General features: G+C 47.5%; 55 protein-coding genes, 1 tRNA gene, 9 pseudogenes and 1 other annotated feature (2 of these 66 running past the window's edge). Of the genes and pseudogenes, 35 read left to right on the forward strand and 30 right to left on the reverse strand.

Annotated features, from left to right (window positions below; genetic code table 11):
- Nucleotides 1–490, reverse strand: the 5' portion of a protein-coding gene (locus tag CWM47_RS36835; protein WP_100993453.1) for an AAA family ATPase. 215 nt of this gene lie to the left of the window's left edge; 490 of the gene's 705 nt are visible here — the first part of the coding sequence; the start codon lies at nt 488–490; the stop codon falls past the left edge of the window.
- 841 nt (nt 491–1,331) lie between these two features.
- Complete coding sequence (locus CWM47_RS38630) at nt 1,332–1,505, reverse strand: hypothetical protein (protein WP_157816200.1); 174 nt, start codon at nt 1,503–1,505, stop codon at nt 1,332–1,334.
- A gap of 44 nt (nt 1,506–1,549) precedes the next feature.
- Between CWM47_RS38630 and CWM47_RS36840 the strand changes: the two genes are divergently transcribed.
- Nucleotides 1,550–1,825, forward strand: a complete 276-nt coding sequence (locus tag CWM47_RS36840; protein ID WP_240625642.1) for a recombinase family protein — start codon at nt 1,550–1,552, stop codon at nt 1,823–1,825.
- A 322-nt stretch (nt 1,826–2,147) separates the two neighbouring features.
- The gene (locus CWM47_RS36845; RefSeq protein WP_157816201.1) at nt 2,148–2,582 is read left to right on the forward strand and encodes a hypothetical protein; all 435 of its coding nucleotides are present in this window, start codon (nt 2,148–2,150) and stop codon (nt 2,580–2,582) included.
- Between the two features lie 41 nt (nt 2,583–2,623).
- Here CWM47_RS36845 and CWM47_RS36850 read toward each other — a convergent pair whose 3' ends face one another.
- Together CWM47_RS36850 and CWM47_RS38635 are read right to left on the reverse strand one after the other, a co-directional pair.
- Nucleotides 2,624–2,815: a hypothetical protein gene (locus CWM47_RS36850; protein ID WP_157816202.1), complete on the reverse strand. Its 192-nt coding sequence runs from the start codon at nt 2,813–2,815 to the stop codon at nt 2,624–2,626.
- Nucleotides 2,816–3,218: 403 nt separating this feature from the next.
- Nucleotides 3,219–3,554 carry a hypothetical protein gene (locus CWM47_RS38635; protein WP_157816203.1) on the reverse strand — a complete coding sequence of 112 codons (336 nt, stop codon included), beginning with the start codon at nt 3,552–3,554 and terminating at the stop codon, nt 3,219–3,221.
- 787 nt (nt 3,555–4,341) lie between these two features.
- On the opposite strand from CWM47_RS38635, the gene CWM47_RS38640 reads away from it, so the two are divergent.
- The 3 genes from CWM47_RS38640 (at nt 4,342) to CWM47_RS36865 (ending at nt 5,481) form a co-directional block, all read left to right on the forward strand.
- Entirely contained in the window at nt 4,342–4,536 is a 195-nt protein-coding gene (locus tag CWM47_RS38640) for a hypothetical protein (RefSeq protein WP_157816204.1), read from the forward strand.
- A gap of 280 nt (nt 4,537–4,816) precedes the next feature.
- Nucleotides 4,817–5,143, forward strand: a complete 327-nt coding sequence (locus tag CWM47_RS36860) for a hypothetical protein (protein ID WP_100993457.1) — start codon at nt 4,817–4,819, stop codon at nt 5,141–5,143.
- 77 nt (nt 5,144–5,220) lie between these two features.
- Nucleotides 5,221–5,481, forward strand: a complete 261-nt coding sequence (locus tag CWM47_RS36865) for a hypothetical protein (protein WP_100993458.1) — start codon at nt 5,221–5,223, stop codon at nt 5,479–5,481.
- Between the two features lie 21 nt (nt 5,482–5,502).
- Here CWM47_RS36865 and CWM47_RS36870 read toward each other — a convergent pair whose 3' ends face one another.
- Nucleotides 5,503–5,913, reverse strand: coding sequence for a hypothetical protein (locus CWM47_RS36870; RefSeq protein WP_100993459.1), 411 nt, complete (start codon nt 5,911–5,913; stop codon nt 5,503–5,505).
- A gap of 73 nt (nt 5,914–5,986) precedes the next feature.
- Between CWM47_RS36870 and CWM47_RS38645 the strand changes: the two genes are divergently transcribed.
- Nucleotides 5,987–6,205, forward strand: coding sequence for a hypothetical protein (locus tag CWM47_RS38645; protein WP_157816205.1), 219 nt, complete (start codon nt 5,987–5,989; stop codon nt 6,203–6,205).
- Between the two features lie 4 nt (nt 6,206–6,209).
- Nucleotides 6,210–6,338 carry a hypothetical protein gene (locus tag CWM47_RS39955; protein ID WP_262512002.1) on the forward strand — a complete coding sequence of 43 codons (129 nt, stop codon included), beginning with the start codon at nt 6,210–6,212 and terminating at the stop codon, nt 6,336–6,338.
- A gap of 1,364 nt (nt 6,339–7,702) precedes the next feature.
- On the opposite strand, the pseudogene CWM47_RS36885 reads toward CWM47_RS39955, so the two are convergent.
- The 3 genes and pseudogenes from CWM47_RS36885 to CWM47_RS36895 form a co-directional block, all read right to left on the reverse strand.
- Nucleotides 7,703–8,026 (reverse strand): annotated as a pseudogene (locus tag CWM47_RS36885) (transposase); the annotation flags it as partial.
- A gap of 19 nt (nt 8,027–8,045) precedes the next feature.
- A complete protein-coding gene (locus CWM47_RS36890) occupies nt 8,046–8,351 on the reverse strand; it encodes a helix-turn-helix domain-containing protein (protein WP_100993462.1) in 306 nt (101 codons plus the stop codon).
- Between the two features lie 62 nt (nt 8,352–8,413).
- Nucleotides 8,414–8,806: a response regulator gene (locus CWM47_RS36895; RefSeq protein ID WP_100993463.1), complete on the reverse strand. Its 393-nt coding sequence runs from the start codon at nt 8,804–8,806 to the stop codon at nt 8,414–8,416.
- A gap of 133 nt (nt 8,807–8,939) precedes the next feature.
- Here CWM47_RS36895 and CWM47_RS36900 point away from each other — a divergent pair, with 133 nt between their 5' ends.
- Both CWM47_RS36900 and CWM47_RS36910 read left to right on the forward strand, forming a co-directional pair.
- Nucleotides 8,940–10,034, forward strand: coding sequence for a GAF domain-containing protein (locus CWM47_RS36900; RefSeq protein ID WP_157816207.1), 1,095 nt, complete (start codon nt 8,940–8,942; stop codon nt 10,032–10,034).
- Between the two features lie 865 nt (nt 10,035–10,899).
- Nucleotides 10,900–11,655, forward strand: coding sequence for a hypothetical protein (locus CWM47_RS36910; RefSeq protein WP_100993466.1), 756 nt, complete (start codon nt 10,900–10,902; stop codon nt 11,653–11,655).
- Between the two features lie 655 nt (nt 11,656–12,310).
- Here the strand turns inward: CWM47_RS36910 and CWM47_RS36920 are convergent.
- A complete protein-coding gene (locus tag CWM47_RS36920) occupies nt 12,311–13,270 on the reverse strand; it encodes an OmpA family protein (RefSeq protein WP_100993468.1) in 960 nt (319 codons plus the stop codon).
- A 727-nt stretch (nt 13,271–13,997) separates the two neighbouring features.
- Between CWM47_RS36920 and CWM47_RS36925 the strand changes: the two genes are divergently transcribed.
- The 3 genes from CWM47_RS36925 (at nt 13,998) to CWM47_RS36935 (ending at nt 17,512) form a co-directional block, all read left to right on the forward strand.
- A complete protein-coding gene (locus CWM47_RS36925; protein WP_100993469.1) occupies nt 13,998–15,239 on the forward strand; it encodes an alpha/beta fold hydrolase in 1,242 nt (413 codons plus the stop codon).
- 456 nt (nt 15,240–15,695) lie between these two features.
- On the forward strand, nt 15,696–17,324 hold the full coding sequence (locus CWM47_RS36930; protein WP_100993470.1) for a sensor histidine kinase: 1,629 nt from the start codon (nt 15,696–15,698) through the stop codon (nt 17,322–17,324).
- Entirely contained in the window at nt 17,321–17,512 is a 192-nt protein-coding gene (locus CWM47_RS36935; RefSeq protein WP_100993471.1) for a hypothetical protein, read from the forward strand. Before CWM47_RS36930 ends, CWM47_RS36935 begins: the two co-directional genes overlap by 4 nt.
- Here CWM47_RS36935 and CWM47_RS36940 read toward each other — a convergent pair.
- From CWM47_RS36940 to CWM47_RS36960, 5 genes and pseudogenes are all read right to left on the reverse strand, one after another.
- Nucleotides 17,498–17,731 (reverse strand): annotated as a pseudogene (locus CWM47_RS36940) (integrase core domain-containing protein); the annotation flags it as partial. The gene CWM47_RS36935 and the pseudogene CWM47_RS36940 overlap by 15 nt on opposite strands.
- 31 nt (nt 17,732–17,762) lie before the next feature.
- Nucleotides 17,763–17,909: pseudogene (locus CWM47_RS40570) on the reverse strand (ATP-binding protein); the annotation flags it as partial.
- Nucleotides 17,910–17,915: 6 nt separating this feature from the next.
- Nucleotides 17,916–18,167, reverse strand: coding sequence for a helix-turn-helix domain-containing protein (locus tag CWM47_RS36950; RefSeq protein ID WP_100993472.1), 252 nt, complete (start codon nt 18,165–18,167; stop codon nt 17,916–17,918).
- 185 nt (nt 18,168–18,352) lie between these two features.
- The gene (locus CWM47_RS36955) at nt 18,353–18,694 is read right to left on the reverse strand and encodes an EthD family reductase (protein WP_100993473.1); all 342 of its coding nucleotides are present in this window, start codon (nt 18,692–18,694) and stop codon (nt 18,353–18,355) included.
- A 232-nt stretch (nt 18,695–18,926) separates the two neighbouring features.
- Nucleotides 18,927–20,747 carry a CocE/NonD family hydrolase gene (locus CWM47_RS36960; RefSeq protein WP_100993474.1) on the reverse strand — a complete coding sequence of 607 codons (1,821 nt, stop codon included), beginning with the start codon at nt 20,745–20,747 and terminating at the stop codon, nt 18,927–18,929.
- A gap of 137 nt (nt 20,748–20,884) precedes the next feature.
- On the opposite strand from CWM47_RS36960, the gene holA reads away from it, so the two are divergent.
- From holA to CWM47_RS36975, 3 genes are all read left to right on the forward strand, one after another.
- Nucleotides 20,885–21,919 carry a DNA polymerase III subunit delta gene (gene holA, locus CWM47_RS36965; RefSeq protein ID WP_100994189.1) on the forward strand — a complete coding sequence of 345 codons (1,035 nt, stop codon included), beginning with the start codon at nt 20,885–20,887 and terminating at the stop codon, nt 21,917–21,919.
- Nucleotides 21,920–22,167: 248 nt separating this feature from the next.
- Entirely contained in the window at nt 22,168–24,504 is a 2,337-nt protein-coding gene (locus CWM47_RS36970; RefSeq protein WP_240625643.1) for a TonB-dependent receptor, read from the forward strand.
- A 42-nt stretch (nt 24,505–24,546) separates the two neighbouring features.
- Nucleotides 24,547–25,104, forward strand: a complete 558-nt coding sequence (locus CWM47_RS36975) for a hypothetical protein (protein ID WP_100993476.1) — start codon at nt 24,547–24,549, stop codon at nt 25,102–25,104.
- 131 nt (nt 25,105–25,235) lie between these two features.
- Here CWM47_RS36975 and CWM47_RS36980 read toward each other — a convergent pair whose 3' ends face one another.
- Nucleotides 25,236–25,463 carry a transposase gene (locus tag CWM47_RS36980; RefSeq protein WP_100990054.1) on the reverse strand — a complete coding sequence of 76 codons (228 nt, stop codon included), beginning with the start codon at nt 25,461–25,463 and terminating at the stop codon, nt 25,236–25,238.
- 81 nt (nt 25,464–25,544) lie between these two features.
- Between CWM47_RS36980 and CWM47_RS36985 the strand changes: the two genes are divergently transcribed.
- From CWM47_RS36985 to CWM47_RS37005, 5 genes and pseudogenes are all read left to right on the forward strand, one after another.
- Nucleotides 25,545–26,090 (forward strand): hypothetical protein, encoded by a 546-nt coding sequence (locus tag CWM47_RS36985; RefSeq protein WP_157816208.1) that lies wholly within the window; start codon nt 25,545–25,547, stop codon nt 26,088–26,090.
- Nucleotides 26,091–26,168: 78 nt separating this feature from the next.
- Entirely contained in the window at nt 26,169–30,212 is a 4,044-nt protein-coding gene (locus tag CWM47_RS36990) for an Ig-like domain-containing protein (protein ID WP_170069485.1), read from the forward strand.
- Nucleotides 30,172–32,802 carry an Ig-like domain-containing protein gene (locus CWM47_RS36995; RefSeq protein WP_100993479.1) on the forward strand — a complete coding sequence of 877 codons (2,631 nt, stop codon included), beginning with the start codon at nt 30,172–30,174 and terminating at the stop codon, nt 32,800–32,802. The genes CWM47_RS36990 and CWM47_RS36995 overlap by 41 nt, the downstream gene beginning before the upstream one ends.
- An 11-nt stretch (nt 32,803–32,813) precedes the next feature.
- Nucleotides 32,814–33,089 carry an integrase core domain-containing protein gene (locus tag CWM47_RS37000; protein WP_240625644.1) on the forward strand — a complete coding sequence of 92 codons (276 nt, stop codon included), beginning with the start codon at nt 32,814–32,816 and terminating at the stop codon, nt 33,087–33,089.
- Between the two features lie 736 nt (nt 33,090–33,825).
- Nucleotides 33,826–34,565 (forward strand): annotated as a pseudogene (locus CWM47_RS37005) (IS5 family transposase).
- A 525-nt stretch (nt 34,566–35,090) separates the two neighbouring features.
- Here CWM47_RS37005 and CWM47_RS37010 read toward each other — a convergent pair.
- Entirely contained in the window at nt 35,091–35,504 is a 414-nt protein-coding gene (locus tag CWM47_RS37010) for a response regulator (RefSeq protein ID WP_100993481.1), read from the reverse strand.
- A gap of 173 nt (nt 35,505–35,677) precedes the next feature.
- Between CWM47_RS37010 and CWM47_RS37015 the strand changes: the two genes are divergently transcribed.
- The gene (locus CWM47_RS37015) at nt 35,678–36,103 is read left to right on the forward strand and encodes a response regulator (RefSeq protein WP_100993482.1); all 426 of its coding nucleotides are present in this window, start codon (nt 35,678–35,680) and stop codon (nt 36,101–36,103) included.
- Between the two features lie 195 nt (nt 36,104–36,298).
- Here the strand turns inward: CWM47_RS37015 and CWM47_RS37020 are convergent, their stop codons facing one another.
- Nucleotides 36,299–36,724 (reverse strand): plasmid mobilization protein, encoded by a 426-nt coding sequence (locus tag CWM47_RS37020; RefSeq protein ID WP_100993483.1) that lies wholly within the window; start codon nt 36,722–36,724, stop codon nt 36,299–36,301.
- Nucleotides 36,725–37,559: 835 nt separating this feature from the next.
- Here CWM47_RS37020 and CWM47_RS37025 point away from each other — a divergent pair.
- The 8 genes from CWM47_RS37025 (at nt 37,560) to CWM47_RS37060 (ending at nt 43,359) form a co-directional block, all read left to right on the forward strand.
- Nucleotides 37,560–37,880 (forward strand): hypothetical protein, encoded by a 321-nt coding sequence (locus tag CWM47_RS37025; protein WP_100993484.1) that lies wholly within the window; start codon nt 37,560–37,562, stop codon nt 37,878–37,880.
- Between the two features lie 1,395 nt (nt 37,881–39,275).
- On the forward strand, nt 39,276–39,458 hold the full coding sequence (locus CWM47_RS37030; RefSeq protein ID WP_100993485.1) for a hypothetical protein: 183 nt from the start codon (nt 39,276–39,278) through the stop codon (nt 39,456–39,458).
- A 21-nt stretch (nt 39,459–39,479) separates the two neighbouring features.
- Nucleotides 39,480–40,634: a CpsD/CapB family tyrosine-protein kinase gene (locus tag CWM47_RS37035; protein ID WP_100993486.1), complete on the forward strand. Its 1,155-nt coding sequence runs from the start codon at nt 39,480–39,482 to the stop codon at nt 40,632–40,634.
- A 77-nt stretch (nt 40,635–40,711) separates the two neighbouring features.
- Nucleotides 40,712–41,380, forward strand: a complete 669-nt coding sequence (locus CWM47_RS37040; RefSeq protein WP_100993487.1) for a sugar transferase — start codon at nt 40,712–40,714, stop codon at nt 41,378–41,380.
- Between the two features lie 24 nt (nt 41,381–41,404).
- Complete coding sequence (locus tag CWM47_RS37045) at nt 41,405–41,692, forward strand: UpxY family transcription antiterminator (protein ID WP_100993488.1); 288 nt, start codon at nt 41,405–41,407, stop codon at nt 41,690–41,692.
- A gap of 69 nt (nt 41,693–41,761) precedes the next feature.
- A complete protein-coding gene (locus CWM47_RS37050; protein ID WP_100993489.1) occupies nt 41,762–42,580 on the forward strand; it encodes a WecB/TagA/CpsF family glycosyltransferase in 819 nt (272 codons plus the stop codon).
- Between the two features lie 297 nt (nt 42,581–42,877).
- Nucleotides 42,878–43,147, forward strand: a complete 270-nt coding sequence (locus tag CWM47_RS37055) for an IS1-like element transposase (protein WP_100993490.1) — start codon at nt 42,878–42,880, stop codon at nt 43,145–43,147.
- 20 nt (nt 43,148–43,167) lie between these two features.
- On the forward strand, nt 43,168–43,359 hold the full coding sequence (locus CWM47_RS37060) for an ATP-binding protein (RefSeq protein WP_100993161.1): 192 nt from the start codon (nt 43,168–43,170) through the stop codon (nt 43,357–43,359).
- A 103-nt stretch (nt 43,360–43,462) separates the two neighbouring features.
- Here the strand turns inward: CWM47_RS37060 and CWM47_RS39960 are convergent.
- From CWM47_RS39960 to CWM47_RS37075, 3 genes and pseudogenes are all read right to left on the reverse strand, one after another.
- Nucleotides 43,463–44,011, reverse strand: a pseudogene (locus tag CWM47_RS39960) (SAM-dependent methyltransferase); the annotation flags it as partial.
- A gap of 260 nt (nt 44,012–44,271) precedes the next feature.
- Nucleotides 44,272–45,036, reverse strand: coding sequence for a Fic family protein (locus CWM47_RS37070; protein WP_100993491.1), 765 nt, complete (start codon nt 45,034–45,036; stop codon nt 44,272–44,274).
- A 420-nt stretch (nt 45,037–45,456) separates the two neighbouring features.
- Entirely contained in the window at nt 45,457–46,002 is a 546-nt protein-coding gene (locus CWM47_RS37075; RefSeq protein ID WP_157816209.1) for a DUF4468 domain-containing protein, read from the reverse strand.
- Nucleotides 46,003–46,329: 327 nt separating this feature from the next.
- Between CWM47_RS37075 and CWM47_RS37080 the strand changes: the two genes are divergently transcribed.
- On the forward strand, nt 46,330–46,623 hold the full coding sequence (locus CWM47_RS37080) for a transposase (protein ID WP_240625645.1): 294 nt from the start codon (nt 46,330–46,332) through the stop codon (nt 46,621–46,623).
- A 1-nt stretch (nt 46,624) separates the two neighbouring features.
- On the opposite strand, the pseudogene CWM47_RS37085 reads toward CWM47_RS37080, so the two are convergent.
- Nucleotides 46,625–46,856: pseudogene (locus CWM47_RS37085) on the reverse strand (ISLre2-like element ISRsl1 family transposase); the annotation flags it as partial.
- Nucleotides 46,857–46,907: 51 nt separating this feature from the next.
- Here CWM47_RS37085 and CWM47_RS38650 point away from each other — a divergent pair.
- Nucleotides 46,908–47,216 carry a hypothetical protein gene (locus tag CWM47_RS38650; RefSeq protein ID WP_157816210.1) on the forward strand — a complete coding sequence of 103 codons (309 nt, stop codon included), beginning with the start codon at nt 46,908–46,910 and terminating at the stop codon, nt 47,214–47,216.
- 67 nt (nt 47,217–47,283) lie between these two features.
- Here the strand turns inward: CWM47_RS38650 and CWM47_RS37090 are convergent, their stop codons facing one another.
- The 7 genes and pseudogenes from CWM47_RS37090 to CWM47_RS37120 form a co-directional block, all read right to left on the reverse strand.
- Nucleotides 47,284–48,330, reverse strand: coding sequence for a glycosyltransferase family 4 protein (locus tag CWM47_RS37090; RefSeq protein WP_100993493.1), 1,047 nt, complete (start codon nt 48,328–48,330; stop codon nt 47,284–47,286).
- Complete coding sequence (locus CWM47_RS37095) at nt 48,323–48,814, reverse strand: serine O-acetyltransferase (protein ID WP_100994190.1); 492 nt, start codon at nt 48,812–48,814, stop codon at nt 48,323–48,325. The genes CWM47_RS37090 and CWM47_RS37095 overlap by 8 nt, the downstream gene beginning before the upstream one ends.
- A 416-nt stretch (nt 48,815–49,230) precedes the next feature.
- Nucleotides 49,231–49,674 (reverse strand): galactosyltransferase-related protein, encoded by a 444-nt coding sequence (locus CWM47_RS40575; protein WP_157816211.1) that lies wholly within the window; start codon nt 49,672–49,674, stop codon nt 49,231–49,233.
- A gap of 92 nt (nt 49,675–49,766) precedes the next feature.
- Nucleotides 49,767–49,904 (reverse strand): annotated as a pseudogene (locus CWM47_RS37105) (IS1 family transposase); the annotation flags it as partial.
- 150 nt (nt 49,905–50,054) lie between these two features.
- Nucleotides 50,055–52,034 carry a tetratricopeptide repeat-containing sensor histidine kinase gene (locus CWM47_RS40130; RefSeq protein ID WP_100993495.1) on the reverse strand — a complete coding sequence of 660 codons (1,980 nt, stop codon included), beginning with the start codon at nt 52,032–52,034 and terminating at the stop codon, nt 50,055–50,057.
- 42 nt (nt 52,035–52,076) lie between these two features.
- The gene (locus CWM47_RS37115) at nt 52,077–52,409 is read right to left on the reverse strand and encodes a sensor histidine kinase (RefSeq protein ID WP_100993496.1); all 333 of its coding nucleotides are present in this window, start codon (nt 52,407–52,409) and stop codon (nt 52,077–52,079) included.
- The gene (locus tag CWM47_RS37120; RefSeq protein ID WP_100993497.1) at nt 52,409–52,726 is read right to left on the reverse strand and encodes a helix-turn-helix domain-containing protein; all 318 of its coding nucleotides are present in this window, start codon (nt 52,724–52,726) and stop codon (nt 52,409–52,411) included. The genes CWM47_RS37115 and CWM47_RS37120 overlap by 1 nt, the downstream gene beginning before the upstream one ends.
- Before the next feature lie 838 nt (nt 52,727–53,564).
- Between CWM47_RS37120 and CWM47_RS37125 the strand changes: the two genes are divergently transcribed.
- Nucleotides 53,565–54,674 carry a Wzz/FepE/Etk N-terminal domain-containing protein gene (locus tag CWM47_RS37125; protein ID WP_100993498.1) on the forward strand — a complete coding sequence of 370 codons (1,110 nt, stop codon included), beginning with the start codon at nt 53,565–53,567 and terminating at the stop codon, nt 54,672–54,674.
- Here the strand turns inward: CWM47_RS37125 and CWM47_RS37130 are convergent.
- On the reverse strand, nt 54,663–54,932 hold the full coding sequence (locus tag CWM47_RS37130) for an IS1-like element transposase (protein ID WP_100993499.1): 270 nt from the start codon (nt 54,930–54,932) through the stop codon (nt 54,663–54,665). The two genes, CWM47_RS37125 and CWM47_RS37130, sit on opposite strands and share 12 nt — an antisense overlap.
- Before the next feature lie 214 nt (nt 54,933–55,146).
- Between CWM47_RS37130 and CWM47_RS37135 the strand changes: the two genes are divergently transcribed.
- Nucleotides 55,147–55,713 carry a DUF7010 family protein gene (locus CWM47_RS37135; RefSeq protein ID WP_206170578.1) on the forward strand — a complete coding sequence of 189 codons (567 nt, stop codon included), beginning with the start codon at nt 55,147–55,149 and terminating at the stop codon, nt 55,711–55,713.
- Nucleotides 55,714–55,911: 198 nt separating this feature from the next.
- On the opposite strand, the pseudogene CWM47_RS37140 reads toward CWM47_RS37135, so the two are convergent.
- Nucleotides 55,912–56,175, reverse strand: a pseudogene (locus CWM47_RS37140) (transposase); the annotation flags it as partial.
- 12 nt (nt 56,176–56,187) lie between these two features.
- Here CWM47_RS37140 and CWM47_RS39965 point away from each other — a divergent pair.
- Together CWM47_RS39965 and CWM47_RS37150 are read left to right on the forward strand one after the other, a co-directional pair.
- A pseudogene (locus CWM47_RS39965) lies at nt 56,188–56,466 on the forward strand (transposase); the annotation flags it as partial.
- Between the two features lie 720 nt (nt 56,467–57,186).
- Nucleotides 57,187–57,594, forward strand: a sequence feature (most likely nonfunctional fraction of RNA operon).
- 58 nt (nt 57,595–57,652) lie between these two features.
- A tRNA-Ile gene (locus CWM47_RS37150) sits at nt 57,653–57,671 on the forward strand (it continues 55 nt past the right edge of the window).

Consider the following 57,671-nt stretch of genomic DNA (forward strand, 5'->3'; position numbering starts at 1 on the left):
TCTCGCGGAGTAGCTCTGCCGAATCTTTATTATCGGAACCTTTGGGGTCTGCCCGGTTGAGAATCGAGAATGCCTGGAGTTCGGTTGGTTTGACAGATCGGACTTCCTTAACCAGATTCTCTACGTCGGCAATCGTCCATAGATCGAAACTGCGCGGGTTGAACGGAACCAAGTACACGTCGGAGACGAACAGTGCTGCCCGCTGACTGGTCGTATCGCGGCCTCCGGTGTCAATGACAATGTGATCGAACTTGGGCTTGAACTTCAATACCTGTTGCCGCACGGCATCACCCGTCAAAATAGTCGCTGTGTAGCCACTGTTGCCTTCGGTAATCCGCTCCCGCCACTTCGTAAACTTGGTAGCGGTTTCCTGCTCGTCGGCATCAATCAGTAATACATCGAAACCTTTTTTCGAGAGCCACACGGTGAGGTTCGTCGCTATTGTACTCTTGCCACTACCGCCTTTAATACCACCTACGGTGAAAATCATAACTTCTCGCTGATTTATAAGGTTAATCTTAACGTCAAATATAATGTTTAAAATGACATGCAAAAAGATGCTAGTTTTAAAGTTAAAAATGACGTTAAAACTAGTATCAAAAACGACATTAAAATTAACATTAAAATCATAGCTTTTTTGCCTAATATGGCGTATTTACTCCCGAAAAACGTTGATAGAAGTTTTATAATCACTGATTTATTATACCTGTTTTAATATCGTCCTCTACTGTAAGAACCTATACATTATTAATCCAGCTTTACTCCACAAAATTCTCCATCCTACTACTTGACATAAATTCACTAGTCTAATCGAACAATCCAAAGAAAGAGGATCGGTTTGAGTAGGGAAGAGCACAGTCATTTAGTTAATAAACAGGCTAAACACTATCTCTCAATACCTTGTAAAGGTGATGTTTTTTAAATTTTCTGAAGACATTCTTGCAGTTGTTCAACAATGAATGTGTCCGTTTTACTATCATAAACCAGTGAAAAGCGTATGTATACCTGCACTTGTAATTTTCCATCAAATACAGGTGTTCCACGGGTGGTTTACGTACGTTAAAGAGTCGTTCCGTTTAACGTATGTAAAGTAGACCAAAACTCGTAAGTTTCGAGTATAAACGTCCGCATCCGGCTCGAGTCGCTCGACACCTCGCCCGGCGCTGGACATAAGCCAATCTGTCGGCATCCGTTAAGAGGTACAGGGAACCCAGCAACTTAGGGGACTACCGACGCCTAATCAGGATCCGGCTGCTGACCACGCAAAGCACCCACCAAACCCAAACCATGCTCACGGTCGTGATTGATCAGACATTACACTAGGCAAGGTATCACCCTGGGTGGGAGAGGAAAAAAAATGAAAAGGCAGGCTGGCTGGCTGAAGCCGACGGATCGATTTCCTGCGTCTGGAGCTTCAACAGGCCGAGCCGATGGACGACCGCACACTCAATAGCGACAATGAACGCATGACCCGATTTCAAGCCAATGACTAACCAGTACCTCACCAGGTCGACCGGGAGCCAAAACCTGTATGTGGCTTAGTACCGGGTTGGGACTCGAGGCCCAGCGCGCATCGGTGGCCGCCTACGTGAAAGGAGTTATAGTTGCCGAGTTTACCGAAGTCGAATCTGGCCAGAAGAATCCGCGGATCCAACTGGCTTCCGCCATTGAGCGGGCCAAGAAGGAAGGAGCCGTGCAGGTCATCGCCAAGCCCGATTGGCTTAGTCGCAACGCCAGCTTCATCTTTACCCTACGCGATTCGGGCGTCAACTTCCAATGGTCAAAATCGCGCAAGGGGCCAGCCTGGGTAAACCCGAGAACCTAACGGCTGAATCCATGAAAAAGGGGGGCGACGAGTGGCGGAAAACGAGAACAACCGCCGAGCCGCCTCCATGATACGATGATGGGGCAGGTCGGCCGGGATTATGTTCAGATGGCGGCCGACCTGAACCGGGTGGGTTTTCATACGGCCAGATTAGGCCGGTTTTAGACTACCCAAATCCGGCGGTTAACCCGCAAGTTGGCAAACCGACCGGTAAACCATGTAACATGAATAATGTACGTAAATTAGATGAATCGAATAAAACATTTAACACATATTATTCATAGTTTTATCGGTCAGAACGTTTAAAACCGTGTATTACAGTATGCGTAAGATTATAACTACCCCCTGTCCCCACTGTCAACAACCCTTTCTGCCCCGGCGTAGGAACCAACGCTATTGTTCGGATGAATGCCGCGTCGAGGCCAATAACGCGGTGGCCAAGGAACGCTATGCCACGGCCAAACAAAGCACGCCTCAACTCGAGGCGCTCCGCCAACAAGTCCAGTACCTGAAACAACAGCTGGCCGCCCTGACCAATCCGGTTGTTGACCAGCCCGTGGTGATCAGGGTGGTCAAGGAAAGTAAAGACATCCTGTTGTATGAGGGGCGTCGGTATAAACGGGGGCCCTTTGTGGGCCGAATCGACCTGGGCGTTCGCCTGGATCCCGGCGTGGGCCTGTTGATGCCCGGCAACACGATCCTGTATCCGGACGACTCCGCCCGGAATACGCATTTTAACTACCTACTCCAACCGTAGCGGACGGCAACGCCCGGGTTCATGTTTAGGAGGCGTACCGCCTAAGCCGGGTCGCTGGCAAATAAGCCACCGGCCATTCGACCCGGCTTAGGCGGAGGGGGGTAGGACGGACGGGCAGCCGGTCGCGTTTTGTCGGCTGGAAGGCCTACAGCCGGAGCCGCACCGGTCAGACCCGTCGGTTCGGGCGGACCAGTAGGCTCCCCGTGGGATCGATCCGGTTTCGTCTGGCTCAAGCCCACGCCATCGCCGACCCGAATGACCCGGGTGAACCGCCAAGACTGCTGGGCTTACTCAATAGAAACCCGGCCAACCGGCTAATTAGCCACAAAACGGCGGTGACCGACCGAGAACCGGGTTTTAACCGGGCGAAGCGTTCAGCCAACGCGTGACCCGCTGCCTTGTCGGCCACTCACCCCCTTCATGAGACGTATCCCGTCCGGACGTATCACAACCGACTGGGATACGTCCGGACGGGATACGTGCGTTACACGCGTTTTAAGACGGGATACAAGGACGTAGTACATCGGTGCTACCAAGACGTATCCCGTCTGTGATACGGAGATATGTCTCAACTACCCCATTAGACCAGCTGTACTACGTCCTCGATGACGTATCTAATCAGCCCGGCGATCCGACTCACCCCCGGCCAACTAGTCTGGTCTGGTCTGCTCCTTGGGTTTCTCCTAAGCCCGGGAAGAGGTGGGGAGGAGGCCCATCCGCCGGGCCTGGGGTAACGTATCCAGGCCGTTCATGCCGCCCCGGATACTTCACGGCGTATACGCCGACCATGTCATACCCAATCAGCTCAATCGTAAAATACTTGGTAGGGGGCAAATCAACCGGTTGTGACGATTGTAGACCATACGAAGCGCCTAAAAGCCAGTGCTCAGGGAACGGAATTAGGTAGATGGGGATTAATCGGTCGGGTCGGGAATGGCCCCTCGAATGGGCCGATTGACCGATGGCTTTCAAAGTACACTAAGTGGATAACTCGACAGGGTCGGTTTTAGCCGATTAATGGCTGGCGGCATCCAGTCGGTAATCGAATAAACCGACTAGACTCTGAGCCCGTTTTGTGGGCTGGAGAGCCTACAGCCGGAGTGGCACCGGTCAGATTCACCGTTTAGGACGAAAAATAGGCGCCCGGTCGGCTTGATCCGGTTGCGCCCGGTTCAAGCCCATGTCATCGCCTACCCAAATGGCCAGGCCCCAACCAGCCCGACTCGTGGGCTTACTCGGTAAAAAACCGGCCAACGGGCTGATTTTCCACAAAACGGTCGTGGCCGACGGTTAACCGGGTGTAGACCTGATCAAGGGTTCACCAAACGCGAGATGAGCGGCCATTTGATCCATTGACCCGCTGCTGGAAACGTATTACATCCAGACGTATTACGTCCGGACGTAATACGTCTGGATGTAATACAATGACATTTACTACGTCTCAACACCCCACTGGCGCAGACGTAGTACGTCTTTGATGAAGTACCCGGTCGGCCCGGCGACCCGATCCATCCCCGGCCAACGAGTCCGGTCTGGACATCGGGTTTCTTCGCTAAGCCCGGGAGCCGTTGGCTTGACCAACGCCGGGGGTACCGCTTTAAATCAATCAAGCCCACCGGTGTTCCGGGGAGTAAGCTTTCCAGGCCGTTCATGCCGATTCGTATCCGTCAGGGGGGCATCTTACGGGATTCATGGGTCGTACAGGGGGATACGCCAGCCGTGTCGTACCCGGTAGGGGGTAGGTGAACCAGGAATACCGATGGCGTACGAATGGAGACCACTGGCAGGGCCTATCGAAAAGGTCAATGGACGGCGGTGGCCAGGGCGGCTGGGCTACCCGCGAACCGAAACCGCAAAACCACGCCCAGTAGCCCAATACCCAACCGATTGGCAACCAGCAGACGACAATTTTAGTGGCCTGGACCATCACCGTAGCTCATCGCTGATAGGCTAAAAAAAAGTATCAAAACGTTTAAAAAAAGGGCAAAAAACGCTAAAAAAACGCAAAAAAAAGGGTCAAAAAAGACGAAAAAGGGCCAAAAATTGTGTTTTTGATTGATTTCGTCAACCTTTTTACCCCAATTAACCGTTTTGTCAACCATGTCGTCAACCATGTTTTTAGGGCTAACCTATTGATTTTAAATGACTTATTTTTTCGTGGTTGACGGGTTGACGAGTTGACGAAAAAAAACACGTTGCTCATATTCTACTTTTAACGTGGTTTTCCCCCCTGAATGCCCCGAAAACAGCCTGATTTTCGCTACCAGGCTGGCGAAAATGGCTCGCTGAGGACCGGGCCGTGTACCCGGCAAAGCGATCCGGAAAAAGCCAGCAAGCCCAAGCCCGCCAGACGCCAGACGCTCATCCGGCGGGCTTTCCCGCCTTCGCTACCGGCTAACGAGCGTGCGGTGGGTCTACCAGGCAAAAACGGCTATGGCATCGTTAAACCCAACAAAAGGCTTTCCTTTTTACCGACACTCGCTATAATCTACAGCACCGACGCCGACAAATACCCGAACCAAAAACTAGGAAGCTATAAATCTGGTCAACTAGATTTATAGCAGGACGCCCAATCCTACTGGGCTATCTACGCTACCAAGGGCAATGGTCAAATCGGCTGCTCTACGACAGGACGTGTTTGTTCAGGGATAGTTTATTCAGCCAATTTCGCCTGTTCCCCCATCTGTATCGGATTGGTCCGCTTCGGTCGGGTAAGTCGACCAGAGGCTGGTCCACCCTGTTTCTATTTGGCGAGGACCGCTTGCCGTTTAGGCTCCATACGGGGACGCGCGTTGCCGTTTACCAGCAGTTTGCTGATTTCATGAACGCAGTATTCTGGATGGATGAGTACAAAAATACGATTGACCCCCAGCGGATGCAATCGCTTAAGACGGCCTAGGATAGCGCTGACCACACCAAATCAGAAAACAGCAGGGATAACCGTAACAAATCCATTCCCGTTTAGTCGGGCTGCCTTATTGCCGGCCAGGAACTTTCCACGGCCGATATTGCCCTGTTTACCCGCTGCATTCGGTTGCCGTTCACCAAAACTCAGTTTACCACCCAAGAGAAGCACCGCCCGGCACGCTGCACGGCGGAGGTCGGACGGAAAGGGGTATCCCCCATACCGGCGGAAATTGCTAAGCACCGGCCGCTGATTGAGGCCAACTTTTAGGGTAAATACGACCTTGAGATTGCCCGTAGCAAAGCGCACGTGGTCAAAACCGGCATTGACGACCGGATAGCCCAGACCATGGCCATCCTCAGGGCGACCTGCCAGGTACTCCAGGGAGTGCTCGAATTCCCTCTTTTTTAAAGCGCAGATTCGCAAAACAGCCTACAACATTATTGCCGCCCAACATGACCTTATTGGCGACTCATCAGAGCCGACGACGTTCTGAAAAATGGTCAACTACCTATATCGCAACCATGAGAGTAAGGGAAAAATCGATTTTCGGCTCGATGAAACGAAACGCATGGAGGTGGCAATGACCCAGGAAACACCCGACCATACCCTACGACTGGATTCCAAGGAATCACCGGCTGGCAGGACGGTGCTCTTTCGTCGGTTACAGAACAGGCACACCAGCTACGGGAAGCGGTGCCAGAAACACAACCGTTAACGCCATGGATTTCAACCGATTGCAGCATTATCTGGTCCATGAGAAAGGCTACTCAGGCCGGGTTCGGGGTAGTAAGTTCGGGTTGACTTCCACGACGGCTATGGCCTTCGATTACCAATGTATCAGAACGTAGCTTCAGGATTTCAGCCCGGACGACTTGGTGGAGGGGGACGACGAGTCTGCCGATGATCCACCGCCCTGGCCCCGTGTTCAAATAGGTCTCAATCGGCCGGAAACCCCGAAAAATGGCGTTTCAAAGAAAAAATTGGCCAAGGGCATGCGGGGTTCTGAACCGGCGAACCGCCATTTTTTAAAACGCATTTTTTTTCGTCAACCCGTCAACCCGTCAACCATGCGAATGCAGTGGGTTTCAGACTATAAGATAATTAGTTAAAAATCAATTCATTAAAAAAAAAGAAAGGCCCCATACGACCCAAAATCGTGGTTGACGAAAGTTGACAATGGTTGACGAAAGTTGACGAAAACGGCCGTTTTGACCAAAAAGCACCCAAAAAAGCACCCAAAAAAACGCAAAAAAGCACCCAAAAAAACGCAAAAATGGGCCAAAAACGCAAAAAAATGAAACGACAAAGCTTATAAAAAGCGCGATCCATCTGAGGCCGGATGAACAGCCGACATTCCACATCGACCGGCTATACAGGGTCCATGAAGAATGGCGCCGGGAAGCCCAACGACTGGCTCGCTGTCAGACCTAAGCTGAATTTAATCGAATCTTAGCAGTAAAATGGGGCCACCGGGTGCGGCTACCGTGGCGCGGCCATCCAGTCGGACCGCCGCTGCGCACTAACAGGCGACTAGCCGTGCCATGGTGCCCCACAAAGCGCAGATTTTGACTTATAGAGCTGAAAAAGGTCGTTGGTCGTCTAACGCCTGGATTGGTAGGCTCCGGGCAGCTAAATTTCCCCTACAGAAATAACCCGCCGGGCGGTCAACGAATTAACGGAATAATAGCGTCTCTACTCTTCTGTTTTCCTGTTAGTGCGGCCACACCGGCGGCCGTCTGCGGCTGCGGTCTGACTGGATGGCCGCGCCCCGGTGGCCCCGTTCTGCCGCTAAGACGCTACTGGTAAGAAAAGGGGCGGGGTATTACTTAGCCCAAAGTTCGACCGACTCACCCGTAGCGCAGCGTTCATCTTTACGCTCCGCGATTCGGGCCTTGAGTTTGTCCGTGCCGACATGCCCAGGGCAAACACGCTAACTATTGGTGTAATGCCACCATGCCCAGCCTGAACGGAAACTCATCGGCAATTGAGGGCGCAAGTGGTAACTGAAAAAGAGCTGGTTGGCTATGTTGGGTAAGACTGAAAATCGCACATCCGGGGCCGTTTTTCAGCCTGGGAGCGACAGATCAATTGCACCCGTATGCGACTGATTACGTTTAACAGTTATTAAATTTTTTGCAAACAGGATTCATGCTAGAATCGGAGGTTTTCGTGGACGACTTTAATTTATGCTTGAGTTGACACAGATCGTTCACTAATAGAAGATTAGGTGCCCAACAAGTTCAATTAATGACCGTGACTGTTGCACAACTCTTTTGGAATGAAAGAACCCTTGAAGTAACCCGTCCCATAAAGACAAAAAAGAGTCCCCTGGATGCAAAGCCAACACCTGAGTAACCACTTTAGGCCAGCGCTTGGCCAATAGCCACTTCTTGAGATTGTAGGCCGTTGCCGCCATCACCATCCGCTTGTGCGCACCCGTTTTACCTTCGCCAGGCGTCCGGCGCATCCCAAAGTAGTTCAGTAAACTACCAAAAACTGGCTCAACCACCGCACTCCGTCGCCTTTTCAGCCGCTTCCCTTTCGCACTCGTCTAGCTAGCTAGTGTCTAAGTGCCCGATATGACGAGGATTAGTAACACTCAAAATCGGGTTACGCCCTTGGCCTAGTTTTCGATTTAGGCCAACAATGCCTGCTGTTTCCCAGGTGTTTATCCATGTTCCGACCGTATTATGATTGACATCTAGATGAGTGGCAATTTGTTTGATGGTCACACCAGCTTGGTTCAACAAAAGAGCTCGACATTTTTCTCTAAATTCAGGTTTAGGATGATATTTTGCCCCTTCCCGTAAAGTTATTTGTTCTGATTCGTTTAGATCGATATGCTTTTCTTTGCGGCTCATAAACCTAAGGTAGTTAATCTAAGATAAATTTGCTCAATTACTTAGAAGATAACAGTGGGCTCTCAGTCCCTTAAGGCCGTAAAGAGATCGCTCATTTGCTGGATGGACAGCGGTTTTTTAAGGTATCCCTTCAATTCAGGGTAGGTCTGCGATTTCAATAAATCGGCTGGATCGGAAGACGAACTGACCAGGTAAATGTGAGGATGATAGTTCACGGCTTTCAGGGCTCGATAGCTGTCCAAAAATTGCCATCCATTCATCCAGGGCATATTAATATCCAGCAGAATTAACTCAGGAAGTGCAGCTTGGTTAAGCGGCAGGCACGACTTAATGTAATCGAACGCTTGTTGGCCGTCATCGAAGCGAAGTAACTCATGCGCTGGCGCGATTTTTACAATTGCCTTCCTTACCAGAAATTGAAAAATGGGATCATCATCAATAATGGCTATTTTCATAACGATAAGTTACCTGTAAAGAGTTATTTTTCCTCCAAAGTTACATATGTTGTTTTATTATTAACATTTAAGTTGTTATTTGCCGTTCTATTTTAATAAATTTAAGTCCTTATACGAGTTTTGGTTAATTCATATGCCTTTACAACAACTGGAACGCTTGAAAGCGGTAAACCGCTTCCTGACCTTGGAGATTGATAGAAAGAAGGAACTAGAAGAGATTGTCAAGTTAGCCTCTGAAATATGTCAGACTTCAGTCGCCCTAATAACCCTTTTGGACGACCAAAATCAATACGTCAAGTTCAATGTGGGCTTCAATCACCCAACGACGAGTAAAAAGGATGCGTTCTGTCAATACACGATCCAGGAGTATGATGTCTTTGAAGTCCCCGATGCTAAGCGGGACGAGCGTTTTGTCCACAACCCCCTGGTCACGGGTGATCCCAATATCCGCTTTTACGCTGGTGCGCCCCTGACGACGCAGGATGGCCATAATCTAGGGAGCCTATGCGTTATTGATCAGCAGCCAAAAGAGCTTACTGACACTCAAAAACAGCTGCTTCGGGTATTAGCCAGGCAAGTCATACAAGTTCTGGAGTTTGAATTCAGCATCAACGCGCTCAAAAGTCAGTTTGTTAAGGCAAAACAGGCGGAGATCAAGCTTAGATCATTTTTCGAAAGTTCCGTCTCCTGCCACCTCCTGCTGGGAAGAGACTTTGACATCCTGGCATTTAATAAATCACTTGAACTCTTTATTGACGAGTTATACGGAATTAGGATTCGGGAGGCGATGGATATCAGAGCGTATGTGCATGAATCTCATTTGCCGACTTTTGTCGAGAATTATCAAGTGGCTTTATCGGGAGAAACGGTAACCAGCGAGCGGGAAATCGTTTATCCTGATAAACGAGTGTTTTGGTACATCACCTACGAGCCAGCCAGAGACGAGGAAGGTGTAATACTGGGTGTATCCTGTAATGCCACTGACATCACGGACCGGATACAGCGGGAACGATTGCTGGGCTTACAAAACGAATCCTTAAGAAAAATAGCGTACATTCAGTCTCATGAGTTGCGCAGGCCAGTCTCGTCCATCCTGGGCTTGATGGTTTTGATTAAAGAAGAAGACTACTTTCATCCAGACAGAGAGGAGCTTGTTATGCTGGAACGAGCCGTCAATGAACTGGATGGGAAGATAAGCGATATTGTTAGCTGCACCAATGAGCGCTAAAATATAGCTGGTAGCCAATAAATTTTGAGGATCAGGAAACCGTAGCAATTCCAAGAGTGTGGTAACTGGTACAACTGTAATGGATGACCATCGATCTTCATATCCGTCAGGCTTATCCTGTATTTACCTTCTTTGACTTTGACCGAGAGTGTATGCACTACGTTGCCTTGCCAGACAAGTTCTTGACTTTTGACAGATATCTTTTAACCTTCTTGGCCCGTTAGTGCCCCCCTCGATTGGCCGTTTACCTGCAGAATATCTTTGGAAGCATTGTACGTTTTGACAAACCACTTTCGAGCCCGTTTGAAGAGTTTACCCTTAGTGACGCCCGCCACGTTGTTATCGACCAGATAAGCAGGCTTACTCTCCGAGTCAAGCGGGATAATGCCCCTCAGTTTATTATCATAAACTGCACTCTTTTGAGCAATAAGGGTAAGGTCAGTAGTAACGTGACCAGTACGTGGGGCGACTTAATCATAAATGTCTATATAATTGGTTGAGAACAGCAAAGTCGCTTACTTAACTCAACTTCAGTGGGTTTCAGCGTCTTATAAAAGTGTGATGAGTAGAAAAGATGGCCAATAGTAGTAAGCTAGAAACGGTGGTGCCTAAGTCAGTATACGTCAATAAAAGATAGATGAATTCCTAACGATCCTGTACAGATTTGACAGCCTTAGTCACTATAAAGACTATACCAAAAAAGTTACTAAAGTTGTTAGTTTATCCATGTGGAATAACGTAAACTTGTGGTAAACAAGTAAACGAAATAAATCGCTTTTAAAATAGTAATGGCTTATAACTACGCAGTGGCTTATAACTATCTTAATTGACCCTTCGCCTATCAACTACCATTTATTTAAAAACCATGAGTACACGCCATCAACTTCTGTATTTAACCGCCTTACTAGGTCTTGTTTCCCTAGCTGCTTGCTCGACCAATTTGACCAACACCCCTACCCCCGCCGGTGGTGTTCTGTCGGGAACCATTCAACTTTGGGATGATAAAACCAGTACACTAGCCGATAATAGTGGGGTAATTATAACAGTCGATGATCTGACCGGTGTTAGCACTATCACAGACGCTGCCGGAAAATATAGTTTAGCTAATATTACTTACGGCTTACACGATTTAACTATGAGTAAAGCGGGTTATGGCACCTTCCGTTTATTTGGCGTTTCGACTACCAGTTCGATCAATGGTACGATTTTGCCCGCTACTCAATTGGGCAAACTAGCGACGACAACAGTTACCTCTCTGACCCTCTCCGGCAGTGCTTACAATGGTAGCTCTGGGGTGAGTGTGCTCTACTCGGTTGCTCCTATTCCTACGGCGATTAACCGCGGCTACGTACGCTACTTTTTGAGCACTGATCCAGCGGTTTCCAGTACGAACTACACATTCACTTCACCAATTGTCTCGGTGCTTAACAACAATGTGACCGGTGGTTTCACTAAAGAGGACCTCTTAACGGCTGGCTTTAAGAGTGGCCAGACAGTTTACCTTCGGCTCTATGGGGAATCCGTACAAAGTAATACGTACGTAGATCCGAACGTTGGGACAAGAGTGTTTCCCAATCTTAACCTTACGACAGTGGAAGCGGTCTCGTTTGTGTTGCCCTAAGGGATGTATTTGAAAACGGATCAAATTCGTCACGGCTCGACCGTAAGAACTTGATGCCCCTTTGGTAATCTGTATTGTATCCGATTCTCAGCTAACATAAATAGCGGCCGGGCGGCCGGTGCGGTAGATTGAAAAGGCCGGGCGGTACGAGTTTAGGAGACAGAGCCGTAGCGGTTTCTGATGAAACCGGTAGCCTTTTTTGAGTTGCACTCGAAAAGGAACCGCATCGGCGTACCGGTTTCATTACCCCTCCCAATCGCGTTATTACCGATATGACTCGCTTAGTGATCGTCTAGGTAAGTTGTGACTAAGTTGATCCTTGTTTTAATTAGACCCATTATTGTTATTAGCCTCCCTTAAAAATTATCCCAACTTTGGCACCTGTGCCGACCTAGGGCACTGGCCCAAGAGCGGTGTCAATCCGGGGGATTTTTTGAAGAAACTAAAGAGCCATATCCTGGGCATACATCTAGAAGACATTGCGGCTTATAATTATCCTCGCTTAAAAGGTGTACCCATTGGCACAGGCGTGCTCAATTTCCTCGCCATTTTCCAGGAGTTGAAAGGCAGGGTTTTATTGAACGATAGATTTTTCAATAACTCTCCGACGTACGCTGTTGCCTACTGTGCCATTTACCGTTATAAATGATTGCCCTTACCGTTTGAATACCTCAATCCGGGTATTGATCCGTCGGCCCTCTTCAGTCTCGTTACTCACTAAGGGTTTACTATCGCCTAATCCCGTAGCCTCCACCCCAGATGGCTTCACCCCTAACCTAACCAGGGCCTCTTTCAGGGCAACAGCCCGTTTTTGGGTTAACCCTAAGATGTAGGCTGATTGGCCCACCGGAGCACTGTGCACCTCTAAGCCCAACTTCCACTCCGGATGCGCTTGAAAAACCCCAACCAGTGCCAATAATTCATCGCTTGACTGAGTTAGCAACTCAGCTTTGTCAGAGGCAAACTCTAAATAAGTGACCCCTTTGGCCTTTCCTTCTAAGGCCTTTAGCAACTCATTCTCTTTGTTGATATTGGTGCTCAGCAACTGGCTCTGCTTCTCCACCACCAAAAGGGTATAAAAATGGGAGCCAATGGAATAGGGCTGTACTTGAAGCCACACCTCTTTTTGGGCCGTTTTGATCACGTATTCCACCACCCCGTAATAAGCACTAGGGGCCACTTGATGGTGGGAGTCCAGTTCGACCAGGTCGTGGGTCGTTACTTTTTTGATCAGTTCATCGGGCAATTTACCTTCATAGATTTTCTTACCCCCCAGCGTAGCCACCAGCTGATCAAAGGTTTGAATAATCTGAAATTCAGACGGAATCTTTTTGGTGTGGTCCGTGACGTTTAGCGATTGAGCCGAGACTTGTCCATCTACCGTAAAATACGCCTTGCCGTCGTAAAAGTAGGTTCGGTTCTGCTCAATAGTGACCGAATCAGTCGGCGTAAAATTGGGCAATGTTTTTACGTAGGGGAAGGTGCCTAGATCAGCCTTTGAGAGGGGAATGGTCTGGGTGTCTACCGGGGGTGTTAGGACCTTATTTGGTTGAGCTTGTCCGGTTACCAGGGTTACGGTCAGCAGCAGGACACTGATTGAAAGGTTATTCATCATAGCTTAGCTAGGGGATTGATTCGGGCTTGGTCTAAGTTAAGGAGTTGATCCACTTGGACAGGGCTACTAATTACCCTGGCTTAGGGTATTTGTTCAGCCCTGGGCTAATGATGGGGCTGCTTCCGGAAAGAAATCGAGTGAATACCACGGATCAATTGCTTGGCCTTGGCCCTTGAAGAAGGGGATAGGTTTATGTTTCATTACCGTAATGGTTCATTGTGGGCCCGTTTTTAGGTCAAAGGTAGGGAAGTTAGTTTACCTCTGGTTGAGTCTGCTAAACGTGATTGGAGCAGGCACTCCTTTAGTCTTGGTAAGCGACAGCTTATGGTGGACACCTATTAAAAATAGCCGTTCATTTAAACGAGCCTTACCTGTCGAGCGGATTATCAATCACGCCGGGCCCTACCTAAAAAGCAGATACATGAACGCTTCTTCGTCTCACGCATGAGCGATTTGTGAGATTAGGCAGGTTAATAATGACTTGTCGCGGATGATCCTCGCAAGTGTTATCCGTAGCTGAGTTTATGAAGGACTTGATAATGAAGCCATCGAGTTGTTAATAATTCATAACAAAAGTTAAATACTGCCAGCCTAAAATCGTATTTGAATACTTTTAGCAGTATAAGCTACTATACACTGCCATGAAACAATTAATCACTCTATTCACGGTGGCTTTGTCGCTTTACCCATTCTAATAGTCATTTAGTTGGATGACCCATCATCGTCTATGAAGTTACTAATTTTCCCGTTCCTACTCTTCACATCCTTCATTTGTTCCGGACAAGACACGAAAGGCCAATTTATAAAAGATAAAAAAACCGGTTGTATTGTATGGTATAAAACTGGTTTTGCCGAGGATAGTGTGTCATGGAGAGGCGGCTGTATAAATGGCTTTGCCAACGGCCCTGGTGTATTTACTGGGTACACTAAAGGGCAACCAACGTCAAAATACGAAGGTCAGTTGACCAAGGGGAAGCCCAATGGAGCCGGTGTCTTTACCTTTGCTAATAACTCGTTGACGTTAGCCGGAAATTTTTCTCAGGGTGAAATCTTGAATTTGAGAGAAGACTGCTTGCCTCATGTACACAAACAAATCGTTTTTCGATCCGATAGTTTAGACTATTATATTGGGGATAATGGGGAAAAGCAACTCTATTATCAAGCGCTTGTTCCAGTTGGCAAGCCTAAGGGAGCGCTTGTCCTTTTGCCAGGAACCGGTGAGACGACGGAACATGTGATTAGCAGTACTCAACAACTTTGTGAACTGGCCTATGATCATCAGTTGGCTGTTATCGTTCCTTCGATTAATCAACGACTAACGATGACTAAAGGCGTGGTTCACTTACTTAACGCTCTTTTAGCTAGTGCCATCAAGGAGTATGCCATTCCAAAAGAGAAATTTGTGATCGGTGGTTTTTCGATGGGTGGCTTGTTCAGCTTGCGCTATACCGAATTAGCGGTTGAGAATCCAGCCAATACAACGGCCGTACCGTTGGCTGTTTTCAGTTGTGACGGACCGGTAGACTTAGCCACAATTTATGGTAACTTCAAAAAGAAGCTCGCTAAGTTTCCTGGAGCGCCGGAGCCCTCGTACGGTATAAGAGAATTGGAACAGTATTGCAATGGCAGCCCTTTACAAGTACCGCAGCCCTACATTTATTATTCCTGCTATTCGCATTCCCAAGTGGATGGAGGGAACGCTAAATTTCTTAAAGACACCCCAGTGCGCATTTACAATGACGTTGATCCCAATTGGTGGATGGTCAATCGCGACGTAGATATGTATGACATGAATGCCCTGGACCAGAGCGCGATGATTTTGTTCTTGATGGATAGGGGTAATAAAGGGGCTGAGTTTATCAACGCGTTGGGCAAAGGTCGTCGTATTGAAGGCAATCGTCATCCTCATTCCTGGTCCATCATAGAACCCAGGGAGCTAATCAGTTGGATGCTGAAATATATGGGTTGAACAGGCGACGGCGTGCATGGCATCGTCTCTTCCAACCGAAGCTATAGTATTCAGCAATCTATTAGTGGGAGTCATGTACCAGCGTGTTAGTTACCCTAGTCGTTACAGACCTATATGCTTATCCATTGGCAATTAAAGGTGCGACCTCTGTATATAGATTGATGATATATTTTGTTCCCTAAAACGCCCCATTTAAGGAGCAGCTACATGCAAGTTTCTTCGTCTCACACGGGAGCGTTTAGAGAGACGTTGTTATCTACAATGGCAAAGCCTGATTGAGCGTAAACGAATTATAGTCCAGGCTATAATTTACACGCGTTTGTGAAAATGTGTGAGACTCCCCCTTGCTCTAAGACTAGCTGTCAGGAGCTTCATTCACAGCCATCTGAACCAAATTCACATTACCACCCAGACTATAAAAAAAACAGCACACCTTTGACAGACAAAGGCAATGCTATGAACACGGTCCGCTTTTTTCTGCTTTCCCTGGTTTACTTCCCTACGGTGGGTTACGCACAAATTAAGTTGGCAGACTACTCCCAGAGTTTTCCTAACGGAACCCTGAATAAGCCTGAGACGGTTGGATTAGTTCTAGCCATTCCTAAGTTGAATAACTCCTTCTGGACGAGTCGAGGCACCAGTATTCTTTTTGATCAGTTTGCTCAGGATGCTTCTTTTAAGGAACTGCGCCCTAAGGTGAGCATCGCCCGAACAACCTTTGATTCGGCCAGGGTCCATTTTTTCCTGCATGGTGTGACCAAAAAAAATGCCGGCAATTACCAGTTTCGCGTCATCGAATACCCTAGTCGTAACCTAATCGTACCTTGGAAATCCATTACTCAACTGACGGATTCGCTGTTTACAAAAACCAGTGGATGGTCCCAAATGGCGTACCTGGGCGGATATAAAGCCCCGTTAGGAAGTATGCTGATTGTAGACGTCAAAAAAAAAGCGTTTCAGCCAATTGTAGCGACAGGTCTGGTGGCCTGGGAATCGATACGACCCGTTGTAGCAAGCATATACACGTCCGATAATCTGGATGTCTTTCTCCAAAAACTACAATATCCCTGGGCAAAAACAAGATCCGCTCCCTCGTACTCAACCCAGGATCTCCGATTGCCTTTTACCAATACCAATCTGATCTATGTAGTAAATGCCGACATCTACGCAAAAAATCAGATCCAATACCAACTCATCCGCAATGACCGGTTGATCCGTCCCTGGCAGGATAATGAGTATGCTAACAGCTTTATTTGGCTGAAGGGGTTTTCGCCCGGACAGTACCGCATTCAGATCCGCTACACCGCCCAGCCCCAACTCGTCAGCGAATACAGCTTTATCGTTGAACCAGCCTGGTACCAGTCACTCTGGTTTAAACTCGGGGTGGGGGGAGTTGTTGCCGTACTTATTGCTCTGGCCATGTTTGTCTACTTGCTGATGCGACAACGCCGAAAAACCCAACAGGAAGAAGCTAACAAACAACTGCTGCAAGTAGTACTCAGGGCCCTTTACGCGCAGCTTAACCCCCACTTTGTCTTTAATGCCCTGAGTTCGATTCAGGGATTAATCAACCGGCAGGACGTAAAAGGCGCTAACGAATACTTATCCGATTTCGCCCGGTTGATGCGCGAATCGTTGACTCATAGTGGCAACCAAGAAACGTCGCTTCAACAAGAATTGAAAATCATGGAAACTTACCTGAAGCTGGAGCAGCTCCGGTTTGGGTTTCACTATACCATTCAGGTTGAGGAGCCCCTGGATGTCTATACCACTAGTCTGCCTTCGTTAGTGTGGCAACCCCTACTGGAAAATGCGGTAAAGCATGGGGTGGCTCCCTTGCAACAGGCAGGCCAGATTATCATTCGACTTGAAAAAATGGACAACGCCCTTATTCTCAGGATTACCGACAATGGAAAGGGGATGACCATGCATGAGCCTACGAATGGGTTTGGTTTAAAGCTAACCCATGATCGCATAAACCTCTTAAACCGGCTTAACCCGGATCAGCCCATAGCGTTAGCAATCAACAACTGCTTCTCAGCGGGCACTGAAGTAACGTTGACCTTCACCCATTGGCTTTTATGAAAGCAGTTCTGATTGATGATGAGCCCCATAACCTAAGCAATATGCAGGCTTTGCTGGAAACGTATTGTCCACAGATCGACGTATGTGCGGTAGCGCTGAATGCTGAACAGGGAAAAGCAGCCTTATATACCCATCAGCCGGATCTGGACTTGCAACAGTATAGTGGAGATTTTTTAGGCGGCCATTGAGGAAGTGTAAAAATAAGATTCCTGTTGACTGGGCGTGCGGTAATTCAATACTGAATGCTTCCGTCGGCGGTTGTACCATCCCTCGATATACTCGAAAGTAGCCAACCGAGCCGCTGCCCGCGTGGCAAAATAAGTATGATTGACCATCTCGCACTTGAGGGTCTTAAAAAAACTCTCAGCAACCGCATTATCCCAGCAATTTCCCTTGCGGCTCATACTTTGCGCCACCGGTAAGTCCTTTAGTTCATCCCTCGAAGAAAAAACAACTTCCTTCTCCCAGTTTACTGGTTAGTTGAAGGTGGCTTCCCATTAACCCCAGTAATTTATTGGAGATGGTGAGCCCCAGACCGGTTCCGCCGTATTTTTTGGTGGTAGAGGGGTCTTCCTGCGAGAAGCTAGCTAGCTAGGGTCGGGCTTTCTCCCCAATGGCTCGTTGCAAACCCGCTTGCTGATAGCGTTTACGCAAGTTGAAGACCGTGGCCAGACTGATGCCCAATGATTGGCTAATCTGTAGCGGGTGCTGCCCCTGATGAGAAAACTGCAAGGCTCTGGCTCGGGTCAACTTACGGGCAGCGTCTTTCCCTTTGCGAACGAGTTGGTCAAGTGTTGTGAGATCGGCTTCCGACAGCACAAACGGTTTAGCGATTTGGCCCATGTCGGAAAGATAAATATTTTTATCTAACCATTAATTTGGAAGAGTACTAGTCTATCTTTATCGAAATTTTGTTTTTCGACCAAACCAATTTCCACGGACTTATTCACCCATACCAGTCGACTCAGTAATAAGTCCTCAATTTATTTAAGCCGATTTCTACTCGTATGAGATGAAATCGGCTTTTCTTAGTGACCGCTCAGTACCTGATCAAATTGCCGAATGGATTGAATGTTGGTAAAGGCAAAGATTTTCTCCATCACAACTTTCATGCGTTCATCTGCCATCGACGCTCGGAATTCTTCGCCCGATGTTAGCCAAAAGCTGGCGATACAAACGAAGGCAGGGGCAAGAGCGCCCGGTGTTGCCAAGCCTTTCCGTACCTCATACTTCACACAGTTTTCGCCGAGGAGAGCTACATATTCAGGAACCAGCGTTTGAGTATAATGGTCAAAATCAAACGTAGCGCCTTCGTGGTTTGGATAAAGAACTGTCCAGCAGAACTGAGGTGAGGTGTCGGAGTTTTTCATTTATTTAGAAGGGTTTCGGCAGAAAAGCAGTTGTATTGACTGGTAAAGTCTATTGACTTTGTAGGGGTTTGTAGTGTCGGATTCGAGAATAAGTATTTCCCGTTGACTGTGGCGTTTTTGTCATTCCGACCGGTCCGCCGGTGCGGCAGGAGGGATCTTCGGGGAAGGCGGAGTTTTCCATTCCCCGAAGATCCCTCCTGCCGCACCGGCGGACCGGTCGGTCCATCCCTCACTACTCCACAACACTCAACTCCAGATGCGACGGAGCCGCTGCAGACCGAAAAATAGTATGCGTAGCCTTCTGGTAATCCGTTTCTTTCGCGTCGAAAATATTCGGGACAAACTTTTGAGGGTTGCGGTCGATGATTGGGAACCAGGTACTCTGGATTTGCACCATTAGCTTATGGCCTTTCTTGAAAACGTGGTTAACCGAATGTAAATCAATTGTGTAGGCTTCGGTTTTATTAGGCTTAATGGCTTCTGGTTTCTCGAAACTGGTGCGGAAGCGGCCCCGGAACACATCGTTCGTAATCATGAGCTGGTAGCCGCTCATGGTGGGTTGCTCTGGGTAGGTAGCCGGATACACATCAATCAACTTTACAACCCAATCGGCGTCGCTGCCGGTGATGGCGGCAAACAGTTTCGCCCAGACCTCGCCCGTTACGGTTACATCTTCGCCTAGTTCGTCGGTTTCCCACGAAAGCACGTCGGGGCGGTTGTGAACAAACCGCTGATCTTCTGTAAGCCAGGTGCGCCAGCGGGAACCCGGTCCGTAGGTGGCTTCGATGGGGCGCGTACGGTAGGGTATGGGATTGGCTGGGTCCGATATATAGGCATCCGCTCCCGATGCGGCTTTGGGTGCAATGAACGACAGTTTTCCATTGGCCTGTAAATACAAATTCCGCTTTTTGGCTTCTTTGGGGGGCCAGGTACCGTAGTGTTTCCAGGTATTGGAGCCCGTTTGAAACGTGACAGCTTCGGCAAAATTCCCGTTGCCTTTTCCTTTCAGGTAATACGCAAACCAGGGAGCCTGAATCTCTTTACGAAAGGTCACTGCGGTGGCTGTGTCGAAACGAACGTTACCTAATGTACGTCCGTCGGAGCGTCCCCATCCGCCATGATTCCAGGGGCCAGCGACAAGGAAATTCTTGTGAGAGGTGTCTTTTTTCTCCCAGAGCTGGTAGGCTTTCAGCGGCCCGTAAAAATCTTCCTGATCCCACCAGCCCGCTACGTTCATAATGGGTATTTTGGGACTGTCGATGCGGGTAATAAGCGATTGTTTCTGCCAGAACGTGTCGTAGTTGGGGTGTTTTACGAAGTCGTTCCAGGTTGGTAGTTTGTTCTTGAAATACAATTTATTCACATTCGAAAGCGAACCCAGTTTCAGATACCAATCATAGGTGTCGTAATTGGGAAACGGAAACAACGAATCTGTTTTAGTGGCTTCCTCCATAAACGCATACTCGAAACCATAGCTTAGCCGAAATGCGCCATTGTGGTGAAAATCATCGCCAAGAAACATATCCGAAGGCGTCGCCTGTTCCGAAACGGCCACCAGTGCCGGGTGCGGATCAATGGCCGCTATAGCCGTTGTCCAGCCCGAATATGAAATGCCGTACATGCCTACTTTCTTGTTATTATTAGGAATATGCGCCAGTAACCACTCGATGGTATCGTAGGTATCGGTATTTTCGTCAATGGTCTTCGGGTCTTTTTTGTCACGGGTAAACCGCTGCATTTCAAACGTCCCTTCCGATTTATAACGCCCCCGAATGTCCTGATAAACAAAGATATAACCATCATCGGCCATATCTTTAACGTACGGAATACGATCTGGGCTATCGGTTTCGCTCACACCATAGGGGGTGCGGGTCAGCAAAAAAGGCAGGGCTTCTTTAGGGGTTTTCAGGGTATAGATTACCGTATTCAGTTTAACGCCATCGCGCATCTGAATCATGACCTCCTGCCGTTCATAGGGACTGGGTGTCTGGCCTGTGGCCGGAAGAATGAAACAGAGAAAGAGACCCGTGAACCAAAGGAGACGTTTAGGCATAGGAGGATGTGTCTGAAGAGTGAAGGGCTAAATATAGAAAACGGTGGCCTACTTTTAGCAGGAATGACTGACAAGCATATTAATTCGGTACAAATGAAAGGCAACGCTTATTTTTGTGCCGAAAACCGAATACCATTGTGATTCCTGCCGTCGACGCTTTATTGAAAGACATCCGTAACAAACGGATTGCCCCTGTTTACCTTATTCATGGCGATGAGCCGTTTTACCTCGACCGTATTGCCGAGGAATTAGAAAAAGTGGCCGTTCCCGTCGCAGAGCGGGGATTCAATCAATTTGTTCTTTTCGGGAAAGATACCGACGCTGGGGCCGTGCTGAACTATGCGCGTCGTTATCCGTTCATGGCCGAGCGGCAGTTGGTGCTTGTGAAAGAAGCACAGCAAATGAACGGCATCAATGATAAATCGACCCAGACTCTATTTGAGGACTACGCGCTGAATCCGTTGTCAAGTACCATTCTCATGCTGTGCTACGTCCGGGAGGATGGCAAACCGGCCCTCGATGAACGCAAGGCGTGGGTAAAAGCGTTTGGGGCCAAGGGTAAATTACTGGGGATTAAGAAATTATACGATAACAAAATCCCGGATTGGGTAGGGGAGTACTGCCGCGAACAGGGAGCCAAAGTGAGCCCCAAAGCCTGCCAGCTTCTGGCCGACCACATCGGTAACGACCTCAAACGACTGGCCGGTGAGATCGACAAAATCCTGATCAACCTGCATGTTGGCGAAGAGATTTCGGCGGCAACTGTCGAACGGCTGGTCGGCATCAGCAAAGAATATAACGTCTTTGAACTGCAAAAAGCCCTGGTACAGCGCGATGTTGTCAAGGCCAATCAGATCGTCGATTATTTCGGACGTAACCCGAAAGACAACCCGCTGGTGGTTATTCTGGCGCAGTTATTTGGCTATTTCAGTAAAGTCATTCTGGTGCAGGCATCGAAAGACCAGACCGATAAAGGACTTGCTCCGCTTTTGGGCGTCAACCCCTTTTTTGTGAAAGACTACCTCACGGCCGCCCGCACGTTTCCACTACCTAAGGTGGCCTCCATTATCAACGCCATTCGTCGTGCCGACGCCCGCAGCAAAGGCATTGACTCGCCAACCATGAACGAGAGCGATATTTTGCGGGAGCTGGTGTTTGAAGTGCTGCATTGATCTGGTAGCGTGGGTGGAAACCCGCGAAGGCTAACAATGAAGAGATACAACTTGGCCTTTGGCTTCGCGGGTTTCCACCCACGATAGATTCCCCATTTGTTCCCCGCCATTCTTTTGTTTAATATTGCAACATTGTTGCATAAGTGATATTGTGCTTTCGGTAGATACGAACAGCAATGGGACGAATGGGGGATTTAGCGAGGATATTTTTGTTGATTGGGGTGCTGGTGCAAACAGCGACTCTGAGTATGGCTCAGTCAGATTCGTGTCGGACGGTGTTGACAGGGCGTATTTTAGGGAATGACACGCATCAGCCGCTGCCCGGTGCAACCGTTTATGTGCGGGAGCTAAAGACCGGCGCCGTTGCTGACTCTGCCGGAAATTTCCAGATCAATCAGTTATGCGCTGGTACGTACACACTCGACTACCAGTTCGTTGGCTATAAAACCAGCACGCAGTCGATCCGGGTAGGTCGGGAGCGGCAAATTACGGCGAATGTAGTTCAGCTAGTGCCTGATAGTCAGACCTTGCAGGAGGTTGTCGTAACGGAACACCGCTCAGAAGCCCAGCAGTTGCTTCAAACACAGGTAAGTTTATCGGGGGCGACCCTTGACCAAACGAGGGGGCAATCGTTGGGCGAGAGCTTAAAGGCACTGGCCGGACTAAATTCCATCCAGACAGGTCCGAGTATTTCCAAACCCGTTATTCACGGGCTGTATAGCAATCGCATTATCATTCTTAACAACGGCATTCGGCAGGAAGACCAGCAATGGGGCACCGAACACGCGCCACAGGTCGACCAGTTTCTGGCGTCACGATTAACAGTTATTAAAGGGGCCGCCAGTATTCGCTACGGCTCAGATGCCATTGGGGGCGTGATTTTGGTTGAGCCGAAAGTGATGCCCACTAAGCCCGGTATAAACGGAGAGGTAAATCTGGTTGGGGGAACAAACGGCCGAATGGGTGTGGCATCCGGCATGGTTGAAGGGGCTTTCGATAAAAAATTAAGTGGCCTGAGCTGGCGGATACAGGGAACCTTGAAACGGTCGGGCTATGTCAAAACGCCCAACTATTACCTCGAAAACACCAGTTATCACGAGAACAACTTCTCCGGCGATTTGCATTACGATCATCGAAACATTGGGGTAGAACTGTTTTACAGCCAGTTCGATACAAAAATTGGCCTGTTTACGGGGGCACAGGTAGGCAGTCTGGCCGATCTTTACACTGCCATCAGTCGGCCGGAGCCACTTGTACAACCGGGTTTCTCGTATGCACTTAACCGGCCTTATCAGGCCGTACGGCATGGTTTGTTCAAAGCACGGGCGCATGTGCATTTACAGGGGGGCGGCACGCTGACCGCTACGTTTGCCCGTCAGCAAAACACGCGTCAGGAATATGATTACATTTCGTTTAGTGGTATTACAACCCCCGAGTTATCCCTCAAATTGGTTACCCATACCGCCGATCTGATCTGGGAGCATGCACCGATCAAAACTAAAGGTGGAACTGGTCAATGGTCGGGAAGTGCCGGATTCAATGGCATTACGCAGGGAAACGTTCGGCAGTACCTGTTCCTGATTCCGAATTTCCGGAATTATGGCGCGGGCCTGTTTGCTATAGAACGATACGCCGTTGGCCGATTTACCGTAGAGGGCGGCTTGCGGTACGATTATCGGTGGCTTCGGGGGTACTTCCTGGACGAAGTCACGAAGCAAACCTATTCTGAAACGCATAACTGGCAAAATGCCAATGGCTCTCTGGGAGCAGCGTATCAACTTCGGCCCGACTTAACCCTGACGGCTAATTTCAGCACTGCCTGGCGGGCACCCAACGTGGCCGATCTGTATTCGAATGGTCTGCACCAAAGTGCGGTAGCTTACGAACGGGGCAACCCAAACGTACAGCCCGAACAGGCGTATAACGGGAACCTCGTACTGGCGTACGCGGGCAAGCGGCTCAGTGGTGAAATTGGGATTTACAGCAATCGTATCGACAATTACATCTATCTAAAGCCCGATTCGGTGCCGGTGGTGCGCCAACGGGGGGCATTCCCGTCGTATACCTATGCACAGGTACTGGCAACGTTCCGGGGTGTCGATGCCTCGCTGACTTACAAGCTCACCGACCAACTTACACTCACGAGCAAGAACTCACTATTGTTTGCGTATAACCAGACAGACCACGATTTCCTCGTTTCCATTCCGGCTAATCGTTCTGATAACAGTCTGCGGTATGATTGGGAAACGGTGGGCAAACTCGCAAAGGTATATGTATCAGTTAGTGGCCTTTACGTGGCCCGTCAAAATCGCGCTCCTTCAGTAACGACCCGTCAGGACAATGGAGCCATTATTTTCACCGGCGATTTTGGGCCACCGCCACCTGCTTATTTGCTGCTTGGTGCCGAAGCGGGTTTTCAGACACAGCTTGGTAACCAGCCCATGAGCATCAGCCTGAGCGGAACTAACCTTGCCAATGTGGCCTATCGGGATTACCTGAACCGGTTTCGGTATTTTGCCAATGAACCCGGCCGCAACATTATGCTTAAAGTTAAACTGCCGCTAGCGTTGGCAAAACGATCATAAAGTACTGTCAAACAACCTGTTCATTTATACTTCTCAACTACCATGACTTACCCAGCGAAGCCATTTCTCGTACTTGGTTTGATTACCCTATTGGCCGGAGCCTGTTCCAAAGACGAACAGAATGTGGCACCCACCAACGATAACGAAGCCATCACAACGGCAACCTTGACCCTAACGAATAAAGCTACACCAACGGAAATCATAACGGCAACAATTGACAACCTTAATACAACTGCCGATTTCAGCAAAGCCACGCTATTGCTCAAGGCCAACACAACCTATACGGGCACAATCTCCCTGCTCGATAAGACGCAGACGCCCACGCTGGATGCAACAGAAGAAATAAGGGAAAAGACCAATGAGCACCTCTTTGTGTATACCCCCAGTACCGGGTTAGGATTAACAATTACCCTGACCGATAAAGACACGAACCCTTCACCGGGCCCTTATCCGGTAGGTTTAACAACCGAAATGAAAACGGGCGCAGCCGGAACGGGTAAATTAAAAGTGGTTTTGCGTCATCAACCGAACGTCAAAAATGGGACAGCCACCCCCGGTTCGTCGGATTTAGATGTCGACTTTTCGCTAATGATTCAATAGTGATAGACGTATATGGTAACACAATGCTGTATGTTCTACGTAGGTGTTGTAGGGAAATAGGTCGTCAGTGAAGACGCGAACCATTATTGCGGTTTCTGGGATCAATTCCAAAAGTTGTGGAGCATCAAGGATTAAGCATATAACTGAGTTAGGCGGTACAGAAAGAATTCGATGTTTCGCACCCCGCGGAATTGACTTCGAAATGCTTTGATCTTCGCATTGAACGACTCGGCTGAAGCGTTGGTACTGCGGTTGTCAAAGTAGTTGAGAATCGTTTCATAATGATTTTGGATAGAACGGGCCACGGTGTTGAAAGTTTTGAATCCCGCTTGGCGTACTTTTTCATGCCATTTGGCCAAGCGGGCTAAGCCATAAAGCTTATCGGTCGTCTTCTCTAGCTAGCTAGGGAGCTGCGCAGCCCGTCTAATTTTTCACTGGTGGTGGATTCACGTCCGGCGCTGGTTCAGCGGGACGGCGACATTGTGGAGATCGACGGTACGTCGGCGGTGGCTTTCAGTGCGGTGCAGGGGAGCTACTACGTGAGTGTGAAACACCGCAACCACCTGGGGGTGATGACGGCCAGTGCGGTTCCGTTGAGTGTAACGGGGACGAGTGTGGATTTCCGCACGTCTGCCACGGGGACGTATCGGGTCACCACGAGTGCGATCAATCAGTCTCAGGTGACGGTGGCCCAGGGGGTGGCCTTGTGGGGGGGGAATGTGGTATATGATAAGTCGGTGATTTATCAGGGCACGACCAACGATGTGTCGGCCATTGCCAACCAGGTGAAAGGACCGCTCAATCTCACCGGGGCGGCTAATTACATCCTTAATGGCTATTACACGGGGGATGTGAATCTGGATGGGCGTACCATCTACCAGGGTAATAGCAACGATGTGAACTACATCTACCTGAACGTCACCAAGAACCATCCGGGCAATGCGACCGGGCAAAACTTCTTTGTCATAAAAGAGCAGTTGCCTTAAGTCCAGGTGAGCAGGCATTTGCCTGCTCACTTCCAGTCAATTGAATTCCGTTGTATCTCTAATAACCTAAAAATGAATATGAAAAACCACTACGCCATGGTCCGATACCTTGCCTGGTTGCTGAGTTTAAGCTGGCTGCTGTTAAACAGCAGTGCTGTGAACGCCCAGCAATCGACCAATACGATCAAATACCGGGTGACCTACGATGCATCGACCCAGCTCTATACGGCCTGGGTGGTGCCTGATTATGCGACTCCCAACAGTAATAACGGGGGTGCTAACGAACTGGTCTCTACAGCCCAGGTCACGTTGAAAGTGCCGATGGGCTTTGTGATTCAGAACATCACCGATGCCAGCGGGACGCAATCCTGGGAGAAAGCTCCGGCCAAACTGGGCCCGAATTTAAGCCTGACGGCTACTAACGGTACGGTCTTCCTGCAGGATTACAGTCCGGCGGTGCTGGACCCTGCTTACGCCTACTATGTGATTGGCAAGACCCCATCGGAGTCCAACCTGGGCACCTTCGTGATTGGTACGCCGGTGGCCCTGTTCACCTTCAAGGGGAATGGCTGCTTTGGGGCTATCCAACCCTTACCGCCCGGCGATCCATTCATTCAGGCGTCTTTAGATGCCTATTCGTTTAACGTACCGAACAGTTTTTATTCCAGTTCAGGTCAGCCCCAAGGCGGCAATCAGGATCCGCTGGAGCAGTTTATTAACATTAGTGGCGCACCGGCTAACTGCTTTCAGCCGCCCATTGCAACCCCTGACATCGCCAACACAACGGTTGACAAGCCAGCAACGGGCAACGTGCTTACCAACGATACTGACCCGAACGCGGGCCCGGCCACAGGTGGTCCATTAACGGCGAGTTTAATTAGTCAGCCTTCGTCGGGTACGGTGACACTGGCCCCCAATGGTAGCTATACCTATACACCCCCAACCGGTTTTACCGGGGTGGTGAGTTTCTGTTATTCGGTTTCCAATACGGCGGGTCTGAGTGCCTCCGCCTGTGTGACGGTTAATGTGGCACCGAACCCAATACTGGCCTATAACAATCCGCCGGTAGCGAGTAACGACAATACGCAAACGACGATGGGTGCAGCGGTGACGATCAATGCAGCCGCCAACGATACTGACCCTGACAACGCCACCAGCCTGAACGGTCAACTCAGCGCCCCAACTATTCTGGCTCAGCCATCAGTCGGTGTGGCCAGTGTAGTGAACGGGCAGTTTGTCTACACGCCACCCGCGAACTTTACGGGCGTGGTGAGCTTCCCCTATTCGATCTGCGATAAGGCGACACCGGCTTTGTGTGCGACCGCTGTAGTGACCATCAATGTGCTGGCTACGCCACCTGTAGGCACGACCTTGTCGCCGGTAGCTATTGACGATGCGTTGCTGACGACGAAGAATACGTCGGCCACCGGCACAGTAGCGGCCAATGACTCCGATCCCAACAGTCCGGCGTTGCCGCTGACCTATACCAGTGGTCAACCCACACATGGCACGGTGGTGATGGCTTCCAACGGCACCTACACCTACACCCCAACAACGGGTTATAGCGGGCCCGACAGCTTTACTTATCTGGCCTGTAACACCGCCAGCAAGTGCGATGTGGCAACGGTAACGATCAATGTGTTAGCCCCAACGGTTTTGCCGCCGGTGGCTACACCGGATATTGCCAGCACCTCGCCGGGCAAACCCGTTACGGGCAATGTGCTGACCAACGATTCTGATCCACAGGGTTTACCTCTAACGGCCAGTTTACTTAGTCCGCCAACTTCAGGCACGGTAACCCTGAATCCTGATGGAACCTATACCTACACCCCGCCAACAGGCTTTACGGGTCCGGCTAGTTTCTGTTACTCAGTGAGTAACACGGCGGGCATGAGCAGTTCGGCCTGTGTAACGGTTAACGTAACCCCCGACCCATCTGTATTCGCCAATGATCCGCCGGTTGCTAATAATGATAATACACAAACGACAATGGGCACGTCGGTTACGATTAACGTAGCCGCCAATGATACCGATCCTGACAGTGCCACCAGCTTGAACGGACAGTTAAACATTCCAACCATTCTGGCTCAGCCTTCGGTGGGAACGGCTAGCCTTCTAAATGGCCAGTTCCTATATACTCCGCCCGCTAATTTCACGGGTGTGGTGAGCTTCCCGTATTCGATTTGTGATAAGGCAACCCCTGCTTTGTGTGCAACGGCGGTAGTCACAATTACCGTTCTGCCAACGCCACCCGTGGGCACGACACTGTCGCCAGTGGCCGTGGACGATGCGTTGCTGACCAATGTGAACACGCCAAAAACGGGTACAGTAGCCGCTAACGACAGCGATCCCAACAGTCCGGCGTTGCCGCTGACCTATACCAGTGGTCAGCCTGTGCATGGTACGGTGGTGATGGCTTCCAACGGCACCTACACCTACACCCCAACAACGGGTTATAGCGGTCCTGATAGCTTTACTTACCTGGCCTGCAACACGGCCAGCAAGTGTGATGTGGCGACTGTGGTAATTGATGTTCAGGCTCCAATGTCGGCCCCACCAGTGGTGACGCCCGATATTGCGAATACCAACATGAACACGCCTGTAGCGGGTAATGTATTGACGAATGATACCGACCCACAAGGTGGCCCGCTAACCGCTTCGGTTACGGTGCAGCCTACCGCAGGAACAGTAACGATGACTCCGGATGGAGCCTATACCTACACTCCGCCCACGGGCTTTACGGGTGTGGTCAGTTTCTGTTACTCGACCACCAACACGGCGGGCTTAAGTGCGGGTACCTGTGTGACGATCAATGTCAATCCTGACCCATCTCTAACCCAGAATAATAAGCCGATTGCCAATAATGATAATACGCAAACGACAATGGGTGTAGCGGTGACGGTCAACGTAGCTGCCAATGATACCGATCCCGACAGTACTACCAGCCTGAACGGACAACTGAATACGCCTACCATCCTGGCTCAGCCTGCTGTAGGGGTAGCCAGTGTGGTAAATGGTCAGTTTGTGTATACACCACCCGCTAATTTCACGGGTGTGGTAACCTTTCCGTATTCGATTTGTGACAAGGCAACCCCTGCCTTGTGTGCCACCGCCGTGGTAGCCGTTAATGTACAGCCAACGCCCCCCGTTGGTACGACGTTGTCGCCAGTGGCGATAGATGATGCGGTGCTAACTCACACCAATACACCTGTTACAGCAACGGTGGCCGGTAACGACACCGATCCGGCCGGTCTGCCATTGACCTATACCAGTGGTCAGCCTGTGCATGGTACGGTGGTGATGGCCTCAAATGGCACCTACACCTATACCCCAACGACGGGTTATACTGGTCCCGACAGCTTCACGTATGCGGTGTGCAACAGTGCCGGTAAGTGCGATGTGGCTACCGTGAGTGTGGATGTGCAGAACAGTTGTTTGCTACCTGCACTGGCTACGTATGATGTCAATCCGTTTGCTCCTTCCGCCTGTGGTGGTTCAGATGGCTATATCTTGCTGACGAGTTTGCCGCTGAGCACCAGCGTCACAATTTCGTATCAAAAAAACGGTATAGTCCAGACCTACGCCGGACTGAGCGATGCCAACGGGACCTTAACCATTCCGAATCTGCTTCCTGCTACCTATGGACAGTTTAGTTTTCAAACGTCAAGTTGCATCTCGGGTGTGTATAGTGGCACGGTGGCGATTAACGAGGGCGCAGCTCCTGCAGCCATTACAGCATCGAATCTGACCAAAACCAACCCAACAGCCTGTGCTTCGGCAACCGGTAGCATTACAGTGGGTGGATTAACGGCCAGCACCAGTTATACACTGACCTACAGCAAAAACGGAGGGGCAACCCAAACGGTGGTGGCTACCAGCAATGCCAGCGGGCAGATTAGCCTGACGGCCCTGACGGCGGGTAACTACAGTGTCTTTACGTACCAGAAAACGGCGGGCTGTCCATCGACACCGTCCAGTTCGACTCTGGTGCTAACCGATCCGGCCGCGCCAACGATTGCCCAGAATCAACTAACTGTCGGGTACGAACCCAACCAGTTGTGGAACGGCAACGGGAACGCTGTTGATCAGCGGCCTGACGGCTTCGACCAGCTACACGGTTAGCTACAGTAAAAACGGTGCCGCTGCTCAAACGGTTGTGCTGACCAGTACAGCCGCTGGTGCGGTTACTGTTACAGGCCTTGGCCAGGGCAGCTATCAGCTAACCAGCTTAGGCACCAGCAACTGTACGTCGGCGCAAACGCTGCCAGCTGTTGTGCTTGTTGATCCGGCTGGTCCGGCACTGGCGCAAAACCAAGTATCGGGTACCAACCCAACGGCCTGCAACGCAACTACGGGTAGTATTACCCTGAGTGGCCTGACGGCCAGCACCAGCTACACCGTTAGCTACAGCAAAAATGGCGGTTCGACCGTAGCCATCGTACAAAACAGTACGGCGGGTGGTTTATTTACCATTTCGGGGCTTGGTCAGGGTAACTATACGATCAGCAACCTGGGTACAAACAATTGTACATCCATGTTGAGTCTGTCGGCCATCACGCTGAGTGATCCGGCTGCGCCCATTTTGTCGGCTGCCAGTCTGGTTGGTACCAATCCAACGACCTGTGGTACGGCTACCGGCAGCTTTAGCGTAACGGGCCTGAACGCCAATGTTAGCTATACGCTGAGTTACGAGAAAGATGGTGGCGTAGTTGCGCCTGTTTCGCTAATCAGTAACGCCCTGGGTGTTATTTCGGTAACGGGCCTGGCAACAGGTAGCTATGGCAACTTTGTGCTGACCAACAACCTGGGTTGTTCTACAGCACCATTGGTCGGGCCATTCAATCTGAGCAATCCGTCGTTGCCAACACCAACGGTGGCTACCCTGACCAGTGTCAACGCCAGTTGTGGTGGTAACGATGGGAAGTTACAGCTTTCTGGTCTGACCGCTGGCCAAACGTTTGTTTTCCACTATCAACTGGGAAGTATAGCGCAGGCTAAGGTGGCACCCGTTAACGCCAGTGGTATACTGAGTGTGACGGGCTTAAGTCCAGGTGTTTACAGCGACTTTTATGTTACACAGGGCGCCTGTATATCGGGTACGTATCCGGGGCCAATTACCCTGAATGCTAACTGTCTGCCGCCTGTTGTTACACCGGATATTGCCAGCACCTCGCCGGGTAAACCCGTTACGGGCAATGTGCTGACCAACGACACCGACCCGAACACGAGCCCGACCACAGGTGGTCAGCTAACGGCCAGCTTAATCAATCAGCCTGCTGTGGGCAGTGTGGTTCTGAATCCGGATGGCAGCTATACCTACACGCCCCCAACGGGCTTTACAGGTGTGACCAGCTTCTGTTATCTGGCCACCAATACGGCCGGTTTGAGTGCGTCGACCTGTGTGAGCATCCATGTCAATCCTGATCCATCGCCGTTAGCGAACGATGCCCCGATTGCCAACAACGATAACACGCAAACGACGATGGGTGTAGCGGTGACGATCAACGCAGCCGCCAACGATACTGACCCCGATAGTGCGACCAGCCTGAATGGCCAGTTGAACACGCCAACAATCCTGGCTCAACCTTCGGTGGGTGTAGCCAGTGTGGTAAACGGTAAGTTTGTCTACACGCCACCCGCGAACTTTACAGGCGTGGTGAGTTTCCCCTATTCGATCTGCGATAAGGCGACGCCTGCTTTGTGTGCGACCGCCGTGGTGACGATCAACGTTCAGCCAACACCTCCTGTGGGCACGACACTGTCACCCGTAGCTGTGGACGATGCGCTGCTGACGACGAAGAATACGTCGGCTACCGGCACAGTAGCCGCTAACGACAGCGATCCCAATAGTCCGGCGTTGCCGCTAACCTTTACGTCGGGTCAGCCTGCCCATGGTACGGTGGTAATGGGTCCGAATGGAACCTATGCCTACATCCCCGTAACGGGATACTCCGGTCCAGATAGCTTTACTTATCTGGCCTGTAACACGGCGGGCAAGTGCGATGTGGCGACCGTAACCATTGATGTTCAGGTACCGGCCAATCTGCCACCAGTCTTGGTGGGCGAACCCATCGTTACCGATCAGGGCAAGCCTGTTACCGTTTGTCTGCCCATCGTGGATGGCGATGTGACCGATACCCATTCGGTGACGGTTTGTGGTCAACCCGGCAATGGCGTGGTGACTGCTCAGGTCAACAACACGACTCATCAGGTGTGTCTGACCTATACCCCAACCCCGGGTTTCACGGGGTCGACCTCGGTTTGCATCACCGTTTGTGATGCGGCTGGGTCATGTACGACCGTGCTGGTACCCATCACGGTGATACCAACGAGTCAGACGATAGCCCTGCCCCAGCCACCGGTGGTGGTGGTGGTGCCCATCGTGACGCCCAAAGATTCGACGGCTCAGGTCTGTATGACCATCGTCGATCCCAACATGGGTGATGTGCAGAGTGTCACCCTGTGCAGCAGCCCAACCAAAGGCTCGGTTACAGCTACAGTTAATAACACGACGAACCAGGTGTGTGTGCTCTACAAACCCACACCGGGCAGCGTAGGACCCGATGCGGTGTGTCTGCTGGTGTGCGACCAGAGTGGTCTGTGTACCCAGGTGACCGTGCCCGTAACCATTGTTGACCCAACCCCGCCGGGTACCACGCCGGTGGCTCCGGTGGTAACCCCAACGCCCATTGTGGTGACGGCGGCTAGCTAGCTAGTAACTTTTTGAAAAGCTCAGAGATCAAGCAGGAATTCACGCACGTGGCCACTCCTGAAGAGAACTCGTATATTGAAGCGTTTCACAGTATTCTGGAACATGATGTCATCGAACGAAATGAGTTTGCCAGCTATTATGAAGCCAAAGCAATGCTAGGCCGTTATTTTTCCCATTACAACCAGCATCGGCTATACCGTTCGATTGGCTTCGTAACACCCCATCAAAAATGGGAAGAAGCACAGGTAGTTGACGACACAACCTTTTCAGAAAATCTGTCCAGTTAATAGGGGGCTAACACACTATTGGTGAGGCATTGATTTTTGAGATGACAATATGAAACAGTTTTTTGGTCATTTTACCCTTTAGACACGCTCAAAAATGGGTCTTAGCAAAACGTTCGTTTGTTTGAGACGCGAATTTTTGAGTCGTGACGATTTATGTACCCTTTTTTAATCACACCCATCTACTGATGAATACTGACATAAAGCCAGGCGACCGGGTCGAAGTCACCCGGACCAAGTGAGGCGGCTTTTTTAACGGCCGTTACCTGGCAACGGTAATTCAGCTTTCTCCCCAAGCGAGAGTCAGGGTGAGAGACGACGAAGGCCAGGATTCCTCACCTCGACGCACTCACGTCAAAAAGCTTAATTGACAAACAAGCACACCGAAAGATGGTACTGAGCTAAGTGTTTCTATGTAGAATCAATTTAATCATTTACTCTCTTATATGATTAATTATTTTACGTTGGCTGTCTATAAATGACAAGTAATCAGCGGATTTACTAATCGGTATTGGCTTTATTAACCATTCATCGTAACTCGCAGCATGGAGAACAAAAAGCCCTTCTTGGAGCTTGGTCGAGCCCTTGACATTATGATGGGGATCGCTCTTCTCTTAACGGTCGGGTTTATGGCTATATGCGTTTATTTGCTTATTGCACCCTAGCATAAGGGAACCAATCGACCCTTAGGGCGTGTGGACAATTAGGTAAATATTGGTTGTGTTTGCAACTTTGCTGAATGAGACGTTACGAAATTACTGATCAGCAGTGGTCAAAAATTGCCCTGTTCTTACCCGGTAAAGTCGGTGATGTAGGCCGGAGTACAGTCGATAATCGGCTCTTTGTCAATGCTGTACTCTGGATCGCCCGTAGCGGAGCACCTTGGCGTGATTTGCCGGAGCGATTTGGGCCTTGGAATTCCGTTTATCGCCGATTCCGGCGGTGGGCCAAAGCAGATATTTGGAAAAACGTCTTCGAAGAACTACAGGAGCCAGATTTAGACTGGCTCATGATCGACTCAACGATTGTGCGAGCTCACCAACACGCAGCGGGTCAAAAAAAAGCGATCCCGCCAGCGAGTGTTTAGGCCAATCGGTGGGTGGTTGGAGCACCAAGATTGACGCCTTAGGCAATCCGCTACGTATCCTTCTGAGTGTAGGGCAACGAGCCGATATTACTCAAGCAGAGCCATTGCTGACTGATTACCAGACCCGTGCTGTACTGGCAGACCGAGGTTATGATGCGGACTCATTTATCACCTACCTGCACGTTCATCAAACAGAAGTGGTCATACCAGCAAAGAAAAACCGGCTTGAGCCGCGATCAATTGACGAAAATTTGTACAAAGATCGTAACAAAGTAGAGCGCTATTTTAACAAGCTTAAGCAATACCGTCGAGTGGCAACGCGCTATGAAAAGACAGCTAATAGTTTCGCTGGATTTGTCTATTTAGCCTCAACCATGATTTTACTACTTTGAATGTCCACACGCCCTAATACGACTAGATTATCTCTTCAAGCTTAAGAAGCAGGCACCTGCTACAACCTGTTCCTGTCAACGAAGTGTCTTGGAGCTCCCCTACATTTACGTTGAAACAATCCTGATTAAGCGGTCGTTATCTTGTCTCAATAGGAGGTATACCCCTGAGTGTACGCCTATGGTGTGGATAGAAGCAGTAAGCCCGGCAGCATTGCGACCGGGCTTATTTGTTCTTAACTAGTACTAGGATAGAAACAGTAAGGCATGCTAACGGTATGGCACTAAACAGTAAGCATACGCTTTTACGTAATTCACCGCTAAATGGATTTAAGGCAAATCAAAAAAACATTGTGATTTCATTAACCAGATTAGTCAACACGTTGGGCTTTCTAAACAACGAGCACCTCCAGCCGTTTATGGTTTACTGACTTACTCAACGATCAACTTTTCAAGCCCGGCTACTCAACTAGCTGGGTTTTTGTTTTAAGGCGTAGCGTGTCAACCAGCCTATGGCTAGGTAGTTACTCAACAGCAGTTGCCTTCCAGCCAGTTGACGCGCAGCTGGGTGACAAGCTGACCCAGTAACTCGGAGTTCATAGGCTTGGTGATAAACTCATTAGCCCCCAGCTGCTCAGCCTGCTGCCGGTCATAATCCGCTTCCGAGGTGGTCAGCATAACAATGGGCGTCGTTTGATAAAGTGGTTGATGCCGCAGCACTTTGAGCGCCTCAAGGCCATTGAGCCGGGGCATGTTCAGATCCAGAATGATCAACTCCGGGGTTGTTTTACTACTGGACAGGGCGTCAAGCAGGGCCAACCCATCATGGGCAAAGACCAGTCGGCACCGGGGGCTGTGCCGGGCAAAAGCCAGGTTTAGCAGGAAACGGTCATCCTCATCATCGTCGGCGATGAAGACGCAAGGGTACGTGTTTTGATGCATGGTCAAGTTGTTACGGCTGCAAAAACAGGTAAAATCCTGTTAATGACTCAATACTACATCATTTTTAGTGAAGTTGCTTTCATCGATTATTATTTACCTGTATCTAACAAATTGGGGACAAATGGAATTAAGGTAAACAACTATCCTCCACAACTGGATACACGCCACTTACGATGGACACACTGAAACCCTGGGTTGCCTTACTGGATGAGGACGAAGATGACTATATATTCTGGCAACACGGCTTTCGTCAGTGGGCGCAGCATTTAGACCTGTATTGGTTTAGCTCGGTCACTGAGTTTCTGTCAGCGACTTCACTGGGCAAAGACAAGCCGGTGGCTTTGGTAATGGATGGAGTGATACCAGACGGAGAAGAGATGAAGTGGCTCAGTACGCTGCTGCTCCATCCCAGCTGTCGGCAGGCCTGTCTACTTATGCTATCAGCGGAAGTAGCCGAGCCGCAGCGGGCAGATTTTTTGCGACTGGGGGCTAGTGATCATTTACAGAAACCTATACGTCTGGATGAATTACAGCTAGTTGTGTCAACCGTCAGCAGCCATGTCGCCCGTAAAGTGGGTTTGCCGCCGAGTGAATTGTGAAGTCGCTTCAGAACCTCTATCAAGAACGCGTCTGACAGAAATTTACAGCCTGATTGGTTTAAATCCTTAATTGAATGATTCGTTTGCACAAAATGTCAATTCTATTGCTTCATAGGTTGAGTGCAGTAAACGGGGTAGCCCTAGCTACCCCGTTTCTTTGACCTTCGTGAGGGGCTGTTAACCCGTAACAAATACCTACACTTCGCCGCTCCCCTTTGAAATGGCAGCCATCACCTCTTGCAGCTGAGCGTCAAAGCGAGCCATATCGCTAACCATTCTCGTCACTTCCCGTGGTAGATCCTGGTAGTCCGTGGTGCTGTTGATACGCCTGGCAGCCTGGTTGATGTTGATACCGATCCGCAGAACGTCGCTCCGGGTATCCCGCAACAAAGACAGAAGGATATCCTGATAAGTCGAGCGCTCGGGCTTCAGGCGGAGCGGTTTGTTAAGGCAAACGGCCCGAACGTAAGTGGATACGGTGAGCGTCCTGACGGTAGCCTTTCGGGCCAAAAGCTGATCATACTCTGCCTGGGTGAAGCGAACCTGAACCACTCTGGTAGCCCGTTCTTCCGGCTTCATTTCGGGCCTGCCCCCTTTGTACCATTTGTCTTTTTCCTTCATGACTCTTGCTACGGGCCGACTTCGAAGGCTCCTCGTTTTGGGTGTTTTGCAGAAGCAAGAAAAGGTTTTTGTCGTGACAATAACACATCTTGCTATCTAAAAAATTACCCTTTTTCACGGTCGACATGGTGGACTCAAAACTGGCTAGCCAATGATCCTGTATGACCTCCGCCGGAGTTGTATTTTTCCTTCCCTTTTCAAGCTTAACTTTAAGTAACTTGCAAGCATGGCTATTACGAGTATATACACGAAACGATCCAGCCAACATAACATAATATCCTCTTTAACAAACAAGCCCCGCCGATCACGACGGGGCTTGTGTATAGGCATTCAAAAACAGTTTTTAAAGAACTAAGTTCTAGCCACTAATTAATGCAGAATCTTTTATGACTCAGCCGCTATCTTTTGGATAGCGGCTGTTTTGTTTTATGCCATAGCTGACTGGCCATCACGACGGGGCTTTTGCTTTTTCCACTACCTCACTAAATTATCGGCGTTGCTTGCCAGGTGGTTTATTAAGGTAGTGTAGTGAATAAAATGAACTTGAGTTATACAGCAGTTACCCATTGGGTAGCTGCTGTTTTGTTTCAGGCTGTACCTGCCCAATCAACGGATCTTTACTTTACCACTACCTCATTAACAACTCATCAGAAAAGCGTTGTCATGTATTCCATGTACTACTACTTATAAGTAGGGTTTAAGTGTTCTATTAGGTTTTCTTTACAGCAGCCACTTGCTGAGTAGCTGCTGTTTTTTTATTCCCACAGATACCGTTACTTAATTCAACTAGTAGTAATTCAATGAGTTAGCCTTCTTCATATTAAAAGCACACACGATGAAGGTTGTCCTACTCAATACGTTTATCCTGTTTTGTTTAACAGCATGCTCTTTTGACCCCCTGGACCAGAAATACACCGAAGCTATAGGCTTAGGCCCGTTACTGGAGGTTATGCCACCAATTAGTAAAACAGAATTAGGGTGGATTATAATGGCGAAAAAGGCAAACGACGAGAAGAAAATTTCCAATGAGGGAAAAACCTTTCGGGAATTAAGTAAGCAGGGCCATGACATTACCGAGGCTGCCAGGGCCCAATCTTTTGTGGACAGCTTAAATTATAAAGCTCAGGTAGAACAGAGGCTAAAAAGGAGGTTTTAAAGCGGCAGTCCCAGCCCACGCGTCGAACTATCATTAAGCTGCTTTAAAGTGATGCGTGGGCGTAATCTGCACGACGAACGGCCCACGCGTCGAACTATCATTAAGCTGCTTTAACCATCGATCCACTGAGTCACGTTCATTGGTACACTGTATAGGCTAACCTAGGCCAACCAAAGATCAAAAAGGTACAGCCCATTAGGCCTCGTCAGATCAAGGCTTTTTGCGCTAATCCCTACCGCTAAGTAAAGTGAAAATGGGGAGTCATTGAAAATAATATTCTTTGCATATGACTCGCCTAAATCTTTCCGACTTGAAATTAATTCTACTCTGCCTCGTCGTACTATCATTGTCAGGCTGTACCGTTAATCGATACTACTACATTGCTGAAGAACCAATCCAACTATACGAATTTCAGAGTCTTAAAGGTGCTCCATTGTTAACTATATCCATTGAAGATACGGTATATGCTACTGGAGTTAAACAGGTAGGCCTGGGCGGGTCTGTTCCGGTCGAATACAAAGACTACCGATTTAATTCCCCCCTCGGCTAAGGCGAAGCTGTTACGAATCGCCAAAGTAGACCCCAAAAAAGAACCAATCCTTGCGGCGGTTGCTTATGAAACGCTGCTTGCCAGAAAGGCTAAAGAGAATCAGCGAAAGCAGGCGGTTAAGGATTCTGTCGAATACTGGTCCCAGCAGGATAAGATTGAGTGGTACGGCGAGGTTGATAGCTATACGCCCGTCTTAGCTGATCCTCCTGCTGTCTCAAAGACAATTGACAACTTACCTTACGGCTCTGTAGTTAGAATCAAGCGGGCAACTTACAGTTATTGGCAGTTATTACTTACTGACAGTAAGGTTGGTTATATCCAAACAGGCAGTGTCAGGCATTTCTCGGAGTCAGCCAAGCCGTTCGTTAGTACTGAATACACCGGGCGGACATATCATCCTGATGGGGAAAGCTACCTATCAACAACGAGCACTTCGCCCACTACCGGTATGAGTAATACGCCTACTACCGGGGCTACCATTTATACCGGACCGCGCAGTGGTAGGTATTACATTAATGGTAATGGAAATAAGACCTACGTTCCTCGGGGTGGCAGTAGTGGTGGGGACAGGGGAGACGTTAATTAAGATTATGGCATTGTATCCCCATACTCTAATCAATTATATAAATGATTAACTTGCCAAGGTGGCTAACATAGTCCTTCATAGAGTGGGTGCGGGTAAAGAGGACGGCTGGTTTCGCCCTTTTTCTTTTTCCATCTGTAATCGCGCCTATGATTATACATCTGTAAGAGATAATGCCTTTAAAACGCGTTTATTCGTCTCACCGTAAAGATATACTACTATAAATACGTATATTAGTGACAGAGACACCCCCAATACCACAATGGCCAGCAAGTCAGACAAAACCCTGCTTCTCGATACCAGCCAGCCCGAAACCCGCAAGCAGGTCTTTGAAGCCATACGGGCTTTAGAGGGCTTATACACTACTGATTTAACCCGTAAGCGGTGGCGGGTTGGTAATGGCCAGCGCGGCTACTACTGGGGGTATATGGTGACTGCTAGCTAGCTAGAATCGCTCGACAGCCAATTGAAGAATACGAATGCCGCTATAAGTGAAAATATTGAGACTATCCGACAGCAGTTAATCAGTAACCGAAATCAGCTCGTTGCCAACAACCAGCGAATGGAGGGTATGATTCGTACTGTGCCTGGTAAAGAACGGGCCCTATTGAACATTACCCGGCAACAGGGCATCAAGAACAACTTATATACTTATCTGCTGCAAAAGCGGGAAGAGACTGCCCTTTCGGCTGCGTCCAGAGTTTCCGACAGCCGGATAGTCGACCCGGCACATACGACCAGTCAACCTGTAAAGCCGGTTAAGCTGATGATCTTCGCCCTCTTTGCTGTTGTGGGCCTTGTTATCCCGATAGGCGTAATTACAGCCAAAGATACGGTGAACAACCATGTACTGCGCCGGTCTGATGTAGAAGAGGTTACTCAGATTCCTATTATTGGCGAGGTGATCAAAGAACGTCAGCTAGGGACTGAAAGCTTCGTGTTCAAATCGCGTATGCATTCTGTCATTGGCGAACAAATACGAGCACTACGCACCAACCTACTCTTCCTGAATGGCGACGCCCAAAAGAATCAGGTGATCTTATTCACCTCCAGCATTAGTGGAGACGGGAAATCATTCATGTCACTAAATCTCGGAGCGAGCTTAGCCCTTGTCAATCGCAAAACAGTCATCGTAGACATGGATATGCGCAAGCCTAAGCTTCATAAGAGTTTGCATATCGAAAACAAGCTGGGACTGAGCAATTACCTGACGGGCGAAGCTGACCTCGATAACTTACTGCACCCCATTATTGGCCACGAAAATTATTACATCATAACAGCGGGTTCGCTGCCGTTGAATCCTTCCGAATTATTAAGCTCTCCTCGATTAGCCAACCTGCTTCAGGAATTAAAAGAGCGATTCGAGTACATACTGGTCGATTCGCCCCCCATAGGGCTGGTCACAGATTCTCAAGTTATTGCTCCTTATGCCGATGCGACCATATTCGTTGTCCGTCATGATCACACGCCCAAGAACTACATTAAAATGGTAGATGCGCTTTATAAGGAACAGCGCTTTCAAAAGCTTAGCATTGTTCTGAATGGCGTGGGTAAGGGCGAGTCTCTCAGCTATAGCTACAACTACGGAGACTACATGGACTTGACAAAAAAATTCGATTAAACTGTATTATCTGACAAAACCTACGAATACCTCCAATACCAGAAGATCTAGTCACTTACTCAACGTTATTTGCTTTTATGCTAAGTCTTGACTCGCACTATAAAACTTTATACGTATACAGTGAATTACGGGCCAATCATAACGACTTCACGTATCACCAAGCAGGGAAACGCGTGTTTGACATCTGCATAGCCTCCTTTGTTGCCATCACTATTTTATCCTGGCTTACTCCGCTATTGGGCCTATTAATATGGATCGAGTCTCCAGGCCCCATCCTATACATTCAAAAACGAACAGGATACCGGGGAAGCTGGTTCCGTTGCCTGAAGTTCCGCACCATGACACACACCCCGCAGGCAACATTTAAACAGGCGGTAAAAGACGATAAGCGGATTACCAGAATAGGTGGCTTTCTCAGACGAACGAATCTGGATGAAATGCCCCAATTCATCAATGTGCTTATGGGCGATATGAGCATTGTGGGTCCACGGCCACATGCCTTACAGCATAGTGCTCAATTCTGGAACACGATGCCCAATTACCGTAAACGGTACAGAGTGAAACCAGGCATAACAGGTTTAGCACAAATACGAGGTTGCCGGGGCGAAACAGACCAGCTTATCAAAATGCAACATCGTGTAAGGTATGATCGGTTTTATAATCGCAAACGCTCAATCGCCTTTGACATCTGGATATGTTGGTCGACAGCAAAGTCAATGGTGGAGGGGAATGTAAATGTTTGGTAAATAAGCAGAAAAGAGTTATAAACTATGCCTTGGTACGTATTATATACGAAGTCCCGAAATGAAAAAATAGTAGCTGAAAAGCTGCTTGAGCAGGGTATAAATGTATACTGTCCCTTAATCAAAACAAAACGTAAATGGTCGGACCGGATTAAACTAGTTGAGGAATCTCACTATCGATCTTATTGCTTTGTTGATCTGGAAGAGAAGAAGAGAGCAACAGTGTTTGGTATTATAGGAATTGTAAGATATCTGTTTTGGCAAAACAAACCGGCTGTTGTTTGCGATTTTGAAATTGAGGCAATCAAAGACTAATTATTGAGCAGTTTGATTCTCCTCACAAACACAGTTAAGCCAGTACTCAAATAAAGACTTTCACACAATATGTTCACTAACTTACTTCCACAACCACACAATAAAACAAAAATTAATTTTCCTGATAAATATGATATTTCATCTAAATACTCAACTGTAATTAGCCTAAATATTAGACGAGGATCTTCCAAGCAAATTCAGGAAGAGGTTATCGTAGCAGCTCAACAAAGACGTAGTAGTACAGTCTGTTTTGCTAATGTACACATGACAATAGAAGCAACTCGTGACAAAGAGTACGCGAATATTGTCAACGGCTCAGATTGGGTGCTGGCAGATGGTGCACCAATTAAGTGGGCAATCCAAGCTATTCACAAACATAAGCAAGAGCGGATTACTGGATATAGTTTTATGCAGAATATACTACTCCAATCAGCTGAAGATGGTTTATCTGTCTTTTTTTATGGAGGTACTCAAGAGATGCTATCCGCAACAATAAGTATGTGCAATAAAATGTACCCATCTTTGACTGTTGCAGGAGTTTACTCACCGCCATTTCGATCACTAACTATCGTTGAAGAGGATGAAATAATAGAGCGAATTAAGCTCTCAGGTGCTCAACTAATTTTTGTAGCATTAGGCTGCCCACGCCAAGAAATTTGGATAAACAGAATGAGACATCAAATCCCAGCAGTTTTACTAGCTGTAGGGGGCGCTTTGCCGGTATTTGCAGGCCAGTTTTCTCAAGCTCCGCACTGGGTACAACTATCTGGTTTTGAATGGCTTTTTAGATTATGCCAAGAACCAAGTAGACTTTTTCGCAGATATATGATTACAAATACTTTATTTGTAATTTATTTATTTCGTGTACTTTTTAAAAAGCGGCATTAATCATTTAACTTATGCCATTTGTTATAAATAATAAAACACAAAGTAAAAAATCATTAATTATTAAAATTAATAGTTGTTTCTATAAAATACTTAATCCCAAAAGAATAAAATTATGTCATTAAAATTTGGAGTGCTTCACATTATAGTAACATATGTTTTTGCCCTAAAAAATAAATCTCAATAAAACATATCAGAAAAAAATTTAAATAATATAATGCTAAAATTTAGTCAAAAAATAAAACAACTTATAAAATATGGGGTAATGGCTTAACTGCGTTGAATAGGGTATCTTTGTGAATGGTCTTAGAAGCAGTTTCCTGTAAGCATTGTGGGCAAACCAAACACGTCAAACGGTATGGTACCACTCGCGCTGGTACCCAACGCTACCGATGCTATGACTGCGGTCGAACCTTTGTCCAAACCTACACGCATAAGGCTCGTGACCCCTTGGTCAAAGAGCAAATCACTCAGATGGTACTCAACGGAGCAGGGATACGTGATACCGCCCGTGTTTTAGGCGTCAACCGGAACACCGTTAGCGCTCAGTTTAAAAAACTAGCTAGCTAGAACTGGCCCTGTTACAGATTATGGAAGACCGGTATGGTCGCCACTCAACGATCATAACCTCCCAGCTACCGGTTGCTCAATGGTATGATTATCTGGCAGAACCAACGATTGCCGATGCCTTCCTAGACCGGTTATTACATCAGGCTCACCGTATTGAGTTGAAAGGAGAGTCTCAACGAAAACAGGGAAAAGGGGAAGAAAAATCAGTATAGCGCTTACCTTTATGTCCTTCTTCTTACACTTATCCACAGTGGCCTGATTTGCCGGAATACGTGGTCTTCGATTGCCGGAATATATAAGTTCCTGGGAGGCTGGCCGTAAAATCTCCTGGAAGCCCGTATCATAGCCCACAAATACCTCCATCAACTGCTGTTGCATAATCACGGCGTGAACCGCAAAGGTATCGACCAGCTCATTGGAAAGGATACAACCCGTGATTTTCCCTAGTTCGTCCATCGACTCATGCCAACTTACTTTGTCGGGTAAATGGCTTCGTTCAATGGCCTGCATGACTGGGCTTTTTTCAATGATACAGTAGCGTAAGGGATCATACAGGCTAGCATTATTTTTTAGGTACGATAGGATATCGGCACATAAGGCACCGGTGCCTGCTCCATATTCAACAATGGTAAAGGGCTCCTTGCCCAGAATGGCCCACATTTTTTCCAGCTGTTTACCGATCAGAGTCCCAAAGACGGGGGTCAGGCAGGCACTGGTGTAAAAGTCGCCCGTGGGGCCAATCTTGGTAGGGGGTGAGGTATAATAGCCCAAGCCAGGGTGGTAGAGGCACAGGTCCATGAATTCTTGGAACGGAATGGGTCCCTGCTGCTTTATTTTTTTAATAATAAGGTCGGAGAGCGTCATCAGTGAACCATCAGGGCTTGTCTACCCCCTATGAACGCTGCGTATTTAGTTGGGTTAGGGTAGCAGAACCAAAAGTGAGCGTGTGGCCATTCTATAAAGAGTCACCAACCTCAGGCTATGAATGGCCTTAGATAACTCGTGACAATTGTTCTTCTCTTGACCGCAATAGCGGTCAAGAGAATCGCTTATTTTTAAGTCAGGACAAAACACATTTTTTATTTCCCTGCCAACAAATCTCAAACCACTTCAGGCCACTGAAGCTACCGCTCAATGACCTCTTCTAAGTAACGACTCAGTTGGCTATGAAGAAAACTGACAATTGGCACCGACGTTTTTTGACGCCAACTGGCCTCAATAGCGTCAAAATAAAGACGGCTCTGGTCGGCATAGACAAAACTAAGCGGTACACCATGATACTGCTGAATATAACTCATCAGTAACCGGGCCATGCGGCCATTCCCCGCGCCAAAAGGGTGAAGGCTTAGCAGGTGGAAATGAGCTTGAAACGACAAATCGTAAAGCTGGCGGGGTGTTTTTAGCTGATTGATGCGAGTATTAATGTCTTTAAGTAGCTCAGCCAAGGCCACAGGCAGTTTGTGAGCACCGACCAATCCGCCTCGGCCAGCCAGGGCGTTGTCGATTCGCAATTCTCCTTTCCGAGTATCGATTGTGCTGAGCAACGAGTGGAGGGGCCCGCCGGTTTGGCGCATTAAATTGGCCGCCAGTTGTTGACAGGTCAATTGGCTTAAGGGTTCATGGTGAGTGGCCATGGTCAGGATCTGCCCCAAGGTATAGTGGTAATCGATGATCATCAACTGGTCGGTTTGCCGATGGTCATCCAGCAGGTTACCGGTCTGAATCAGTGTCTTGGTTTGGGGCAGGGTGAGGCCTGCGCCGTCGATAGCAGTCGAGTGATAGGCAAGTAGGATGAGCGGATCAAGCGTCTGGCCGTTAGTGTTGATCGCTGCCGCTTGAAAACGGTCGATCAATTGGGGTAAGGTGGCGAGGGGTAAGTTAGCTTTCATAGGAAAGAATGCTGGCTAAAAAGGTTACATCGGGTAGCTCGACCGATTTTAGCGGCTCAAGAGAACGAACGCTTTACAGGTGACCAAGCTATGTTGGTCAATGCATATCGAAATGGACATCTGCTATTGGCTAGCCGTAGTTTTCACAACAAGCCTGCGTTAGTGATTACACATGTTGCCAGTTTCGAAAAGGAGTATCTTCAGGCTACTGAGCAATCAGGGTACAAATCAGCAACGGTCATTTGAGATTTGGAACTAGCTCATGCTAGTACGGCCAAATAGTTTCAATGTTCATTACATAGCTAAGGATGACGTAAAGTAGCACTGCTTTACAAGGCTTAAACAATCGTTTGAGAGTGTAAACAAGCAGGGTTGCCTAATCTAGTCCTTGTTAGCATGACGTTTAGGGGAATGATTGGTTTATAAAGGCCTGTAGTAATCAGTCTCCTGGCTATCAGTCATATACTTATGAAGTTGGCCTAAGTAAGCCTTCACGCTGCGATCCCATGTCCGCAGTTGTTGAGCTGTCGATTCATCATAGGCATACGTCTTTTTGTCACACTGATACAACTCCCGAATCGGCAAGCCATGGCCAACCGAATCACGCTGGGCTCTAAACTGACTCAATCGATACCGATACCGGCCCGCTTTGACTCTTAGCTCAACGGTGACCCGGTAGTCTTGAGGGGTGGTGGAGCCTGCTTGCGCATGTTGCAAGGTGATGATGCCGCACCGGTTAATATGGTGTTTTGCGCCATGAGCCATGGGCAACAGCGAACCTGTACGCAGCGTATGGGTCATAAAGTGGTGGGCTCGATTGTACAATTGGGTCCTGGACGCTCCCCTTACCGGCACGACAGCTAGGTAAACGATATCACCGGACTCGCCATCGATAGGCACTAGTTGATAGATGAAGGATTGATAGGTTTGGGCTTGGGCATAGAGATTAACGGGTCCTTGAATCAACCCAGCAAGGACAATAAAGTTGAGCCATCGGGGCCAGCATCGGCCAATAGATTGGAAAACAACTCTGACTGATCGGTAAAGCTCCATAAACGAGTAGGCATTAGGTTAACTGATAGAGGCTAATTGCTACGCTGGTGAATGGAGGTAGAGCCGTCTCGATTGTTGGCTCAACTCAAAGATAGTCAGGATTTTCACCAATTGTGCTTACCAATGAAGGGTTATTGGTTGCCTGTTCACTGGTACTGATTTAAAGGACGGTCCCAAAGAAGTCATAATTTGGGGCCATATCGTAGAGACAGTATCTCTTTACTTGTCTTAGCCCCCTGAATGACTGGACAAAATTGCAAAAACAGTTTAGTCCTTTTACATTCAGAAATCATGAGCAAAATAAGGCGGAGTTTTACTCCCGAAGATCGTTATTCCATCGTCCAGGAAGCTATCCGTGACGGCCATGCCGAGACTTCTCGTAAGTACAGCCTATCCCCTTCGCTGCTGCGCAGGTGGCGATTGAAATATTTGAGCAAAGGCAAAGAAGGCCTGAAAGATTCCTATGCACGTCTCGATCCCCAACTGCGGGCTCTCGAAGAGGAAAATGAACGCTTGAAGCGGCTAGCTAGCTAGGGCTAAATAATTCACTGTTAGCAATTTGTATCTGTCCGTAACGCGTTGTCATCTTTTTTTTTACGTCGGTCAGTTGGCACATCACTCAGGCTTTTTTCCAAGACTTGCCGACCCAATTCCTGCCAAATTTCATCGAACGACTTTTCATAGTCGTAGAAAGTTGGCTTGCTTTTAAGTTGTTGCAGGTCTTGATATTTTTGGCGGGCCAAGGCTATGTATTCATCTTCAGTCATGCCCTAAGCTAACGACATCAGGCGACAATTTGAAATGCACCCCATCAGTCTATGGCTAATCAAACGCCGGAACAAGTGTTTAAAGGGAAAGATAGAAGTACAAACCGAGTGAAAATTACGAATAACAAACAATTTCGTTATTCAATAAAGTGGTCCGGTTTAAGGGGCGCAGTATGTGAAGACGTTCAGCGCTGGCCTACTTTACACTGGTTAAATACAGTAAAAGGCAACTTCAAAATGTTGCTTGAATTTTTGTCCAGTATTTTTCAGCAAGTCCAGACCTTGGCAACGAGGGTCAGTGTGTTAGCTTTGCAAAATGTAAAAACGATCTGCGCTTCAGTAAATATTATCTTAAGTTAACGATTTATCTATTGTCCAATGTGTCAAAATTACCATCATTTAGAGTTGCAAAGCTTAAAGTTAGAAATCAACTTAATAAATCAAAATATAAAGAATTTACTTCACAAGAAATAGAGTGTAAATTGAAGAGCGTATTAGCTAGTTCATAAGAGGCATTTGCCAAAGAATGTCTTAAATTAGAATCATCTATACAAAGCATTAGTTGAATAGAAAGAGTGTCAATATCACCTGGCTCAAAAATTAAGGCATTCACTGAATTTGTCAATATATCAGGTATACCTCCCACGGGTGTAGTAATAACAGGCAAACTATAGGAAAAAGCGTCAAGTACTGCCATTGGAAATCCTTCAGCATAACTGGGTAAACAAAAAATAGACGCTTTTTGAAAAAGCAATTCTTTTTCCTCACTCTCTACCCAACCTACAAAATGAGTTCTATCGCTAATATTAAGAGCTTTAGCTATCTCTTTACCAGTATTAATTTGTCCATTACCAGCAAATACTAAATGCCATGATGGATATTTATGATAAATTAAAGCAAAAGATGCTAATAAATCCTGAAAACCTTTACGATTATTGAGCGTACCAGCAAATAAAATAATGTTTTCTTTCGGTAAGTCAGATTTGTTAACTAAAGTACAAGGGTTATAAATTACAACAATTTTACTTGACAAGCTAGGCCATTTTATGTTCATTTCTTTTTTCCAGTAGTTTGACAATACAACAATACGATCTGCACTGTAGAAAATATATTTATAAATAAAACTTATGTTACTATAAAGAGTAGTATCAGGACTAAATGAATGAAAATGAACAATTAATTTTTTGCCAAATAATTTTGCAATAATAATAAAGAACAACTTTCGGAAAGCTGAAACCGGCTCACTCAAATGAACATGTACTAATTTCGCACTCAATATGTGAAAGAGGAAGATTAAAACTGCATTGAAAAAATATCCTAATTTAAAAAAAATATTTTTATCAATATGAGATTCAATCCAAATTATATTCCATTTTTGCCAAAAATCAGTTTGTTTGTATGCATTTATTACGGAAGATACTCCTCCTCTAGTCCTACTACTTGTTCCAATAACTAATATTTTATACTTATTCATTAACTTTCATAATTTTAATGACCACAGCAGGATTACCAGCTACAACAGTATTAGAAGGTACATCTTTAAGAACTACACTACCGGCCGCAATTAACGAATTATCACCTATTGTAATATTTCCAATAACTACCGAATTAGCACCGATATTAACATTGTTGCCAATTACCGGGCTTTTACCATTATCTTTTGCGCTACCTACTGTAGTATTTTGGCGAACCGTCACATTGTTGCCAATAACAGTCTGTCTATTGATAACTAATCCATGTCCATGAAATACATTAAAATTTTCACCAATAATAGTTGTATCAGAAATGTCAATACCTAAAACCCACTGTACGCTAATCTTATAAACTGTCCTAATTGGAAAGCCTACTATTTTTAAGAAGAAATTCTTCGAAAAAAAGGCACTTACGCGAAACGCGACAATAAATAATAAACCCTTCGTGTTAGACTTCAAAAAAAATACTTCATTGATAAGTGACATAATAGTATTTTTAAGGTTAAAAATCATTTTGATACATTATTAAATAACTAAATCATGTAATAATTTACGATAGGTTTAAGAAACTTAGATGATAAAATTGATAAAAATAGTATTGTTATCAATTTTATATATCTCCTTATATAAGTAAATTTTATTTATTTTAAAAGAAAAGAGCAATACTTGAAATAATGATGAATCCTATTACTACTTTATAGATTTATAGTGGGATAATCACAAAACCGGCTTGAATACAAATCTAATTAATTTAAAAATACATGCCTATAGTTATTAAAACATAAGTATGGATTTAAGCTTTCCACTCAGAGTCATTATGATGTTTCACTTGTTTCCTATAACTGACCTGCTTTTTCTTTGATGGAAAAAAAAGAAAGCACCAATGATTTCTTGTATATCTCTTAAAAAAAACTAAAAAAATTTCCGAAGTGATGCTTAATCGAAACTACTTGGAAAAATGACCTAACCAAGAGTAAAATTATATAAGGAAAAATTCCATTAAATCTTACAAATGGGATTAGCAATAAACAAAATAATAAAAACAAAGCAGAGTAGCTATTACGAAAAAGTATTTTCAAAAAGCAGCGATTAGCTATATGTTTCCTATCTAACAGACCTACATAGAAAAAGTCGCCAGACAGCATCATAGTTTTCATACGTGAGTAGCTCATACAACTAACCGTATGATGATTTACAATAGTTTCGTTAAGTCTAGTTAAGAAAATTCCTTTTTGAGCAAATCTAAGACCAAAATCAAAATCTTCACATCTTTTAAACGATTCATTCATTCCATGAACAGCATCATAATATTTTTTATTAATAGAAAATACTCCTCCTACTACCACCTCTACTTTATTAACTACTAACTTTCGACGAAAATAAGGAGATTTTGTAATAAAACTAAAATCATCATTATTATAGAAATAATGGTAGTGGCTTAACTGCGTTTATCGGCAAAGAAAAACTGATTCATAAATAGGCCGATTGTTGTGTCATGTACCGCAACAGACTTCGAAAAGCAAATGGTTCGGCGAGTCAGTCGTTTCAGGCGTGTTCGAAGAGTAAGATGCTTCCGCTAAGGACTCTGTAAAGAGGCTTTACGGACTAAGCGTAATCGTTGATCCAGGCAATCAAAGTAGGCCTACCAAGAGTCCGTTATCCACCTGATTACCTCAATTTTAGCCCGCTCCAATAGACTTAGCAAATATCGAAAGGTTTGGTGAGTCTAGCTAGCTAGCGTCCCGTTGTCGATCACCTTGATCACCACTTCACTACCGGCACAGCGCGTGCTCACTCTCACCGTGGGCTGGTAACCCGATTCACTGCCCGCCTGCTTCTGGCGCTGCTGAACCGCATAAAACGCATTGGTGAACAGGTTCAGCAACACCCGGCTGATGTCCTGGGGCACTACACTCACCTGACCCAGATTAGCATCCAGATCGACGGTGAACAAGGCATTGAAGGTTTTGTCTTTAGCCCGCAGGCCATGATAGGCCAGCCGCAGGTATTCATCACAGAGCGCGTTCAGATCGGTGGCTTCGCGCTGCCCCGTGCTGGCCCGTGAGTGCTGGAGCATGCCTTTGACGATGGAGGAGGCCCGCCCTCCATGATGATTAATCTTTTGCAGATTCTGCTTGAGGTCCACCAGCAGGTCGGCTTCCAGCTCGGGGTCACGATGGGCTTTAGCCTGTTCGTCGGCCAGTTCGTCGATGAGTTCGATGCTGACCTCGGCGAAGTTATTGACGAAGTTAAGGGGGTTCTGGATTTCGTGGGCGATGCCCGCGGTCAGTTCGCCCAGAGAGGCCATTTTTTCGCTTTGGATGAGTTGGTTCTGGGTCGTCTTCAACTCAACGAGTGCCTGATTTGTCTGATCACGCTGCGCCTGAATCTCCGTTTTTTGTTGTTGCAGTAACGCGTTGGCTTTTTGCTTCTGTCGGTTATTGCGGTAGGCTAAAAAGAGCAGTCCTGAAACCAGCGCCATACCAACGAACGTCCCCAGCAGCAACTGTCGTTGTCGCTGGGCCGTTTCCAGTTGTAAGGCCTTATCTTTTTTCAGCAAAGCAATCTGAGCCTGTTTTTCGGCCAGCCCATAATTATATTGTAGAAGAGCCAGTTGTCGCTGGGTGTTTCGCCCCGTGAGGGTATCCATGTAAGCCATATACTGTTGCTGATAACCATAGGCATCGGCAAATTTATTTTTTGCCGCATAAACCTGCGCCAAAATTTCATTGGCATCTCTGGCGGCCTCCCGGTATCCACCTTTTCGACTCAGGGTCAGACTTCGACGCCCGTAATCCAGCGCATTGTCAAGTTGATTTTGTTTCAGATAAGCCCGCGCCAGTACCGCCTGAGTCCAGATGACCACATCCGTTTGGTTACTCGTTGCCAGCACATTTATGGCCTTATACCCCATTTCGAGCGCTTCCTCATAATTACCCTCGGCTACATAGACCGCAGCCAGATTACTTTCGGCCTGAGCCGCCAGCCGTGGATTGTTCAATACGTGCGCCAGTCGAATAGCCTTGGTATAGTAGCGACTGGCGCGGTCGTAATCGCCTTCCAACCGGTGCAGTTCACCCAGCCCATTCAATACCCGGCATATGCCCACCTGATCGTTGATACGCTCATATAACTGAATCGTCGCCGATTGCATTTCCAGGCCCTGTTGATAATCACCAAGTATGGTATACAATCCACCCAGCCGTGCTTTGGCGCGAGCTATCAATTCCAGTCTACCCGTTTTTTCGGCGAGTTGCTGAGCTTGCAGGCTAATTGTGAGCGCAGGTACATAATCACCGCGCTTTGTATAAAACCAGCCAATCTGACTCACCACCCGCACCAAACCATCCTGATCATTCAATTGGATAAATAACTTCCGGGCCTGTTCCAGATAAGCCAGCACATTCGCAGAGGTAGTATAACTGTCGTAGCCAGTGCCCAGTCCCAATAACGCCATGGCTTCTCCACGCCTGTAGTGGAGTTTACGTGACAAAGCCAGAGCCTCCTGCGAAAGCTTAATTGTCTGTTGATCGTTATCAGCACGCCATAAATAAGCCAGTTCATTAAGCTGATTTACACGAAAGGTATCGGCCTGCGGATGGCTATCCAGTTGGACTCGTAATGCAGACCGCAACGAATCCTGGCCCTGAGCCTTTGACAGACTTAGGCAAACGACTAAAAGAAATACTAAGCGAATGACCCTCATAACTCCTCAGCGGTAACCTCTCTTCACTAGTTTATTCATGCCTCAGGCTGGCAATGTTACAATGAATGTTGTTCCCTCTCCTTCTTTACTGGCTACCTTCAGGCTGCCCTGATGCCCCTTGGTGATGATCTCATAAGCCAGCGACAGACCCAACCCCGTCCCCTCCCCCGTGGGCTTGGTGGTGAAAAAGGGCTGGAAAATCTTCTGCTGAACCTCCTCCGACATACCCGTCCCGTTGTCGATCACCTTGATCACCACTTCACTACCGGCACAGCGCGTGCTCACTCTCACCGTGGGCTGGTAACCCGATTCACTGCCCGCCTGCTTCTGGCGCTGCTGAACCGCATAAAACGCATTGGTGAACAGGTTCAGCACTAGCTAGCTAGGATGACTTCATTAATACGAGGCCGGGTCCAAACTGCCCCCGCAAAACCCTGATGCTCCGCTCCTTTATTAAGTTCTTCAACAAGCTGGCAAAGCTGATCAGGCGTCAACCGGGTGGGTGCTCCAGGGGGCTTGCGCCACTGCAAGGCTAGTGGCCCTTGTTGACGATATTTCTTTAGGGTCTGACTAACCCAGCCTTGAGTTAAGCCCAGGGCTTGGGCAATAGGACCTTGTTTCCAGCCCGCCTGATCGAGCTCGACACAGCGTCGTCGTAATACTTCGTAATCCGCTGGTTTATATTTTGGCATACCGACAACAAGCCATAAGTATTATAAACCTACTCACGGAGCTATAAGTCACAATGGCCAAAAAATGTACATACAACTGATTAGTAACAGTTTAATTTATTATACGTAGATGCCAATAGAGATATACTTAGAAATATTATAATTTAAGGTAAAATATTAATATATGATAGTTACGAAAAATAGCATCCCTATACAACAATATATTTGCTATAGATTCGGTAGACAACTTATTTAAGTATAGACAATAGATAGTGGTTTCAGAGCCGACACCTCACTTTGTAAATTAAAATGCTGTCTTTAATTTTAATACTGTAAGAATGTAAATAGTTGGTTCAATCAACAATTATTTAATATAATCAAATTCAATAGTCGATTGCAACGTGTATTCATTATTTTAAGGTAGTTCGATCTTTGCAACAACTTAAAAACAAATGCATACTTGGTTTGTACAAGCAGACTGAACAGACATAACTTCACAGACCACCAATCTAAGCAATAGTAGGCAATTGCACCATTCCCTTATTACTAATTTTAACAAATCAGGAAACAGGACTACCACAAAAGAAAACACTGATAGAAAAATTTATTTTGAGTATTTGTACTCAAAATAAATACATCAACTAATTTTTATTTTGCCAATAACTTTTCGGAAAATTCAACTAACATGACCACTTCCGAAGCGCTCGGTATTAATAATTACTTCGCTTCAGACATTTGAATTAGCCGGTGTATTTCTTTTATGAATCCGAAAAATCAGTAGAATTATTTATTGCTGATCACATTAACCACTCTATCCATTTTAACCATTAATGGCGGCTTTTTTTGAACGCCAGCGAACATGAATACAAACCCGCTGACTATCCCTTATCAAGCTTACGAAGTAGAACAACCAACCAACCTGCGAGGCCTGGTTATGCGGTATATACGCAACTGGCCCTGGTTTTTACTCTCACTAGCCCTGGCGTTAGGCGCTGCTTACGTATACTTGCTTTATCAACAGCCAGTCTATGCTGTACAGGCTAGTGTGCTGGTTAAAGACGAGAGAAAAGGCATTTCCGAACAACGATTGATGAAGGAAATGGACAACTTCACGGAAAGCAAAGTCGTGGAGAATGAAGTGGAAATCCTTAAGTCGTATTCTCTGATGGATCGGGTTGTAAAAAACCTGGGTCTTGATGTACAATATTATCAGAAAACACCCACCTATAAAAAACAGATTTACGACGAATCGCCGATCCGATTAATCGTTGAAAGTCCTACATCACAGCTTTATAAGGAGAAGCTTGAATTTACGTTTGTTGATGCAAAAACCGTCAAATTAAACGGGGAAATATACCCGGTAAATCAGCGCATTAATACGCCCCTCGGCCAGCTACGAATATTTGCCCGCAAGCCCCTTAACGACAAACTTGATCCTGTTTCTGTATCAGTAATGCCGCACACAAGTACGGTAGAAATGTATCTGGCGAAGCTAAAAGTTGAGCCAACAGGAAAGCTGTCCACAATGCTGGTATTAAGCATGCAGGAAGCGGTTCCCGATAGAGGTGAAGCCATATTAAACCAACTCATCAGCGAGTATAATAAAGAAGCGACTGTCGATAAAAATAATCAGGCAAGTAGTACTCTTAATTTTATTGAAGATAGACTGGCGCTGATCTCCGGCGAGTTGTCTAACGTCGAAAAAGAGGTTGAATCATATAAGTCAACGCACGGCATCACAGATTTGAGCGTACAGGCCGAAAAATTCTTGACGACAGTTAAGGACAATGATTTGCAACTCAATGACGTCAATATGCGTCTGGGAGCTTTAGCGGATGTTGAAAGATATGTTCAGAGTCATTCAGGACGGAAAGGTGTCGCCCCTGCAACCTTGGGATTAAGCGAGCCTATCTTAACAAGTTTGCTGACAAAAGCGGCTGAACTTGAATTAAAACGACTAGCTAGCTAGTTTTTTAAACTGAGCGCTGACGGTGTTTCGATTGACGCCTAGGATACGGGCGGTATCGCGTATGCCTGCTCCGTTGAGGACCATCTGAGTGATCTGCTCTTTGACCGAGGGATCCCGGGCCTTATGGGTGTAGGTTTGGACAAAAGTTCGACCGCAGTCAAAGCATCGGTAGCGTTGGGTGCCTGCACGGGTAGTACCATAGCGTTTGACGTGTTGGGTTTGCCCACAATGCTTACAGGAAACTGCTTCTAAGACCATTCACAAAGATACCTGAATAAACGCAGTTAAGCCATTACCAGAATTTGTATAAAATAGTTATTGACCCTTCCGTATTGCCCGCAACTAGCATCACCTGGTTAATCAGATAAATTACCTCTCATAACCCCTATCTACCGCTAAGCCTGTTTCGGTTGTAGGGTGGCAAACACTTGGATTGCTTTAGGCTCCGTTACTCGTGAACCTACTTTTGAACATGCAAGTCAACCACCCAATTGATTCCATAACAGCCGCGCAAACCAACTTAAGAAGCACTTACCGAAATGGCGCGACAGGGGTACTCGTTTCGGGGATCGTATGGCTCACCGCGGCTGGTGTTATTTACTACTTTTCAACCAAACAGGGGATCTGGGCACTCCTCGTTGGTGGTGCCCTCATTCACCCAATAAGCACCCTGATTAATAAAATGATGGGTCTAAAAGCGACTACCAACCAAGACAACCCGTTGACTGGCCTGGCGATGGAGGGAACCATTTGGATGCTCATGACAATCCCGATAGCGTATGGCCTCTCACTACTACGGCCAGAATGGTTTTTCCAAGGCATGTTATTGATCATCGGCGGCCGGTACTTGACGTTTCGCACGCTGTATGGCAACAACCTATTCTGGTTACTAGGTGGTCTATTAGGTTTATCGGCTTATGGTTTATTTACCTCCAACATGCCATCGTTGGTCACTACGCTCACCGGTGGATTCATCGAAGTCTGTTTTGGCCTTATTCTTTTTTATGATTCTCCTTCAGGAAAACAGGGGCGTTGGTAAAGCCCTAATTCGACGCACTAATAATGCACTCCATCGGAGGGCGATGAATTCTCCTTTGTCTTATAATAGAGCGTTTAGCGAGAATATGCCTTTCAGAAAACAGGCTTATTTTTTACTACCTGTCCAACTCAAGCCGTAGCATTCGAAGAAGCCGACTAACATCATCAGTCTGCTTTTCACCGCGCGGATTTCCATGGTTTATGCAAGCGCGGGCGTATAGTTTTTGTCATATTTCTGCTGGCGGTTAACCACTGAGCAAACACGGTGGATGAGTTTATTGCGAACTGCATTCAGAACCAGCATCTTGTTTTTGCCTTCACCAATTTTTCGTTGGTAGTAATCTTGTAACTGCCCTTTCATCCGAATTGCTGACATGGCACCCAAATGAAAAAGAGATTTCAATCGAAGTCGGGCGTGCCGACTTACCCGCGTTTTACCACGGACACTACTACCTGATCGGTACTAGCTAGCTAGGTGGCTCCTTTTGAATACCGATCAGGTAGTAGTGTCCGTGGTAAAACGCGGGTAAGTCGGCACGCCCGACTTCGATTGAAATCTCTTTTTCATTTGGGTGCCATGTCAGCAATTCGGATGAAAGGGCAGTTACAAGATTACTACCAACGAAAAATTGGTGAAGGCAAAAACAAGATGCTGGTTCTGAATGCAGTTCGCAATAAACTCATCCACCGTGTTTGCTCAGTGGTTAACCGCCAGCAGAAATATGACAAAAACTATACGCCCGCGCTTGCATAAACCATGGAAATCCGTGCGGAATAACGATGGGTCGGGATGGGCTCTTTGAGCTTTTGGGTGCTAATAAGCTGTTAATCAGAAGGCGCAGGCGCAGGGTGAGGACTACTTTTTCGGCTCATAGCTTTCGCAAATACCCTAACTTGATCAAAGAATTGGTTGTCGAGCGCCCTAACCAATTGTGCCCGGGCCGCCGTTGCGGTCGCTGACATTACCTAATGGTTTACTCAGTTTGGCTGTCTTTATAGTTCACTAGTAACGGATAATTACTCTAAACGAATTATGGCAGGGCCGCCTGTGCGGGTATTGTGTCGCTCCAACCCTGGACACCGTTCATTGTAAAACAGCGCTACAGATGGCGCTTAACAAAGTCAAAAAGCGGGAGGCTAAATCATTAATTCATCATCGCTCCGACGACCCGGTCGGATCGGGGCATCCAATATTGCAGTAAAAGTTATATTGCTTTGCTGGACGCTTATAATGTACAGATCAGTATGACCCAGACGAGCGATCCGCTGGATAACCCCGTGGCGGAACGAGTGAATGCGGGGCCGCCCTTTAGGTTTGTGGCGTGGTAAGATTCTAAGATTTGGTAGCTTGCCAACAAGTGAACAGGGTGGGCTACCCTAGGGGGCCGCAGAGTTCCAGCTCTATGCGCGGATTCAGGACCCACCCTGTTTTACTTGCTTAAAGGCTCGAATGGAAATTCGGGGATACTGCCCCATTAGCAAGGGTTTGAGCATTGAAGCAAGGACTTGTTGAACACGGCACCGGCCGGCCTAAATTACTATCTCTTATGGACATTTGCTATTTCATCGGTGTTGACGTTTCGAAAGCCACACCTAGCTAGCTAGGTCGGTACAGCGGGTAGCGATCCGGTAACGGGGAGCCAATCTTGTAAAGCCGGTCACAGTTCGGATTGGGGTCTGCAACCCGACCCCATGAAGCTGGAATCGCTAGTAATCGCGCATCAGCCATGGCGCGGTGAATACGTTCCCGGACCTTGTACACACCGCCCGTCAAGCCATGGGAATTGGGGGGACCTGAAGGTCGGTATAATAGCCGGGCAAGGGTAAACTCGGTGACTAGGGCTAAGTCGTAACAAGGTAGCCGTACCGGAAGGTGCGGCTGGAACACCTCCTTTTTGGAGCCAGATAATGCTTCCTTTGATGTCAATATGCAAAGTACTGGGCTTGTAGCTCAGGTGG

This window comes from Spirosoma pollinicola, from assembly GCF_002831565.1.
Taxonomy (GTDB): Bacteria; Bacteroidota; Bacteroidia; order Cytophagales; family Spirosomataceae; genus Spirosoma; species Spirosoma pollinicola.

Excerpts from the sequence above, each read along its gene's own strand:
- CWM47_RS36845 (WP_157816201.1), top strand. The coding sequence starts at position 2,148 with ATGCGTAAGATTATAACTACCCCCTGTCCCCACTGTCAACAACCCTTT.
- CWM47_RS38640 (WP_157816204.1), top strand. The coding sequence starts at position 4,342 with ATGGCGTACGAATGGAGACCACTGGCAGGGCCTATCGAAAAGGTCAAT.
- CWM47_RS36860 (WP_100993457.1), top strand. The coding sequence starts at position 4,817 with ATGCCCCGAAAACAGCCTGATTTTCGCTACCAGGCTGGCGAAAATGGC.
- CWM47_RS38645 (WP_157816205.1), top strand. The coding sequence starts at position 5,987 with ATGGTCAACTACCTATATCGCAACCATGAGAGTAAGGGAAAAATCGAT.
- CWM47_RS39955 (WP_262512002.1), top strand. The coding sequence starts at position 6,210 with ATGGATTTCAACCGATTGCAGCATTATCTGGTCCATGAGAAAGGCTAC.
- CWM47_RS36890 (WP_100993462.1), bottom strand. The coding sequence starts at position 8,351 with ATGAGCCGCAAAGAAAAGCATATCGATCTAAACGAATCAGAACAAATA.
- CWM47_RS36895 (WP_100993463.1), bottom strand. The coding sequence starts at position 8,806 with ATGAAAATAGCCATTATTGATGATGATCCCATTTTTCAATTTCTGGTA.
- CWM47_RS36900 (WP_157816207.1), top strand. The coding sequence starts at position 8,940 with ATGCCTTTACAACAACTGGAACGCTTGAAAGCGGTAAACCGCTTCCTG.
- CWM47_RS36910 (WP_100993466.1), top strand. The coding sequence starts at position 10,900 with ATGAGTACACGCCATCAACTTCTGTATTTAACCGCCTTACTAGGTCTT.
- CWM47_RS36920 (WP_100993468.1), bottom strand. The coding sequence starts at position 13,270 with ATGATGAATAACCTTTCAATCAGTGTCCTGCTGCTGACCGTAACCCTG.
- CWM47_RS36925 (WP_100993469.1), top strand. The coding sequence starts at position 13,998 with ATGAAGTTACTAATTTTCCCGTTCCTACTCTTCACATCCTTCATTTGT.
- CWM47_RS36930 (WP_100993470.1), top strand. The coding sequence starts at position 15,696 with ATGAACACGGTCCGCTTTTTTCTGCTTTCCCTGGTTTACTTCCCTACG.
- CWM47_RS36935 (WP_100993471.1), top strand. The coding sequence starts at position 17,321 with ATGAAAGCAGTTCTGATTGATGATGAGCCCCATAACCTAAGCAATATG.
- CWM47_RS36950 (WP_100993472.1), bottom strand. The coding sequence starts at position 18,167 with ATGGGCCAAATCGCTAAACCGTTTGTGCTGTCGGAAGCCGATCTCACA.
- CWM47_RS36955 (WP_100993473.1), bottom strand. The coding sequence starts at position 18,694 with ATGAAAAACTCCGACACCTCACCTCAGTTCTGCTGGACAGTTCTTTAT.
- CWM47_RS36960 (WP_100993474.1), bottom strand. The coding sequence starts at position 20,747 with ATGCCTAAACGTCTCCTTTGGTTCACGGGTCTCTTTCTCTGTTTCATT.
- CWM47_RS36970 (WP_240625643.1), top strand. The coding sequence starts at position 22,168 with ATGGCTCAGTCAGATTCGTGTCGGACGGTGTTGACAGGGCGTATTTTA.
- CWM47_RS36975 (WP_100993476.1), top strand. The coding sequence starts at position 24,547 with ATGACTTACCCAGCGAAGCCATTTCTCGTACTTGGTTTGATTACCCTA.
- CWM47_RS36990 (WP_170069485.1), top strand. The coding sequence starts at position 26,169 with ATGAAAAACCACTACGCCATGGTCCGATACCTTGCCTGGTTGCTGAGT.
- CWM47_RS37010 (WP_100993481.1), bottom strand. The coding sequence starts at position 35,504 with ATGCATCAAAACACGTACCCTTGCGTCTTCATCGCCGACGATGATGAG.
- CWM47_RS37015 (WP_100993482.1), top strand. The coding sequence starts at position 35,678 with ATGGACACACTGAAACCCTGGGTTGCCTTACTGGATGAGGACGAAGAT.
- CWM47_RS37020 (WP_100993483.1), bottom strand. The coding sequence starts at position 36,724 with ATGAAGGAAAAAGACAAATGGTACAAAGGGGGCAGGCCCGAAATGAAG.
- CWM47_RS37025 (WP_100993484.1), top strand. The coding sequence starts at position 37,560 with ATGAAGGTTGTCCTACTCAATACGTTTATCCTGTTTTGTTTAACAGCA.
- CWM47_RS37030 (WP_100993485.1), top strand. The coding sequence starts at position 39,276 with ATGGCCAGCAAGTCAGACAAAACCCTGCTTCTCGATACCAGCCAGCCC.
- CWM47_RS37040 (WP_100993487.1), top strand. The coding sequence starts at position 40,712 with ATGCTAAGTCTTGACTCGCACTATAAAACTTTATACGTATACAGTGAA.
- CWM47_RS37045 (WP_100993488.1), top strand. The coding sequence starts at position 41,405 with ATGCCTTGGTACGTATTATATACGAAGTCCCGAAATGAAAAAATAGTA.
- CWM47_RS37050 (WP_100993489.1), top strand. The coding sequence starts at position 41,762 with ATGTTCACTAACTTACTTCCACAACCACACAATAAAACAAAAATTAAT.
- CWM47_RS37055 (WP_100993490.1), top strand. The coding sequence starts at position 42,878 with ATGGTCTTAGAAGCAGTTTCCTGTAAGCATTGTGGGCAAACCAAACAC.
- CWM47_RS37060 (WP_100993161.1), top strand. The coding sequence starts at position 43,168 with ATGGAAGACCGGTATGGTCGCCACTCAACGATCATAACCTCCCAGCTA.
- CWM47_RS37070 (WP_100993491.1), bottom strand. The coding sequence starts at position 45,036 with ATGAAAGCTAACTTACCCCTCGCCACCTTACCCCAATTGATCGACCGT.
- CWM47_RS37080 (WP_240625645.1), top strand. The coding sequence starts at position 46,330 with ATGACTGGACAAAATTGCAAAAACAGTTTAGTCCTTTTACATTCAGAA.
- CWM47_RS38650 (WP_157816210.1), top strand. The coding sequence starts at position 46,908 with ATGGCTAATCAAACGCCGGAACAAGTGTTTAAAGGGAAAGATAGAAGT.
- CWM47_RS37090 (WP_100993493.1), bottom strand. The coding sequence starts at position 48,330 with ATGAATAAGTATAAAATATTAGTTATTGGAACAAGTAGTAGGACTAGA.
- CWM47_RS37095 (WP_100994190.1), bottom strand. The coding sequence starts at position 48,814 with ATGTCACTTATCAATGAAGTATTTTTTTTGAAGTCTAACACGAAGGGT.
- CWM47_RS40130 (WP_100993495.1), bottom strand. The coding sequence starts at position 52,034 with ATGAGGGTCATTCGCTTAGTATTTCTTTTAGTCGTTTGCCTAAGTCTG.
- CWM47_RS37120 (WP_100993497.1), bottom strand. The coding sequence starts at position 52,726 with ATGCCAAAATATAAACCAGCGGATTACGAAGTATTACGACGACGCTGT.
- CWM47_RS37125 (WP_100993498.1), top strand. The coding sequence starts at position 53,565 with ATGAATACAAACCCGCTGACTATCCCTTATCAAGCTTACGAAGTAGAA.
- CWM47_RS37130 (WP_100993499.1), bottom strand. The coding sequence starts at position 54,932 with ATGGTCTTAGAAGCAGTTTCCTGTAAGCATTGTGGGCAAACCCAACAC.
- CWM47_RS37135 (WP_206170578.1), top strand. The coding sequence starts at position 55,147 with ATGCAAGTCAACCACCCAATTGATTCCATAACAGCCGCGCAAACCAAC.